Source organism: Mesorhizobium sp. M1163 (assembly GCF_040318415.1).
In the GTDB taxonomy this organism is placed as follows: domain Bacteria; phylum Pseudomonadota; class Alphaproteobacteria; order Rhizobiales; family Rhizobiaceae; genus Mesorhizobium.
Genome location: NZ_JAMYMF010000046.1, coordinates 1 through 48,619, shown reverse-complemented (window position 1 = coordinate 48,619; position 48,619 = coordinate 1). Strand labels below are relative to the sequence as shown.

General features: G+C 60.3%; 41 protein-coding genes, 8 pseudogenes and 1 other annotated feature. Of the genes and pseudogenes, 31 read left to right on the top strand and 18 right to left on the bottom strand.

Annotated features, from left to right (window positions below; all coding sequences use genetic code 11):
• Positions 1–1,767 (bottom strand): Ulp1 family isopeptidase (locus tag NKH43_RS31180; protein ID WP_352861409.1); only part of this gene is annotated, 1,767 nt, incomplete at its 3' end.
• Between the two features lie 734 nt (positions 1,768–2,501).
• Here NKH43_RS31180 and NKH43_RS31175 point away from each other — a divergent pair.
• A pseudogene (locus NKH43_RS31175) lies at positions 2,502–3,224 on the top strand (TnsB C-terminal domain-containing protein); the annotation flags it as partial.
• Here NKH43_RS31175 and NKH43_RS31170 read toward each other — a convergent pair.
• Positions 3,223–3,528 (bottom strand): annotated as a pseudogene (locus NKH43_RS31170) (IS6 family transposase); the annotation flags it as partial. The pseudogenes NKH43_RS31175 and NKH43_RS31170 sit on opposite strands and share 2 nt — an antisense overlap.
• A 296-nt stretch (positions 3,529–3,824) precedes the next feature.
• On the opposite strand from NKH43_RS31170, the gene NKH43_RS31165 reads away from it, so the two are divergent.
• The 3 genes and pseudogenes from NKH43_RS31165 to NKH43_RS31155 all read left to right on the top strand — a co-directional run bounded on the left by NKH43_RS31165 (position 3,825) and on the right by NKH43_RS31155 (position 5,373).
• Positions 3,825–4,202: a flagellar export protein FliJ gene (locus NKH43_RS31165; RefSeq protein WP_352480573.1), complete on the top strand. Its 378-nt coding sequence runs from the start codon at positions 3,825–3,827 to the stop codon at positions 4,200–4,202.
• Between the two features lie 236 nt (positions 4,203–4,438).
• Positions 4,439–4,599 (top strand): annotated as a pseudogene (locus tag NKH43_RS31160) (DUF1403 family protein); the annotation flags it as partial.
• Between the two features lie 50 nt (positions 4,600–4,649).
• Positions 4,650–5,373 (top strand): annotated as a pseudogene (locus NKH43_RS31155) (IS6 family transposase).
• Between the two features lie 88 nt (positions 5,374–5,461).
• On the opposite strand, the gene NKH43_RS31150 reads toward NKH43_RS31155, so the two are convergent.
• Positions 5,462–7,381, bottom strand: a complete 1,920-nt coding sequence (locus NKH43_RS31150; protein ID WP_352861407.1) for a potassium transporter Kup — start codon at positions 7,379–7,381, stop codon at positions 5,462–5,464.
• A 503-nt stretch (positions 7,382–7,884) separates the two neighbouring features.
• Here NKH43_RS31150 and NKH43_RS31145 point away from each other — a divergent pair.
• Positions 7,885–8,813 (top strand): annotated as a pseudogene (locus NKH43_RS31145) (IS3 family transposase); the annotation flags it as partial.
• Positions 8,168–8,284, top strand: a sequence feature (AL1L pseudoknot). Its footprint overlaps the pseudogene before it by 117 nt.
• A gap of 7 nt (positions 8,814–8,820) precedes the next feature.
• On the opposite strand, the pseudogene NKH43_RS31140 reads toward NKH43_RS31145, so the two are convergent.
• Positions 8,821–10,112 (bottom strand): annotated as a pseudogene (locus NKH43_RS31140) (IS30 family transposase).
• 159 nt (positions 10,113–10,271) lie between these two features.
• On the opposite strand from NKH43_RS31140, the pseudogene NKH43_RS31135 reads away from it, so the two are divergent.
• From NKH43_RS31135 to NKH43_RS31120, 4 genes and pseudogenes are all read left to right on the top strand, one after another.
• Positions 10,272–10,565 (top strand): annotated as a pseudogene (locus tag NKH43_RS31135) (integrase core domain-containing protein); the annotation flags it as partial.
• Between the two features lie 301 nt (positions 10,566–10,866).
• Complete coding sequence (locus tag NKH43_RS31130) at positions 10,867–11,637, top strand: hypothetical protein (protein WP_352594796.1); 771 nt, start codon at positions 10,867–10,869, stop codon at positions 11,635–11,637.
• Between the two features lie 247 nt (positions 11,638–11,884).
• The gene (virD4, locus tag NKH43_RS31125) at positions 11,885–13,630 is read left to right on the top strand and encodes a type IV secretion system ATPase VirD4 (RefSeq protein ID WP_352480567.1); all 1,746 of its coding nucleotides are present in this window, start codon (positions 11,885–11,887) and stop codon (positions 13,628–13,630) included.
• Between the two features lie 75 nt (positions 13,631–13,705).
• Entirely contained in the window at positions 13,706–14,074 is a 369-nt protein-coding gene (locus NKH43_RS31120; protein ID WP_352480566.1) for a hypothetical protein, read from the top strand.
• A gap of 248 nt (positions 14,075–14,322) precedes the next feature.
• Here NKH43_RS31120 and virG read toward each other — a convergent pair whose 3' ends face one another.
• On the bottom strand, positions 14,323–15,048 hold the full coding sequence (virG, locus tag NKH43_RS31115; protein ID WP_352861404.1) for a two-component system response regulator VirG: 726 nt from the start codon (positions 15,046–15,048) through the stop codon (positions 14,323–14,325).
• Between the two features lie 934 nt (positions 15,049–15,982).
• On the opposite strand from virG, the gene NKH43_RS31110 reads away from it, so the two are divergent.
• The 14 genes from NKH43_RS31110 to NKH43_RS31045 all read left to right on the top strand — a co-directional run bounded on the left by NKH43_RS31110 (position 15,983) and on the right by NKH43_RS31045 (position 28,042).
• Entirely contained in the window at positions 15,983–16,768 is a 786-nt protein-coding gene (locus NKH43_RS31110; protein ID WP_352480565.1) for a type IV secretion system lytic transglycosylase VirB1, read from the top strand.
• Between the two features lie 74 nt (positions 16,769–16,842).
• A complete protein-coding gene (virB2, locus tag NKH43_RS31105; protein ID WP_023673707.1) occupies positions 16,843–17,148 on the top strand; it encodes a pilin major subunit VirB2 in 306 nt (101 codons plus the stop codon).
• Positions 17,148–17,474, top strand: coding sequence for a type IV secretion system protein VirB3 (locus NKH43_RS31100; RefSeq protein WP_023673706.1), 327 nt, complete (start codon positions 17,148–17,150; stop codon positions 17,472–17,474). The genes virB2 and NKH43_RS31100 overlap by 1 nt, the downstream gene beginning before the upstream one ends.
• Positions 17,474–19,843: a type IV secretion/conjugal transfer ATPase VirB4 gene (gene virB4 / locus NKH43_RS31095; protein ID WP_023685155.1), complete on the top strand. Its 2,370-nt coding sequence runs from the start codon at positions 17,474–17,476 to the stop codon at positions 19,841–19,843. The genes NKH43_RS31100 and virB4 overlap by 1 nt, the downstream gene beginning before the upstream one ends.
• A gap of 13 nt (positions 19,844–19,856) precedes the next feature.
• Positions 19,857–20,540, top strand: coding sequence for a TrbJ/VirB5 family protein (locus NKH43_RS31090; protein ID WP_023673704.1), 684 nt, complete (start codon positions 19,857–19,859; stop codon positions 20,538–20,540).
• Between the two features lie 58 nt (positions 20,541–20,598).
• Positions 20,599–21,486 (top strand): type IV secretion system protein, encoded by an 888-nt coding sequence (locus NKH43_RS31085; RefSeq protein WP_023762840.1) that lies wholly within the window; start codon positions 20,599–20,601, stop codon positions 21,484–21,486.
• A gap of 27 nt (positions 21,487–21,513) precedes the next feature.
• On the top strand, positions 21,514–21,672 hold the full coding sequence (locus tag NKH43_RS31080; protein ID WP_081731114.1) for a type IV secretion system lipoprotein VirB7: 159 nt from the start codon (positions 21,514–21,516) through the stop codon (positions 21,670–21,672).
• Positions 21,669–22,382: a type IV secretion system protein VirB8 gene (locus NKH43_RS31075; RefSeq protein ID WP_023679587.1), complete on the top strand. Its 714-nt coding sequence runs from the start codon at positions 21,669–21,671 to the stop codon at positions 22,380–22,382. The genes NKH43_RS31080 and NKH43_RS31075 overlap by 4 nt, the downstream gene beginning before the upstream one ends.
• Positions 22,379–23,263 (top strand): TrbG/VirB9 family P-type conjugative transfer protein, encoded by an 885-nt coding sequence (locus tag NKH43_RS31070; protein WP_352861402.1) that lies wholly within the window; start codon positions 22,379–22,381, stop codon positions 23,261–23,263. The genes NKH43_RS31075 and NKH43_RS31070 overlap by 4 nt, the downstream gene beginning before the upstream one ends.
• Entirely contained in the window at positions 23,256–24,395 is a 1,140-nt protein-coding gene (virB10, locus tag NKH43_RS31065) for a type IV secretion system protein VirB10 (RefSeq protein ID WP_023679589.1), read from the top strand. The genes NKH43_RS31070 and virB10 overlap by 8 nt, the downstream gene beginning before the upstream one ends.
• Positions 24,379–25,419: a P-type DNA transfer ATPase VirB11 gene (gene virB11, locus NKH43_RS31060; protein WP_023673699.1), complete on the top strand. Its 1,041-nt coding sequence runs from the start codon at positions 24,379–24,381 to the stop codon at positions 25,417–25,419. The genes virB10 and virB11 overlap by 17 nt, the downstream gene beginning before the upstream one ends.
• Positions 25,420–26,137: 718 nt before the next feature.
• The gene (locus NKH43_RS31055) at positions 26,138–26,827 is read left to right on the top strand and encodes a response regulator (RefSeq protein WP_352861400.1); all 690 of its coding nucleotides are present in this window, start codon (positions 26,138–26,140) and stop codon (positions 26,825–26,827) included.
• Between the two features lie 425 nt (positions 26,828–27,252).
• Positions 27,253–27,687 (top strand): DDE-type integrase/transposase/recombinase, encoded by a 435-nt coding sequence (locus tag NKH43_RS31050; protein ID WP_352572603.1) that lies wholly within the window; start codon positions 27,253–27,255, stop codon positions 27,685–27,687.
• Positions 27,688–27,700: 13 nt separating this feature from the next.
• Positions 27,701–28,042 carry a hypothetical protein gene (locus NKH43_RS31045; RefSeq protein WP_352861413.1) on the top strand — a complete coding sequence of 114 codons (342 nt, stop codon included), beginning with the start codon at positions 27,701–27,703 and terminating at the stop codon, positions 28,040–28,042.
• A gap of 849 nt (positions 28,043–28,891) precedes the next feature.
• On the opposite strand, the gene groL is transcribed toward NKH43_RS31045, so the two are convergent.
• From groL to NKH43_RS30985, 11 genes are all read right to left on the bottom strand, one after another.
• Positions 28,892–30,547, bottom strand: a complete 1,656-nt coding sequence (gene groL, locus NKH43_RS31035; RefSeq protein WP_352594792.1) for a chaperonin GroEL — start codon at positions 30,545–30,547, stop codon at positions 28,892–28,894.
• Between the two features lie 63 nt (positions 30,548–30,610).
• Entirely contained in the window at positions 30,611–30,907 is a 297-nt protein-coding gene (gene groES / locus NKH43_RS31030) for a co-chaperone GroES (protein WP_019863563.1), read from the bottom strand.
• 430 nt (positions 30,908–31,337) lie between these two features.
• Complete coding sequence (gene bioZ, locus NKH43_RS31025; RefSeq protein ID WP_352861397.1) at positions 31,338–32,321, bottom strand: 3-oxopimeloyl-[acyl-carrier-protein] synthase BioZ; 984 nt, start codon at positions 32,319–32,321, stop codon at positions 31,338–31,340.
• Positions 32,318–33,583, bottom strand: a complete 1,266-nt coding sequence (locus tag NKH43_RS31020) for an adenosylmethionine--8-amino-7-oxononanoate transaminase (protein ID WP_023673641.1) — start codon at positions 33,581–33,583, stop codon at positions 32,318–32,320. The genes bioZ and NKH43_RS31020 overlap by 4 nt, the downstream gene beginning before the upstream one ends.
• Entirely contained in the window at positions 33,583–34,218 is a 636-nt protein-coding gene (bioD, locus tag NKH43_RS31015) for a dethiobiotin synthase (protein ID WP_023673640.1), read from the bottom strand. The genes NKH43_RS31020 and bioD overlap by 1 nt, the downstream gene beginning before the upstream one ends.
• The gene (locus NKH43_RS31010) at positions 34,215–35,369 is read right to left on the bottom strand and encodes an 8-amino-7-oxononanoate synthase (RefSeq protein WP_352649456.1); all 1,155 of its coding nucleotides are present in this window, start codon (positions 35,367–35,369) and stop codon (positions 34,215–34,217) included. The genes bioD and NKH43_RS31010 overlap by 4 nt, the downstream gene beginning before the upstream one ends.
• Complete coding sequence (gene bioB, locus NKH43_RS31005; protein WP_352480294.1) at positions 35,366–36,364, bottom strand: biotin synthase BioB; 999 nt, start codon at positions 36,362–36,364, stop codon at positions 35,366–35,368. Before bioB ends, NKH43_RS31010 begins: the two co-directional genes overlap by 4 nt.
• 95 nt (positions 36,365–36,459) lie before the next feature.
• Complete coding sequence (gene nadC, locus NKH43_RS31000; RefSeq protein ID WP_352469119.1) at positions 36,460–37,314, bottom strand: carboxylating nicotinate-nucleotide diphosphorylase; 855 nt, start codon at positions 37,312–37,314, stop codon at positions 36,460–36,462.
• Positions 37,314–38,855 carry an L-aspartate oxidase gene (locus NKH43_RS30995; RefSeq protein ID WP_352595626.1) on the bottom strand — a complete coding sequence of 514 codons (1,542 nt, stop codon included), beginning with the start codon at positions 38,853–38,855 and terminating at the stop codon, positions 37,314–37,316. Before NKH43_RS30995 ends, nadC begins: the two co-directional genes overlap by 1 nt.
• Complete coding sequence (gene nadA / locus NKH43_RS30990) at positions 38,852–39,826, bottom strand: quinolinate synthase NadA (protein ID WP_352572092.1); 975 nt, start codon at positions 39,824–39,826, stop codon at positions 38,852–38,854. Before nadA ends, NKH43_RS30995 begins: the two co-directional genes overlap by 4 nt.
• 66 nt (positions 39,827–39,892) lie before the next feature.
• The gene (locus NKH43_RS30985; RefSeq protein ID WP_352480292.1) at positions 39,893–40,861 is read right to left on the bottom strand and encodes an NUDIX hydrolase; all 969 of its coding nucleotides are present in this window, start codon (positions 40,859–40,861) and stop codon (positions 39,893–39,895) included.
• Between the two features lie 173 nt (positions 40,862–41,034).
• Between NKH43_RS30985 and panB the strand changes: the two genes are divergently transcribed.
• The 7 genes and pseudogenes from panB to NKH43_RS30950 all read left to right on the top strand — a co-directional run.
• Positions 41,035–41,895, top strand: a complete 861-nt coding sequence (panB, locus tag NKH43_RS30980) for a 3-methyl-2-oxobutanoate hydroxymethyltransferase (protein ID WP_352861411.1) — start codon at positions 41,035–41,037, stop codon at positions 41,893–41,895.
• Entirely contained in the window at positions 41,892–42,752 is an 861-nt protein-coding gene (gene panC, locus NKH43_RS30975; protein WP_352480280.1) for a pantoate--beta-alanine ligase, read from the top strand. Before panB ends, panC begins: the two co-directional genes overlap by 4 nt.
• A 94-nt stretch (positions 42,753–42,846) precedes the next feature.
• Positions 42,847–43,572 (top strand): LuxR family transcriptional regulator, encoded by a 726-nt coding sequence (locus NKH43_RS30970; protein WP_352861394.1) that lies wholly within the window; start codon positions 42,847–42,849, stop codon positions 43,570–43,572.
• Between the two features lie 93 nt (positions 43,573–43,665).
• On the top strand, positions 43,666–44,316 hold the full coding sequence (locus tag NKH43_RS30965; protein WP_352861393.1) for an acyl-homoserine-lactone synthase: 651 nt from the start codon (positions 43,666–43,668) through the stop codon (positions 44,314–44,316).
• On the top strand, positions 44,313–44,687 hold the full coding sequence (locus tag NKH43_RS30960) for a transcriptional regulator domain-containing protein (RefSeq protein ID WP_352572089.1): 375 nt from the start codon (positions 44,313–44,315) through the stop codon (positions 44,685–44,687). The genes NKH43_RS30965 and NKH43_RS30960 overlap by 4 nt, the downstream gene beginning before the upstream one ends.
• Before the next feature lie 58 nt (positions 44,688–44,745).
• Positions 44,746–45,156: a DUF2285 domain-containing protein gene (locus NKH43_RS30955; RefSeq protein ID WP_084641649.1), complete on the top strand. Its 411-nt coding sequence runs from the start codon at positions 44,746–44,748 to the stop codon at positions 45,154–45,156.
• A 467-nt stretch (positions 45,157–45,623) separates the two neighbouring features.
• Positions 45,624–45,788: pseudogene (locus tag NKH43_RS30950) on the top strand (LysR family transcriptional regulator); the annotation flags it as partial.
• On the opposite strand, the gene NKH43_RS30945 reads toward NKH43_RS30950, so the two are convergent.
• Together NKH43_RS30945 and NKH43_RS30940 are read right to left on the bottom strand one after the other, a co-directional pair.
• The gene (locus tag NKH43_RS30945; RefSeq protein ID WP_352861391.1) at positions 45,775–46,980 is read right to left on the bottom strand and encodes a beta-ketoacyl-[acyl-carrier-protein] synthase family protein; all 1,206 of its coding nucleotides are present in this window, start codon (positions 46,978–46,980) and stop codon (positions 45,775–45,777) included. The pseudogene NKH43_RS30950 and the gene NKH43_RS30945 overlap by 14 nt on opposite strands.
• Positions 46,981–47,256, bottom strand: coding sequence for an acyl carrier protein (locus NKH43_RS30940; protein WP_352861389.1), 276 nt, complete (start codon positions 47,254–47,256; stop codon positions 46,981–46,983).
• A gap of 772 nt (positions 47,257–48,028) precedes the next feature.
• Here NKH43_RS30940 and NKH43_RS30935 point away from each other — a divergent pair.
• The coding region (locus NKH43_RS30935) for a transposase (RefSeq protein WP_352861387.1) at positions 48,029–48,619 on the top strand (591 nt) is incomplete at its 3' end.

Genomic DNA, 48,619 nt, shown 5'->3' with positions numbered 1-48,619 from the left:
CTCCGCTGTATCATGCTCACGGTTGATGAGGACCTCCTCGCTTGGTAGCTGGTTGCTCCTGTCCTGTGCAGCGATCCGCTCGTCCAGCGCGCGCTGGTCGCCGTCGCGCCAGCTCAGGGGACGAAAGGACCCTGCGGGATCCGAGGCTTGGTGATGGTGCCCAGGCACGAAAGACGATGCCACAACAGCGTCGTCTTCATTAGCTTCCCCAAGGGGGAGATTCTCCGGCCAACTGAATGTCTCCTGCGGCCCGCTGCGCTGCGCAGCGGCGTCCCCCGTCCCAACGGGGCTTTCCTTAACCGCTTCTCGGGCGTGTCGGTCCATGAGTTCAAAGTTCGTGAGATAATTTGCCGTTCCAGATGTATCGTCACCCATGAGTCGGGCTTGTAGTGCCTGCCGATTGACGACGAGGTTGTTGAGGTTCAGGTCATCTGGCTGCCATCTTTGCAATCGCCCAACCAGCGCCCGCGTGCCGTCCACCACGTAGACTCCGCAATCCCACCTGTTGCTCTGCTGGGCCATGCGGGGTGAGTCCAGGCGGGCGCCCAGCCTTTTTGCGAACTCTTTTGCAAGCTCTTTATTGTATTCCCCGGCGGAGTCATAATGATGGGCAACCGGCCGTGCCCGGTCGCGGCGATCAACGAATAGCAGCGACCAATGGGTGCCGCGCTCCTCACGAGTCGTACCGGCATCGCTCACTGGCACGAACAGGAAGTCGGCTGTGTCGTTACCGTTCTGATTATGGACGATGCGCTGGAATGCGCTTAGCCTGTCGCTCTCGGAGCCGAAGCGCAGATGAGAATGGGCTACGAGGGGATCCACGAACCGCGTCCGGGCGGCGAGTTCTGGATTGTTCCCCTGCAACTCCTGCTCCAGGAGCTGGTAATCCCTCTGGATATGTTGGTCGCCTAGCAATTGCAATGCGCCGAGCACCCGCCCGTCTTCATTAGCTTTCCCAGGGAGCTTCTCTGGCCGACCCAATGCCTTCTGCGGCCCGCTATGCTGCGCAGCGGCGTCCCCAATGGCACGAGCCTCCATGCCGACTGCGTCTTCCGGACGAGCAGCAAGGGCAATTTCGCGCCTGAGTTCGGACTTCCGGAGATGAGCTAGTGCACTGATCCCACCGGAGTTCATATAGCGCTTGGCATCTTCATCCAGCGACCCCTCGTGAAGCCGAGCCGCAATCCCCGGCTTGTTGTTTTCAACCAGGTATTGACTAAAACGTCTAAGAGCAGATCCATAGGTCTGAATGGTAGCGGGATTCGGCTCGGTCGCAGACGCTGCCTTGTACTCTTTGATGAGAGCCGCTGTGTATTTTCTGATGAGCGCGGCGTCGGCAGGGTCGGGAGTCAGGACAGCGCGGCCCAGCACTGGCGCTCCGCCCGCCCACGTCTTGAGACGACCCACTGCTCTAGCCACGTCCGAGGGGCCACGCCTGCTCTCGTACTCCGAGGGGCCGACCCTGCTCTCGTACTCCTTGAGATCCTGATCCAGCGCGTCAAGCCGAGCAGCAAATCCCGGCCTGTTATTATCAAAGAGCCAACGACCGAAGCCGAGAAGAGAATTTACATGGCGCTTGACCGAGCGCTCCCCGACCTTACCGGCATAGAGTGCTGACCTCAGCCCTTCGACAACAGTCGCATCGTTGGAATAAAGAGGACGCTTGTCGTGACCGGAGACCACTATTGAAGGATCTGGCTGCACCGCCGCCGGCACAGAACGAGCATGGTCACGCAACTCGACCGGTGCGGGATTCAGATCAACCACTGACGAATCCGGCGCATGAAGATGGCGCGCCGTTGAGTGACCCGGCTGCAGCACCGAGGCACCTAGCATCGACCCACTGCCTCCGGCGTACGGCGCCGCGGCGTGTTCTTGTCCGCTCCCTTGCATCATGGGCTGCGCTTCCCATGGGGCCGCGGCTTCGATGAGGCTCAGGTCTCCCTGAGACGGATGAGGATGGAACGGGTCTGGCAGAGCCGGAACGCCGGGGGCCGGAATTTGGGCAGCGGCTCGGCGCGCCTCGCCCAAGCGCTGCTCAAAGCCCGCTTGCCCGGCCTGTGCCGCTTGCTCTTGAGATGCCGGGGGCTGCACCTGCCGCCAAGCTGTTACATTGGATAGGTCAAATTTGTGCCGGTTCACGCTAGCCTCACGTCCACAGATCAGCTGAGCAACCTACTCGGGCATACTTACGAGAAGCTGACGAGGTCCGCGGTCCCGAAGCGGGTAGGCCTAATTTTCTGCGCGCCGATTGCGCTGGCGCGACGTAGCCCGGCCTTTTGCCAGCTCGGCAGCTACGGCTCGCAAAGAGCGTCGTAAGGCTTGCGGAGCCGCCCCTCAGCTCCCGTCGAGGAGCAATCCACAATTCACATATTGGAGATGGCTCGCTGGTTTACCGGTGTCGCTTTTACTTCCCGATTTCAAACAGGGAAAAGTTAGGTGTTGTTTAGGTTTTAGCGCTACGACAGCCCCGATTTTCCGCTAACGATTTCATTGGTCATTTGCCGAACCGATTACACAACCGAAAAGCAACTCCTTCCCCATCTCTCTCCGATGAAGCATGGTCCGCGGCACGTCGTGTAGCCCGCGAGCTGGATAAGATCCTCGATGGTGCGGGGCCCCGTCAGGCGCCGATCGAGCGGGCCGCCGCGGAGCTGCGCCCGCCAGATCTACAATCTGCTGGCGCGCTACCGCATCGACCGGACCGTGACGTCGCTGCTGCGCGACGGGGAGGGGACTCGGAAAAAGCGCCTTGACCAGGGTATCGAGGAGATCATCGTGAAGACGCAGTGGCTCGTGCTGGAGGCTCCGCCGCTCGCTCCCGTCGTGGCCGAGGTCCGGGCTCGCTGCGAGGAGGCCGGCCTGGCCACTCCATCTATCTCACCGTCGCGCGTCGCATACCCTCGCTGTTCAGCCCCGAGTAGATCGCGAGGAAAAGATCAGCGAACCCGAAGCATCTTCAACGGCTCAAGGCGCGGCCGGGTTACATCCATGCCACGCACCCGCTGGATGTCTGCCAGATCGATCACACACCCACCGACATCAACTTCGTTGAGGTCGTCGACGGTGGTGGAACCTTCATCGGCCGCGCATATCTTACGATCGTTAGCGACGTGGCCACGCGCTGCATTCTCGGCTTCTGCCTCACCCTTGAGAAGCCATCGGCGCTGTCGGTCGCGCTCTGCCTCGCGCAGGCCATGTGTCCAAAGGAGGCATGGTTGGCCACGCATCCTGGTCGATGGCACGCCACAACCAAAGCTTTTTGCCGGGCGATGGTGACGACCACTTCGTTCAGGTACCAGACATCATTCCGGCACGGCGGCTTGCGGCGCAAGCAGCGAGCGCAGTCCGGCCCGAACTTGATGCCCCAACGGCGACTTGTCTCATACGAAACCACGATGCCGCGTTCCAGCAGCATTTCCTCAACCAGGCGCAGGCTCAGCGGAAACCGGAAATAAAGCCAGACCGCGTGGGCGATAATAGGCGGCGGAAATCGGGGGGCGTGTAGCTGACGGCGGGCGTATTCATGCCCCCCGGCGTCCATGTCGCAAATCTTGACGATTGCTTTGTGTGTCAAGCCGCCGCAGGTCCCAACGCGTTCATATGCAGACATTGTGAAAATCGCCCTATTCCGCCTTTTTTTTACCGCCCCTTAAGTCCCCCGCTCGCATGCTTGTCGATGCCATTGAACTCATAGCCATCGGGCAAGGATTTTGGAAAATATGTTTCCGCTCGCAGCAGAAAACGTGAGAGTCGCTGTAGGCCTAACGTTAAGGGGAGAGAGCGGTTTGAATTGGACGAAATGTGTACCGGAGTACCGAGTCATGAAGCCCCGAGGTAGTCTGGTCCGACTGAAGCAATTTCAGGTGAATGAGAAGCGGCGACAGTTGCACCAGCTAGACATGATGATTGCCGATTTCGAACGCATGGCGCGAGAACTGGACTTCCAGATAAACGCCGAGGAAACGAAGGCCGGCATCTCCGATGTCAATCATTTCGCTTATCCGACGTTCGCCAAGGCCGCTCGCCTACGTCGTGACAACGTCAAGAATTCGCAATCGGACCTTCTGCGGCAGAGAACCGCAGCCGAGCCATGCCTCGCCGAGGCTGAAGCAGAGCTCTCCAAGGCGCAAATGCTAGAATCGCGCAGCGGCAGAGGCCACGACCTCGAACCCGGCAACCGAAGCGCCATGATCGGCTGAGCCGGACGGCTTCAGCGCGCCTCAATTCGCGACACCGACTGGCCGTTGGCGCGCGAGAGGCGTGCGGGCAGTGTAAAGATATCAGCGTCTTAATGCAGCGATAGCTGGCCGGGACGGCTGTCATGCTGCGGCGACATACGCGATTTTGTTCCAGATTTGCATAGCGGCGTTACGCAGGTATTGGGAGATAGTGGAACTGGTTGGCAATCGGATCATCGGTGGAGACGAACCGCTGCCGGCGGATCGGCGCCTGGCGGCAACGCCTGGCGCTTTCGGCGGCGGCGGTAACGGCAAAGCAGGCTGGCCGCGTCGAGGATGAAGCGCCTGCGCGATGCCGTTCTGCTCACGGCCGGGAGACGGGGTCGGCCCCGCCGGCCGGATGCTGCTCGCTTGGCGCGGCACCGTAAAGTCAACCGACAGCTTATGAAGATGTGCGTACATTGGGCCATGTCAGAAGTTGCTCGTGGTCCGCTCTATGGTCGCCACGGCTTTCCCCCGAGATCATTGCGCACGCGGTATGGCTCTACTGCTCTACTTTCGCTTTCCGCTCAGCCTGCGCATGGTTGAGGGCATGCTGGCGGCCCGCGGCATCATCGTCACGCATCAGACCGAATTCGGACGGAATTTCGCCCGAGAGATCAAGCGACGGTCAGCCGGCTGCATGGGCGACAAATGGCATCTCGACGAATGTGTCGTGGCTATCAGTGGCAAGAAGCAGTGGCTCTGGCGTGCCGTCGATCAGGACGGCTTCGTCCTCGAAGTGCTGGTACAAAGCCGCCGAAATTCCAAGGCGGCAAAGCGTCTGATGCACAGGTTGAAGGCTCAAGGGCAGACACCACGGATCATGATCACCGACAAGCTCCGATCCTATGATGCCGCCATGCGCGACCTCATGCCCGGCGTCGAACACCGGTCGCACACAGGCCTGAATAATCGAGCGGAAAATTCGCACCAGCCCACCCGACGACGCGAAAGGATCATGAAACGCTTCAAGTCGGCACGCCAGCTTCAGCGGTTCGTTTCCATCCATGATCCGATTGCCGACCTGCTCCACTTTCCCTGCAATGCGCTGTCATCGGCTCAACATCGAGACCTGCGTAACGCCGCCATGCATTGTGTCGCTACAGCGTCACAGCCGTCCCGGCCAGCTATCGCTGCATCAAGCCGATGAAACTTACAGTGCCGGGCGCGCTGCTACCTGATTTTCCTTACCGCTCAATCAATGTGACAGCACCGATTCTTCTCAACCGCAGCATGCCCTAAATCGTCAGTTGCGTTCCGATCTCGACGACGCGTCCGGTCGGGATCTGGAAATATTCGGTCGCATCGGCGGCCGTGCGTGCCAGGCCAATGAACAGCTTGTCCTGCCACACCGGCATGCCCGAATTGGGCGAGGCTTTGAGCGAGCGCCTCGACAGGAAGAAGGATGTCGTCATGATGTCAAACTTCCAGCCTTGCTTGCGGCAGGTCGCCAGCGCGCGCGGAATGTTGGGCTGCTCCATATAGCCGAAGGTCAGCGTCACCCGCATGAACAACTCGTTGACCGTCTCCATCTTGACCCGCTCGCTGTCGGGCACCAGCGGCTGCGGTGCGGTGACCACCGACAGAATGACGTTCTGCTCGTGCAGCACCTTGTAGTGCTTCAGGCTGTGCATCAGCGCTGTCGGCGCGCTTTGCGGATCGCTGGTCAGGAACACGGCGGTGCCGGACACCAGCTGCGGCTTCTTCTTCAACAGATTGCCGGCGAGGAAATCGAGCGGGATTTCGTTGCGGCGGGTCTTGTCGAAGAGATAGCGGCTGCCGCGCACCCAGGTCCACATTGCCAGAACGATGGTGAAGGCCACCGCCAGCGAGGCCCAGCCGCCCTCGAACACCTTGACGATGTTGGAGGCAAAGAAGCCGATGTCGATGAACGCGAACAGCGCCGTCATGGCGACCGCCACCCACAGGCGCCATTTCCAAATGCGCGTCATGACGACGAACAGCAGCACCGTCGTCACCAGCATGTTGCCGGTCACCGAGATGCCATAGGCGGAGGCGAGCTTGCTCGATTCGCCGAAACCGACCACCAGCAGCATCACCGCCAGCGCCAGCAACAGATTGATACGTGGCATGTAAATCTGGCCCGACTGCCGTTCCGAGGTGTGCAGGATTTCGAGACGCGGCAGCATATTGAGCTGCACCGCCTGCCGGGTCAGCGAGAAGGCGCCGGAGATCACCGCCTGGCTGGCGATAACCGTCGCGGCGGTTGCCAGCACCACCATCGGGATCAGCGTCCAGCCTTCGTTCATCTCGAAGAATGGGTGGCCGACGTGACCGTTCTTCGCCAGCACGAAAGCGCCCTGCCCGGCATAGTTGAGCAGCAGGCAGGGAAACACGATCCACAGCCAGGCGACCACGATGGGCCTGCATCCGAAATGGCCGAGATCGGCATAGAGCGCTTCTGCGCCGGTGACGGCAAGGAAGATGGCGCCGATGGTGACGAAAGCGACGTCGGGCGAATTGATCAGGAAGGCGACAATGTAATGCGGGCTGATCGCCCACAGGATTTCCGGGTCGGCGATGATCTGGTTGAGACCGGAAAGGCCGATCGCCAGGAACCATACAGCGGTCACCGGACCGAAGACTAATCCCACCCCACCCGTGCCAAAGCGCTGCACCGCGAACACCATGGCGAGGATGACCAGGGTCAGCGGCACCACATAAGGCTGGAAAGCAGGCGTGACGACGTTCATGCCTTCGACGGCCGAAAGCACCGAAATCGCGGGCGTGATGACCGCGTCGCCGAAAAACAGCGAGGCGCCGACGATGCCGATGCCCAGGATCACCGCCGACCGCTTGGGGAAACTGCCGCGCGCTAGCGCCATTAGCGACAGCACGCCGCCCTCGCCGCCGTTATCGGCGCGCAGCACGAACATGATGTACTTGATGGTGACGATAATAGTCAGCGACCAGATGATCAGCGACAGCACGCCGAGGATATCGCCGCGCTCGGCGACATTGCCGCCCGACGACGCCACCAGCGCCTCACGGAACGCGTAGATCGGGCTGGTGCCAATATCGCCATAGACAACGCCGAGCGCGCCTAGCATCAGCACCTTGGGGCTTTGCTGTTCGATTGCCGGATGGCTCGACTGTTCGACGGGTTCTGCCTCGCTACCAGTATTGGTAAGGACCATGGACGACACTCCGATAAGGGGCGGCCCTCTACCTTTGCTGCACTGCAATATCAAGTGCCGCAACGTAATGGCTCCGTATGCGGACCGCATTTGTTGCCGCACCGGCGGATTGTCTCATACGAAACCACCATCCCGCTCCCGGGCCATTTCCTCGACGAGACACAGGCTCAAGGGGAACCTGATGGAGGGCCAGACCGGATCAGCGATGATCTGCGGCAGGAAACGATGGCGCTGCTTGTAGCTGACGGCATATCTTTCTCCTGTGTGTGTCTGCCAGACGAGCGGGCGGGCACGGAAGTGGTCGCGCTCTACTGCCAGACATACTCGTCGAACCTGATGAAAACCTGACTTGTACACCCAGCCCAAACAGGTGCGAGGGGTCGGTCTATTACCAAAGGCTCTGAGGGCTGATTCTCTAGGGTTCCCGCCTCGATTGATCCGTGACCCTTCTTGTGTACCGCCCCGGGTTGATCGGAGGCTCCAACTCCTGAGAAGGTGGAACCATGACAAGCAAGGCGACCAACAAGTTCTCTCCCGAGGTCCGGACCCCCGCGGTGCGGCTGGTTCTGGATCACGAACGCGAGCATACGTCGCGGTGGGCGGCGGTTTCATCGATCGCCGCCAAGATCGGCTGCACGGCGCAGACGCTGCATGAGGGGTGAAGAAGGCCGAGCGCGACAGTGGCGTGCAAGTCGGTGTGCCTACGGATGTGGCGACGAAACTCAAGGCTCTGGAACGCGAGAGCCGTGAGCTTCGCCAGGCCAACGAGATCCTTCGCAAGGCTTCCGCGTATTTTGCCCAGGCGAAGCTCGACCGCCGGTTCAGGCCACGATCGCGTTCATCGACGATCACCGCAAGGCGCATGGGGTCGAGCCGATCTGCAAGGTGCTGCCGATCGCCCCGTCGACCTACCACGACCATGTCGCCAAGCGCGTCGACCCCTGCCGGCTGTCGGCTCGGGCAAGATGGGATACAGCCTCGAAGGATGAGGTCCGACGGTTTGAGGCGAACTTCCGCGTCTACGGCGTTCGCAAGGTCTGGCGGCGGTTGCGTCGCGAGGGCTTCGACGTCGCCCGCTGCACGGTTGCCCGCTTGATGAAGGCCATGGACCTCGAAGGCATCGTCCGCGGCAAGCCGATCCGCACTACGGTGAGCGACAAGGCCGCACCTTGCCCTCTCGACCACGTCAACCGCCAGTTCCATGCTCCGGCGCCGAACATGCTGCGGGTCTCCGACTTCACCTGCGTCGCGACCTGGACGGGCTTCGTCTATGTGGCCTTTGTCATCGACACCTATGCCCGTCGGATCGTCGGCTGGCGGGTGAGCCGGACGGCGCATGCAGCCTTCGTTCTCGATGCCCTGGAACAGGCTCCATGATCGGCGGCCCGTGCAGGGAGGCGGGCTCATCCATCACAGGGATAGAGGCAGCCAAGGCGGATTCAACCGGTCGTCGCAACACCGGCATCATACTGTCCCCCAAGGAGCTGGTCGAGGACTTCGGCAGGTGTTTTACAGCCGAGCGTTTTGCGCGGTCTTGTGTTGATAGCATGGGCGACTGCGTCCAGTTCCCGGGCTGTGTGCCGACTGAGATCCGTGCCCTTTGGAAAGTACTGTCTCAGCAAGCCGTTGGTGTTTTCGTTGGAGTCTCGCTGCCACGGGCTTGGGGATCGCAGAAGTAAATCTCGAGCCCGGTGTCGATGCGCAGGTCGGCTGCTGCGCCATTTCCGCTCCATGGTCCCAAGTCAGCGACTGACGCAGTTGCTCGGGAAGTTTGCCCATGGATCGGGCTATGGCTCTGCGGACTGCTTCAGCGCCGTGGCCGGCAAGTGGTGGACCGTTCTTGATGCGCAGGCTCTGCTGATAGCCATGCATGCGCGGCAGGTGAAGCAGCATTGTGAAGCGTGAACTTCGTTCTACGAGCGTGCCGATCGCCGAGCTTCCGAAAGGATGAGGTCGCCTTCCCAATGTCCGGGGACAGCCCGATCGGCAATTTCGGCCGGACGGTCGCTTATGATAACGGCGTCTCCAATGAAGGGCTTGTTGCGCACTCGGGCCCGTTCGCGCGGTACGCGCAACGCTCGGCCTGAACGCAGACATGCGGTCAGTTCTCGGCGCAATGCTCCGCGTCCTTGAATGTACAAGGACTGATAGATCGTCTCGTGGCTGATCCGCATGGTTTGATCCTCTGGATAATCGATCTGAAGACCGATTTAGCGATCTGCTCGGGGCTCCAGGGCTGCCGACCACCTCCGGCTCTGCCGGTGAACAGCCCTCCGCATTTTCCATACCCACCTTGGGGCCCTCGAATGAGGCGCCATGCGGGTTGGTGACTTTGCTAGCCAAGCGCTCCTCAACATATTCACGCAGAGCCGGATTGACCGCCAGCTTGCCAGGAGGCCGCCGGGACGCACGATCGGCGTGCCATCAGGCGGCACTGGTCCGGTAATCCAGATTGCCGCTGCGCGTCGCGGCATTGCGCCTGACCTCCCGCGAGATTGTGCTCGGCGGCCGACCTAGCTTACGCGCAATGGCCCGGATGCCGATTCCCCGGCAAGCTCAAGCGCAATATCCTCGCGCTCCCGAAAGAAGGATATCGCCCCGAAGGCGGCTTTGCCCACGGCGCCAAATGCGTTGGCGGCATCCCTCCTGCACTCCGAAACCAGCGCGGACCAAGAGGCGTTGATATACCGGCATCCAGTGCGGCCTCCTCGCTCGAACGTCCCAAGGCAATAGCTTGCCAGAACCGGAAGCGATTCTCACGCTGTCAGGCAGGCGGACGCCCGGGCGAATCTAGCTTCTTTCGAGTGCACCGATCTGAAGCGCGTTGGTGAACCGTCATTGCAACCTCCAATCCCTTGGTGTTGCGACGACCGGTTGAATCCGCCCAATAGTCAGCATTCGATACACCGAGCGCTTGGCGGAGGCCGGCGTCGAACCCTCGGTGGGCAGTGTCGGCGACTCTTTCGATAATGCTCTCGCCGAAACGATGAACGGTCTTTACAAGGCCGAGGTGATCCATCGACGCGGACCCTGGCGCTCATTCGAGGCCGTCGAGTTCGCCACGCTCGAATGGGTCGACTGCTTCAACAATCGCCGGCTGCTGGAGCCCATCGGCAACATCCCGCCGGCCGAAGCCGAGGAACGCTACTACGCCATGTTGGATGAACCAGCCATAGCCGCGTGACTCAAACGAAACGGCCTCCGAAAAGCCCGGGGCGGTTCACATCGCATTTGATGCCAACTTCATCGTATTTTCTTCGTCTTAGACGGGCTTTTGGCAGACCCACAGAGCTGGGAACCCTTTGCCATACTACAACTGTAACATCATATCGGTTTAGCAGGTCAAGCTTCGGTGGTACCCTCATTGGGTAGAATAACTACTTTGGAGGCGAGCAATGGATCGCGATAACAAACGGGCACGCGCAGCTGCAAGATCATCTCAAGGCGTGGGGAGCAGTAGCCTCCGTGACGTTCCAGAGGGGCCATTGAGCGATGTTGCAGAACGGCTGGTAACCGCTAACCCGCGCGATACAGCGCGAAATCTTGGGGGCTTCAAAGGCCTCGGGACGCACGAGCGAACAGCCGTTCGGGGCACTCAAGCCGGGCCAGAAACTGACCTCGCGAGATTTGAAAGGCGGGCCAATCAGCTTGGACGATCAGCCATCGATCTGGCCGAGAAATTAACAGCCGGATTGGGGTACACCCCGGATGACGTAGCGTTGCAGCAAGTCAGAGCGGTCAGTAATGTATGCCATTACCTAACGCCAGGGATGCAAGATGCTATTGTTAATCGCATTGGCAACATGGAGCCGTCGTCGCAAGCTCTCGGAGCTCTTTACGTTGCGCCACACTTCAGTAAGTTTAATGACGAAAATAAATCTCGCATTCTTGATCAGGCCATTGGATTGGCTTCTGATCCGGATGTCAATGTCAAGCTGACAGCATCCAATGCTATTCTCAACGCGTATCACCAGTTCGACGCAAATCAACAGGCCCAAGCTCACTCAGTTCCCGGCATGCAACACATCTTGCCGCACATGCCGCCGCCGCAGCATGCAGCAGAGGAACGGAGCGCGAATCTGGACGGCCACATAGCAGGTATTGAGGCTGCAGTCCGTGATACAGTAAGCCCGCAAACCTCCTATGAACAGCTGCAGCGGGGTGCTCAAGTCGGGCAGTCCATAAGCCACACCTACAATCACGCCCGAGAGGACCTAATGGAGGCCACCAGAAGCAGAGATCGCTCCGGCCGTTGAGGTCTCGGCCATGGTACAGTGACGCTTTCTCTCCCGAATTCCGTTTACGGCCTTGCCGTTTCCAATTCGCTGGCCGTTGAGGTACCTGCTTAGTGTAACTTTCAAAAACCACGTCTGCCGGGTGATGCGCTGCAAGCATCGCACCACCCGCTGCGGCATCGATCTGTCGAGCGGCGACATCGCGCGACGTCGGTTCGGTCTCTGAAGCACGCGCAGCATTAGCTACGGCTAATCCGGCAATGGAACAATGCTTTCAACAAAAACGACGCCCCCCAACATAGCCATTAGCATCGCGTGCTCACTCGCCGTGGGCTTCTGTGCGGCAAGTCTTTACGCAACCTTCCGCCACGGCGGTAGCGGCGAGGCTCTGATGGCGTTTGATGTCCGTGCCTTTTGGTTTGAGACGCCCTTCTATTTGGGTTTCGCAACCCCCGTTTTCTATCGGGGCGCGGCTATCGTGCTCTCGACGTCCGCGGTCGTCTTGCTGATTCAGCAGATCGTATTGCGCCGCAAGCTCGAACACCACGGGACGGCTCGTTGGGCTCGAGTGGATGAAATGCGACGCACGGGATATCTGCGACGATACCGTGGCGTGACAGGGCCGGTGTTTGGGAAGACAAGTGGCCCTTTCTGGCCTGGCTACTACCTGACCAATGGCGAGCAGCCTCACAGCCTCATCGTTGCACCGACCCGCGCTGGCAAGGGCGTCGGCATAGTCATTCCAACGCTACTTACATTCAAAGGCTCGGTGATAGCTCTGGACGTCAAGGGGGAGCTCTTTGAGCTCACCTCGAGGGCGCGCAAAGCCGCAGGTGACGACGTGTTTAAATTCGCGCCGCTGGATTCGGAGCGGCGCACAAACTGCTACAATCCGCTGTTGGATCTTATAGCGCTGCCTCCACAGCAGCAATTCACCGAAGCCCGCCGCTTGGCCGCAAACTTGATTACGGCCAAGGGGGAGGGCGCGGAAGGTTTCGTCAGCGGCGCTCGAGATATCTTTGTCGCGGGAATCCTTGCCTGCATCGAGCGGGGCACGCCAACAATCGGCGCCGTCTATGACCTCTTCGCCCAGCCGGGGGAGAAGTTTAAGCTCTTCGCGCGACTCGCCATGGAGACCCAGAACAAAGAGGCACAACGCATCTTCGACGACATGGCGGGGAACGATACCAAAATCCTAACCTCCTACACTTCCGTGCTCGGCGATGGCGGGCTCAACCTGTGGGCGGATCCCGCTGTAAAGGCGGCTACAAGTCGCTCGGACTTTTCGGTATATGATCTTCGCCGTCGCAGAACGTGCATCTATCTTTGCGTTGGTCCGAACGACCTTGAGGTGATCGCGCCTTTGATACGCTTGTTTTTTCAGCAAATCGTTTCAATTCTGCAGCGGTCGCTGGCCCGCCGGGATGAAAAGCACGAGGTTCTCTTCCTGCTCGATGAGTTCAAGCACTTGGGTAAGCTGGAGGCGATCGAGACCGCAATCACGACTATCGCGGGCTACAAGGGGCGTTTCATGCTCATCATCCAAAGCCTTTCGGCACTGACGGGGGCTTATGGAGAGGCTGGCAAGCAGAATTTTCTCAGCAATACCGGACTGCAAGTGTTCATGGCCACGGCTGATGACGAGACTCCGAACTACATTTCCAAGGCCATCGGTGAATACACGTTTGAAGCCAAATCGATTTCCCACAGCCAGGCGCGAACGTTCGACTGGAACATTCAGAATTCACATCAAGGTGCACCGCTATTGCGTCCCGAACAGGTTCGGCTGCTCGATGACGACTACGAGATTGTTCTCATCAAAGGTCTGCCACCATTAAAATTGAGGAAGGTGCGTTATTTCTCGGATCGCATTCTGAAACGCATCTTTGAAAGCCAGACAGGCGCCCTCCCGGAGCCGGCGCCCTTGATGGGAGCAGAGGAGGCGCTCTCCGCAGAATCTCAACTCGATGACCCGCTGTGTGAATTGGCGCAGGACTTTGACGATACAGTTTGATGTGAGGCTAGTATGGACCCGCGAAATAGTAATCCATCCCGTGTAACAGCTTTGTCGCAGGTGCAGGACGCCGGCTTGGAAGACGGGCAAGCGGTCCAGGCCCGGCGAGTGGGCTTTGAGCAGCACGTGTCCGAGGCGCTCCGGCCGCTGTTCGATGGTCGAGCTGACGAGCCGCCAACCGATCCAGAGGAGCTTCTGCGACTGGAACAGGGGTTTCGCGAGGTGCTTCAGCGAGGGCAGGATCATCAAGCCGCCTCGTCTTTTTTCAGCAACCCAGGGATGCCCGCTGGACGGGATGACCTCAACAGAAGCGTGTCGGAGGCTTTCGCAAGCTCTGGGACGCCGGAGTTCGGGCCGCCGCCCCCAGTCTTGGCTGCCAGCGAACAGCAGATCCGCCCTTCGCCGGATGCGCTTGACCAGGGCAACCACCTGCCACCCGAGTGAGTCGTCCCAACAATGAACATTCCCCAGCGCTGTTGTGGCCAGCGGAGACGCACAGGGCCCTGAACACGCCGCAAGCCGTCGCCATTCAGCAGCAGCTGAGCGAAATCGGCAATTCAGGCGGCCGCGTGCCTATGCAGAGAGGGGCTGATGCGATCTCCGGACCGGTAGCTCTCGCCGTAATTGATCAGGCTGGTACTGTTGGAAGACTTGATCAGCCTCGTCACCCCAATCTCCAGCATAGCTCACTGTCACGCGGCCAACGTGCCTCCGTAGCTAACGTCTACGTCAGCGTTGAAGAAGTACCCTTCGCCACGGGATGTTTTGACCAGGCGAGGGTTGGCCGCATCAGCCTCCAGCTTTCGGCGCAAGCGCATGATTAGGACATCGATACTTCGATCGTACACCTCTTCTCCACGCACACGGCTCGCGAGCAAAAGCCGTTCTCTGGATAGCACGTTGCGGGGGTTCTCCAGAAATGCGATCAAGAGATTGAACTCACATGCGGTAAGCTTGACCTCGCCACGCTCCGCACAGATCAGTCGCCGCTGCTTCACGCTGAGCTTCCAGGCCCCAAAGCGAAATGAGCGCTGCTCTCTGGTTCGTGGACTAGAAATGCGCTGGCGTAGCGCTACTCGAATGCGGGCCAAGAATTCGCGCATCCCGAAAGGCTTGGGAATGAAATCGGTTGCGCCGAGCTCCAGTGCAACCACTTTTTCCGCCTCATCAAGCCGGTCGCCGCTGATCACTATGATAGGAACATCCGATTTTGTCGCCAGATTGCGGACGATCGCAAGTCCATCCTCCCGGCCTAGGTTAAGGTCGACAACCACGAGATCGACTGGCTCACGTGAAAGAACATAGTCAAACTGCTTGCTATCGTGGACTGCGGTTACCTTCAGGGCATGCATCGTGAGATACTCGGCGATGAGGCGCCGCATTGCGGCATCATCGTCAATGACAAGAACATGTTTCAACGGCACACCTTCAATCTTGAATCCCCTTGTCTAAACCTCTTGAGCAGCGCGGCGTTTGGCTTGATCGGATAGGCGGTCGGCGGAAGAAGACCGTGATTCGCTGCAGCGGCCTTGTGCCAAATAGTATGTCTCCTGCCAAGCCGGCTTCGTCCAAGGTGGCCGGCGGCCTCAAATGCTGTTCGGGCGACCGGCAGGTCGCCGGTTGCGGTGAACGTCCGGGCTAACATTTCTCAGTTACTGCAACTCCTCCATCTTGAGCGTGTCACTATGCTTGTCCATTGCGCCGTCGGACTCCGTCAATGACGTGCGGATTTCTGCCGATGGGACTGTGCATGATCCACCCTTTGACGGCGGGAACAGCTGAACCAGGCTCGCACCAGGATGGGCTGCGCCGCCACGTCTTCCCAGTTGACCCTCTCCCCCGCGGATTTGCGCCTTCGAGCCAGCTTCGCGGACGAGCTCGCGTCTCAAGCAATGATCTGAGTGTGCAGGGCCGCGCATGGCTGCTCTTTGAGGACCGGCAGCATACCGGCAAAGTTGGGCTGCTTTATCGCCTTCGTCGATTCCCCACGGTGATCCCGAGCCTGAACAAACCCGCCAAGCTCCCCATTTTTGTCCTTGGCTTGGCGCTGACAGAAGTACCATCCATGACGCCGAAGTCGCGGCCCACACTCCAGGAGCAACGGACGGCCGGGACGAGCAATCCTGTACAGGAGTCATTGTACCAAGATGCTCCGGATGTCGCTGGCTGATCGGGCCCGCGCCACCCACGCATGCGCAAGATGCTCACCCACGCTGATACGAACACGGTCTTTGCTTCAGTTGAAACCGAAAAGCTGAACTTGAACATCACACAGTAACAAACCTCCCCGATAAGCGCGTGCCGGACAGGGCCAGAACCCGTCCGGCGGCTTGGAAAGGTAGGTGATAGGGAATGTTTATTGCAGCTTGGCCGCTGGCCATCGTCCTGATGACATCCATGTCACTCCCAGCCGAGCCCGCGCCACTTTCTCCGCGTGAGTTCCGCAGCCTGTCGCGCAAATGCGCCCCCTGGGTTGCGCCGTCCACCCTCGCCGCGATTGCCAAGATTGAAAGTGGCTTTGAAACGCTGGTGGCTCATGACAACACCACAGGTGAGCAGCTTCGCTGGATAGACCACCTGGAAGCCACGCGGGGCATCAAGGAACGCCTCGAAGCACAACATTCTGTCGATGTTGGATTGATGCAGATAAACAGCAAGAACTTTGCCATGCTCAATCTCACGCCGGAAAGGGCTTTCGAGCCCTGCGCCTCGCTTTCGGCTGCCGCCCACTTGCTTGAAAGCCGGTATGCCGGCGGCACCACTGCTGTGGCACAGCAACTGGCGCTTCGCCGTGCCATCTCGGCCTATAACACGGGCGACGTCACGCATGGCTTCGCCAACGGTTATGTACGCAAGGTCGAGTCGGCCGCAAAGGACATCTCAAGTCTCCTTGAGAGAACGCTGGAGCCGACTGCTCGAGATGTGCCGCACCTTGAGGCACCCGGTCGGAAAGCCGTGCCGCCTCTGCTCCAGCAGAGCCAACAGGCCAATAGAAAGAAGCAGCCCAACCAAGATTCTTGGGACATCTGGGGCTCGTATCAGCCGGACCGCTCCGGGGCCGATCCCTCCGATCCGACAGGCAGCCAGGCTGCGAAAGCACGGGAACCCGCGAACCCGAACAAACTCGTATTCGATTGAAACATGGAGATGCAATGATGACGCCACTCAAGATACTTCGTGCGCTTAAAACGCGTGTTCCTTCGCCTTTTTCCATGCTGCGCATGGCGGCTGAATATGTACCGGCCGCTGCTGCAGGCGCGGCGTGGACGGTCTTCTACAGCGGGCCAGCCGCGGCTCAGGTGACCGGAGGGACGGATCCTGCCAAGATGGTCCAGAATATCTGCACGTTCATACTTGGCCCCTTTGGACAATCACTGGCCGTGCTCGGGCTCGTAGCCATCGGTATCTCTTGGATGTTCGGTCGTGCTTCACTTGGCCTGGTTGCGGGTGTCGTTGGAGGGATCGTCATCATGTTCGGGGCCAGCTTCCTGGGCAAGGCGCTCATAGGCGGCGGCTGATGAGCGACCGGTTGGAAGTGAGCACCCTCTATGTGGCGGCGACGCGCCCCGCACTGTTTCTGGGGGTGCCGCTGACGCTGGCCGGATTGCTCATGATGTTGGCTGGGCTTGTTATCATTATCCTTCAGAACCCGCTCTACGAAATCGTTCTCGTGCCACTCTGGTTCGGAGCACGGCTGGTTGTTGAGCGTGACTATAACGCGGCAAGCGTCGTGCTGCTCTATTTGCAGACGGCCGGCAGAAGCGTGGACGGGCCGGTCTGGGGAGGCGCAAGCGTCAGCGCCAATCCGATCAGAGTGCCGAAACGCGGAAGAGGAATGGTGTAATGTTCGGCGCCAGCGGCCGGACCGAGAGGTCTGGCGAGATCTACCTTCCGTATGTTGGTCACGTAAGCGATCAGGTTGTCCTTCTGGAAGACGGATCGATCATGGCCATGGCACATGTGAACGGTGTGCCCTTTGATTTGGAAGACGCTGAGATGCGCAACTCGCGCTGCCGCGCGTTCAACACTCTCTTGCGCAACATCGCCGATGACAATGTCTCGATATACGCTCATCTTGTGAGACACAACGATGTGCCGGCGCCGGCGCCGCGCCAGTTTCAAAGTGCATTCGCTGGCAGTCTGAGCGAGGCCTACGAGCGTCGTGTGCTGTCGGGAAAGCTCTTTCGCAACGATCACTTCCTCACTTTGATCGTGTCCCCCCGCACCGCAATCGGCAAGATCGGCTTGCGGATTGCCAAGTCCCGCAGACGGAATGAGCACGATCTAGCCACCCAAATGCGGAGCCTGGAAGACCTCTGGCACATCACTGCTGGCGCACTCGGCGGTTACGGTCTGCGCCGGTTGGGCATTCGTGAGAAAGGCAACGTGCTCTTCACGGAAATCGGCGAGGCGCTTCGGCTCATGATGACTTGCCGGTTTCTTCCGGTTCCGATGGTTACCGGCTCACTTGGCGCCTCGATCTACACTGACCAGGTCATCTGCGGGAAGCGGGCGCTTGAGATTCGAAGGCCCGGGGATAGCTCCGTCGGATCATTGTTTTCGTTCCGTGAATATCCGGCGACGACGCGGCCGGGCATGCTAAATTCCTTGCTGTCCGCCAACTTCCCGCTTGTCCTGAGCCAGAGCTTTTCCTTCCTCACTCGCCCACAAGCTCATGCCAAACTAAGCCTTAAGTCCAGCCAGATGACGAGTGCCGGCGACAAGGCTCTCACCCAGATCAATGAACTTGCCGAGGCAGAGGACGCACTGGCAAGCAACGAATTCGTGATGGGTTCGCATCATCTGAGCCTGTGCGTCTATGCCGACAGCCTCAATAGCCTTGCAGATCGCGCAGCAAGTGCCCGCGCACGGCTGGCCGACGCGGGCGCCGTTATCGTCCAAGAGGGCATCGGCATGGAGGCCGCATATTGGTCCCAACTTCCGGGGAACAACAGGTGGCGCACGCGCCCGGGGGCGATCACCTCACACAATTTTGCCGGGCTCGTCTCATTTGAGAACTTCCCAAGCGGTTCCAGTTCCGGCCACTGGGGCAATGCTGTTGCGCGCTTTCGCACAAACGGTGGAACTTCTTTCGACTACATCCCCCATGAGAATGACGTCGGCATGACGGCAATATTCGGGCCCGTTGGCAAAGGCAAGACGACGCTGATGACCTTTGTCCTCGCGATGCTTGAGCAAAGCTTGGTCGATCGCAATGGTGCGATCGTCTTCTTCGACAAGGATCGGGGTGGTGAACTGCTGGTGCGAGCCACGGGAGGGACATATCTTGCGTTGCGCAGAGGCGCTCCGAGCGGCTTGGCCCCTCTGCGTGGACTGGACAACACCTCCGCCTCCCGGGACTTTCTGCGCGAGTGGTTGATGGCCCTGATCGAGAGTGACGGCCGTGGTCCGATCTCGCCGGAGGAAAGCCGTCGGCTGGAACGCGGCATTGTTCGTCAGCTTTCGTTCGAACCCCCTATGCGCTCACTTGCGGGCCTGCGCGAGTTCCTATTGCACAGCCCCTCCGAGGGCGCAGGAGCACGGCTGCAGCGGTGGTGTAGAGGGGGGGCGCTTGGATGGGCCTTTGACGGCGACGTGGACGAAGTAAGGCTGGATGCCTCCATTACGGGCTTCGACATGACGCAGCTCCTGGAATATGAGGAGGTCTGTGCACCGGCCGCCGCATACCTTCTGCATCGAGTGGGCGCTATCGTCGATGGTCGTCGGTTCGTCATGAGCTGCGACGAATTTCGATTCTATCTACTCAACCCCCAATTCTCGGCCGTTATCGACAAGTTCTTGCTCACGGTCCGCAAAAACAACGGCATGTTGATACTCGCAACGCAGCAGCCTGAACACGTTCTGGAATCGCCTCTCGGAGCTAGTCTCGTTGCGCAATGTATGACGAAAATTTTCTACCCATCACCGACGGCGGACCGCTCTGCGTATGTCGATGGCTTGAAGTGCACTGCGCAGGAGTTCGAGGCAATCCGCCAGGGAATGGCAATCGGCAGCCGCAAGTTTTTGCTCAAGCGCGATAGCGGGAGTATTGTTTGCGAATTCGATCTTGGGCAGATGCGCGAGTACGTAGCCGTACTCTCGGGGCGGGCCAACACAGTGCGCTTTGCCGACCAGCTTCGTAACCAGCACGGAGACGCCCCAAGTGGGTGGCTCGACAAGTTCATGGCCCGGTACCACGAAGTTCAAGACTGACGGAGGAATATTCATGAAATTTGCCAAACTTGCAGTAACGACCCTTGCTGCTTCCCTTCTGCTTCACGGACAGGCCCGTTCGCAATTTATCGTCAGCGACCCTGTAACAGAAACACAAGCGACCTTAACAGCGCTTTCCAATGCGGCGATCCTTGAGAGGTCAATCGAGACGCTCGCTACCACGATTGAAATGGTGACAATTCTAACGTCGTCATTCGCTGTCACGGGACTGCTAAGCTCACTGAACCAAGGAAATCACTACCCGTCGAGCAATAAGCTGGAGGAGCAGATGTTTGATGCTCGGGCGCCAGCTTCGATTATGGCCCGTAACATTGCGAAGGACCCAAATCGGATAGTCAACGGCACCGATTCAGAAGCGAAACTGTTACAGGGACAAATCGCCGGGGCCGCCAATGCCGCAGCTATTGCAGCCGACACTTTGGGCATGATGGACAAGCGCCTTAAGGATAACGCCGGCACGCTTGGTCAGCTTTCCCGCTCGGGAAATATTATGCAGGCCACCGTGACCAACGGTCTGGTCCTCAAGCAGATTCACGATGCGATGATCCAAAATGTCCAGGCCACGAGTCTGCTGACAATGGCCACTGCACAAGGGAGCCTTCACGCCGTGGAGGAGGCCGCCACGCAGCGTCGCGAACATCAGGACACCGCTAATATGTTTAGCATCCTCCCGTAAACCACACAGAGTTCATCAGGCTCAGCTGCGCTGATCAGGGACACATCAGGCTCACGCCATGAATTTCAAAATTCCCGCGCCATTCACGACTATACACACGATCTTTCATGGGGCCTTCACGTCCGGGCTGCACAAAGTGCTTGAAAACGTCCAAGCGGCGGTCAGTGCGCCTCTGGTTGCGTGTGTCACGCTCTGGATAATAATCCAAGGCTGTCTGGTCATGCGTGGTCAAGTCGATGCGCGCGGGGGTATCTCGCGCGTAATCATGGTGTCGATTGTCGTCGCCCTTATCTTAGGGCAGGCCAACTATCAGCAGTACATTGAAGCGCTCTTCGACGACACGATTCCGAGGTTGGCTCACGACATCAGTGGCAGCGACTTGCCCTTCATCGGAATCCCCCAGAAGCTCGATCTCATGTTTGCTTCAAGCCAGTATGTCTTTCAGCTGATTGCTTCCGAAATTGGGCCTATGAACGGCCAGGACATACTTGCTTTCGAGGGAGCGCAATGGATTTTCTACGGCGCGCTGTGGACAGCGTTCGAGATCTACGATGCCGTTGGAATTCTGACGAAGGTGCTCTTGACGATCGGCCCCCTGGTCCTTGTAGGCTACCTTTTTGATCACACTCGAGACATAGCCACCAGATGGATCGGCCAACTGCTCTCGTACGGGCTGCTGCTTCTCCTCCTCAACATCGTTGCAACGATAGTAATCGCTGCCGAAGCAGTCTCGCTGGCAGCCATGCTTTTGATGATCAAATTCTCGGGCACGACAGCAGCCAAGATCATCGGGCTTTACGAGCTCGACATGCTTTTCCTAGCTGGTGACGCTCTGATCGTCGCGCTTCCGACGATCGCCAGCAGCATCGCCGGCGGCTCTTGGGGAGGTGCGAACCGACCTCTTAACAGCCTCAATCGCCACTTTGCCAAAACGGCGGGTGGTTAATCAATCGACAAGCTCGGTGCCAAAAACATGAAATATTGCCTACTTCTGTCAATCCTCGCTTTGGCCGCCTGCAAGACGAGCCATGGGCTTGCGACATGCGCGGGTGCCCCATTCCAACTGAACGTGGGACAATGGGAAACCACCCCTGAGGATCTTCAGGTCGAATGCGCGGAAGAGCCAAAGTGAAAGTTCCTGAACATGCCCTTCTGGTGGAGAGAGAAACGCTAGCCGCCCACTATAAGAAGGTGGAAGCGTTTCAAACTTCACGAGCGAAGTCTGCGCGGCGCCTGTCAAAGGCCCTGATAGCCTTTGCCGCAGCGGCGGTCCTAGGAAATGTTGCCCAGGCATTTACCATTGCTGCCATGGTCCCGTTGGCCAAGCTCGTACCTGTGTTCCTCTGGGTCCGGCCGGATGGGACCGTCGACAGCGAAGTGTCAGTCTCTCGACTGCCGGCAACCCAAGACCGAGCCGTCATAAATGCTTCGCTGTGGGAATATGTACGCCTGCGCGAGGGGTACACAGCAGATACAGCCCAATACGCCTATGACCTCGTATCCAGTTTCAGCGCGCCGGCTGTGCGACAGCAATATCAAGATTTCTTCAACTATCCGAATCCCACCTCGCCGCAAGTCACGGTCGGCAAACGCGGCAAGCTCGAGGTCGGGCATATTTCTTCAAACGACATCAGTCCGGACGTTCAACAGATCCGTTACAAACGTACGCTTGTTGTCGATGGGCAGATGCCGATAGTGACCACCTGGACAGCTACCATCCGCTACGAGCGCTTGACGGGTCTGCCTGGGCAATCGAGGCTCACCAATCCGGGAGGTCTACTCGTCACTTCCTATCAAAGCTCGGAAGATAGCGTATCGAACCTGGGCTATGTGCAGCCATGACAAAAAGAGCGTTTCTCGCGCTGGTCTGTTCACTCTTCTTAACGATGGAAGCGTCCGCGGAAGACACACCACTTGCCGGCAAGCATGATGCGCGCATGCGCTACCTGGCTTACCGTCCTGACGAAGTGGTGCGCCTGTCTACCGCAGTGGGGGCAACGCTGGTTGTCACATTCGCGGCCAACGAGACAGTCGCAGCCGTGGCCGTTTCCAATAGCAAAGACCTGGCTGCGCTCCCGCGCGCCAACTATCTCTTTTTTAAGGCTAGCCGGATGCTCCCGCCGCAGCCGGTCATCGTGCTGGCCGAGAGTGAGTCCGGTACACGGAGATACGTCTTCAGTATTTCAACGAGAGCGATGCCAAAACTCGATGAGCAGCAACCTGACCTATACTACAGTGTGCAGTTCACCTATCCTGCTGATGAGGCTGCTGCTCAGAGAAAGGACGCAGAAAGGCGCTCGATTCTTGGTCAGGCCCGGGCGAAAGTGCTGCGCGACGAGAGAGTTCAGGATTTGTTGAATCGGCCCGCCGCAACTACCAGTCCGGACGAAAGCAATTTTCACTACGTCGCAAAGGGCGATCGATCGCTGGCGCCGCTGGAAATTTTCGATAATGGCTTTACCACCGTATTTGGCTTCGCAAGCAATTCCCGCATACCCTCCCTCTACATTATCAATCCCGACGGCAAGGAAGCCGCTGCCAATTACACGGTCAAAGGAGACTATGTTGAAGTATCCGCAGTCGCCCGGGAATGGCGTCTGAGAGATGGCAATACGGTCTTGTCCATTTTCAACAGGGCTTATGACCCTGTGGGACGAGCGCCAGTGACCGGTACAGTGACACCCGACGTGTGGCGCGTTTTGAAAGGCCCGGCCGATGAATGAAACCGGCCCACAGTCGGGACATGATGTCCATGCCTCAGGATCGATGGTCTCGGAGCCGGCCCGCCGGCATGTTTCGGGATTGCAGAAGTTGGCCGTCGCTGCTCTTGTTCTCATCTCATCTCTATCGCTCATCTGGCTCGGCGGTCGTCCCAGCACACAAGACGAGCCAACTCAGCCAAAACCTCCAATTGTCGCCGACGCCGAGCCATTCCGCCCCGTGCCGATTGAGATTGCTCCCGAAGCTCCAGCACCCGTACAGGCGGCGCAGGCAGGAGATCCTGCGCCATCCACGCCGCCTCCGGCGCCAGCTGATCCGCCGCCGGAGGAAACACCAATTTTCGCCTACAGTGGCAGCGGTCAAATGCCCAACGACGGTCAGCGGAGCGAAGACAACCATAGGGATGCTCCCGCGACCTCGCATGAGATTTCAGACGCTGGCGATCTGACGGGGCGATTGAAGCCAGATATACAGGAGCCAAGCCGGGCCACACTTTTGCCGCACCCTGATCTCGTGATTACCCAAGGAACGATAATTCCCTGCATTTTGCAAACGGCAGTCGACACAAATTTACCGGGTTATGTGAAGTGCGTCTTACCTAAAGACGTCCGCGGCGCCACCAACAACGTGGTGCTTTTGGATCGCGGGACGACCGTGATTGGCGAGATCCAGCGTGGTCTCCAACAGGGGGATGCGCGTGTCTTCGTGCTGTGGACGCGCATCGAAACGCCTGACCATGCCCTCGTTTCGCTAGCGTCGCCGGGCGCTGACGAGCTCGGCCGCTCCGGAATGCCTGGCACGGTGGATAATCACTTCTGGCAGCGCTTTGGCGGAGCAATGCTCATGAGCGTCATTCAAGGCGCGTTTCAGGCCGCCGGTCAATACGCTGGCAGCTCAGGTGGAGGAAGCGGCATCAACAGCTTCCAGAGCAACGCCGGACAAGCCGTTGACACGACCCTTAGAGCAACGATCAACGTTCCGCCAACTCTGAAGAAAAACCAGGGAGATGCTGTATCGATCTTTGTGGCTCGGGACCTCGATTTCTCAGATGTATACGATCTTAGACCGATCGCCGTGGCGCCAGCCCCCCAACATCGCCAACGCCGGAGAGACAACAATGCGACCGGAGGCTGACCCTCAATTGCGTTTGCTTCTCAACCCTGTTTTGAAATGGCTTGAGGAGCCAAGGACCGAAGAGGTCGCTATCAACCGGCCTGGGGAAGCCTTTGTCCGACAGGCCGGCGTTTTCACGAAACATCCGCTACCGCTATCTTATGACGATCTGGAGGACATCGCGATCCTCGCTGGAGCGCTGCGCAAGCAAGATGTCGGACCGCAAAGCCCCCTCTGTGCGACTGAGCTGCCGAACGGAGAGCGGCTGCAGATCTGTTTGCCGCCCGCTGTTCCCTCAGGAACAATAAGCCTGACGATACGGCGTCCCTCAAGTCGTGTGACCGAACTCAAGGAAGTTTCTTCTCGCTACGAATACTCGCGTTGGAATCAATGGCGGTCACGAAAGGAGCGCCAAGAGCGGCAGGACGAAACGATTCTTCAGCACTACGACCATGGTGACTTGGAGCAATTTTTGCGAGCATGCGTTTGCGGGCGGCTCACGATGCTGCTTTGCGGACCTACTGGAAGCGGCAAAACGACAATGAGCAAGACTTTGATCAACGCTATACCCCCGCAAGAGAGGCTGATAAGTATCGAGGACACGCTCGAACTTGCAATCCCGCACGAGAACCATGTCCGGTTACTCTATCCGAAGGACCGAGCAAGCGTAGGTGCGGTGACAGCCGAGCAACTGTTGCAAGCCAGCTTGCGCATGCGCCCTGATCGAATATTGCTTGGCGAGATGCGCGATGATGCTGCTTGGGCCTACCTTAGCGAAGTCGTCTCCGGCCATGCGGGATCAATATCAACGATTCATGGGGCGGATCCGGTCCAAGGCTTTAAAAAGCTCTTTTCACTCGTCAAGAGCAGCCCGCAAGGAGCTGCTGTGGAAGACCACACGCTTCTTGACCTGCTGTCGGCTGCCATTGACGTCATTGTGCCGTTCAGTACCCACGGCGACGTGTATGAGGTGGGGGAGGTGTGGCTCGCCGCCGATGCCCGGCGACGCGGAGAGACAGTAGCCGACCTTCTTAACAAGCACTAAGGCTAGAGCACGTCGGGGATCGGTAAGTCGTTTGTGATACGATGGCGTAATTTGTTCAGATTGAACGTCCACTTTGATTTGAGGGAGGTGGATAATGGGAGGAGGACTGGGCGTAGACCTTCGGTCACAAGTCTGAAGTCTTCGGGCGCCCTGTCGGCGCGGCAAGTTGCGGCACGATTCGACTGGGTGTATCGAGCGCGTCCGCTGAATTGCGCGGGCGACGCTCACCGAGCTGGTGCCGATGCCTGCTTCAAAAGCGGCATCGACACCCGGCAGGTCGTACCCTTGATTTACCTAGCCGCGCTCAATGAGTGTCTTCAAAGCCGCCGAACGTGGTTCGGAATGACCGGTGGTAAATCGGGAAGTGCCCTATAGGGAATCCTCCTGGTATTGCCTCCAGGGGGTCCTCTCAATGAACAAAGCCGCAACCTGCCCTTGCGACCTCAGCTGGAGTTTGCGACGCAACCCATAGGAGGATCGATGCGCAGAGAAATCGCAGGCAGAGTCGGTGGCATTGTGGGCTGGCCGACCGACGGTTTCAGCCCGTCAACAGGTCTTCACGTGTTCCATCCCCGACTATTGCAGGCGTGCGGCTTGCATGCTCCCGCGATCACCCATCGGAAAGAGCGTTACGAACACTACGAAGAGTTGCGCGACTTCCGCTGTCGCCCCGGTCTTACAGCGGACGGTGACCTGTCCGACCTTGATAGGACGTGAAATGCGAACGCTGCTCATTGATCATCATGTGGATCTTACGCGCGCTGTGCGAGTTGCGCTCGGGGATAGCGGTTTTGCCGTTGATGTAGTTGGCAACCTGGAACAGGCGTCGAGGGCATTTTGTTGCGCAACCTATGAAATTCTCCTGCTGGAGTTGGCTCTGCCAGATGGCGATGGCTTGGGCTGGCTGAGACAGCTAAGGAGCAACGGGCATTCAGTTCCAACCCTCATTATGAGTAGCATCAACGATCTCGAGAAGCGGATTGCAATTTTCAACGGTGGCGCGGACGACTTTCTGCTCAAGCCCGTCTCTTTCGATGAGCTCATCGCCAGAATGAGAGCCATTCTGCGCCGGTCGACACAGGTGACCGACCCCATCGTTGTATTTGGCAATCTCAATTTCGATCCGATCGGCCGACAGGTTTCCGTCTCGGGTCATCCTCTGAAGATCGCACGCCGCGAACTATGTATTTTAGAGCATCTGCTTATCCGTGCAGGCCGCATCGTGCCTCGTGCGCAGTTGGAAGATCACCTCTATTCGTTCAACGACGAGGTATCTGCCAACGCGCTTGAAGTCGGAATCTATCGCTTACGTGGACACCTGAGTAGGTCAGGTGCAACGCCACGTATCACGACCATGCGCGGCATTGGTTACATTCTTGAATTGACTGAGGCGGCATCCGCATCATAGTTGGTCTAAATTGAAAGAACAGACTGCCTGCCCGTCGTCAGGTTGAGCTTGTGGCCATAATGGACATCGCGGCCGCCCTTGACGATGGTGTCGGCATGCGGTTCGAACGGCTCTGTCGCAAACCTTTTTGTAAGCGAGCATGGCAAGAAAAACGCCTCAGCTGTGGAGGAGCACGTGATGTTCAAGGGCCGCCATTTCGACCAGTCGGTGATCCTGCTGTGCGTGCGCTGGTACCTGGCCTACACTCTGAGCCTGCGCGATCTGGAAGAGATGATGGCCGAACGCGTTGAAGGTCGACCACTCCACTGTGCATCGCTGGGTTGCCCACTTCTCGCCGCAGCTGCTGGAGCGCTTCAACCGGCGCAAGCGTGTGGTCGGCAGCAAGTGGCATTGGACGAGACGTACATCAAGGTCCGCGGCCATGGATGTATCTCTACCGCGCTATCGACATCCTCGGCGATACGGTCGAGTTCTTCTTTAGCGAAAACCGTAACCTGGTGGCGGCCCAACGCTTCCTCCGCAAGGCGCTGACGCGCCATGGCCGGCCGGAGCGCATCGTCATCGACGGCAGCCAGACCAATTACGAAGCAATCCTTTCCTGCGACGCTGAAAGCCGGCTGCGGCAGCGATCGCGGCGACCGCTGAAGCCGATCCGCTCCGCAATAGCCGGCATCTCAACAATCGGATCGAACAGGATCACCGGCGTATCAAGCCGCATTCGATCCATGCTCGGCTTCAAGTCGCATGCGAACGACGTGGTTATCCTCTCCGGCATCGAGATGATCCACATGATGGGCAAGCGACAGGCGAGGTATGCCTACAAGTCTGTCGATCGCTGTTTCGATCTCCTCGCTGCCTGACGGACAGGCCGAAATGGCCGTTCACAACCCCATTTCCAGGTTTGCGACAGAGCCTTTTGTCGGCGTTGCCGGCTTCGAAGGGCCGGTGCGCGCCGAGCGGATCAAGATCACCCCCGGCCACCTTGCTGCGGCCACTCGCCGAGTACGAAGCGGTGGCCGGAGGGAGCTGGTGATGACGACCCTAGATCATGACCTGCTGATCGCAATCCTGGATCGGCTGAAGTTGACGGCGATCTGCGACCAGCTCGACACGCTCATGTCGAGCAAGATCGCGCAGTTCCCGTTTGTCCGCGAACTCGACGGCTTCGGCTTCGACGCGCAGCCATCGGTCTGCTTCAGCCAAACGTATTCATAGGTATGGGACAGGCTGCTATGTCCGCCACCCACGCCTGCTCCGAGGCCCTCCAGGGCAATGGTCTGAGACCTGGGCTCAAGCCCTTCGGCGAGGAGGATGAGACGCCGCTGGAGCTCGGGTGCAAGCGCTGCCACGCCCGCTCCGAGGCCCCACAAGGCCGAAGCGCAGTCGTCGGGGTCACGAGGCCCCTCGGCCACGACGACGAGACGCTGCTGGAGCCCGGTTGCAAGGGCTGCCACAGATGGCCTGAACCTGAATCCGCCTTTCTTGAGGCGTTGCGATTATCATCGCGGCGACACGCAGCTCTTGATTTGTGTGCGAAATCCTCAGCAGATCCATCGGGCTGAGCCGCTCAGCAATATCAACGAGAATGTCCAGCGGCAGATCAAGGATACTCAGAGGAGGAAACGCTTGATCTTGAGGCTCAGAGCGCGTCTGCTCCACTATAGAATAGAACAGGATGATTCACCGGGTCCTTCAACGCCAGCCGCCGGTTCCGATGAGAGAATTGTCCCTGATATCACGCTCGATGGAGTTAAATGCCGAGATGGGCACCTTGCCACGCTCCTCAATGCCCCTCATGATTCACCGCCTATAGCTACCAACTGAATGAAGCATCGTGATTGTCGCGCAGCGGAATCCTCAAGGATCGGGCAGTTCGTAGGGGGCGCCGGTTTGACCAGGTTGAGCCCGCGAATTGCTCGATCGGACAAGATCCTAATTCTCGACCATGCGGTGAGGCTCGAACGAGATCCTCGGGACGCACTCCAAGGTTTCGATCATGTTCGGCACACAAGGAAAGGGCGGCATTGCTGCCGCCCTGTCCGCTGTAAGTTGATAGGGGCTGGATTAAAAATCCATACCGCCCATGCCGCCCATACCGCCGCCGCCCATGCCGCCAGGCATGCCGCCGCCAGCTGACTCCTTCTTCGGAGCCTCCGCGATCATGGCTTCGGTGGTGACGAGCAGGCCGGCGACCGAGGCCGCGTCCTGGAGGGCAGTGCGCACGACCTTGACCGGATCGACGATACCCATGGCGATCATGTCGCCATATTCGCCGGTCTGGGCGTTGTAGCCGTAGGTCGCGCCCTTGTTGTCGAGGATCTTGCCGGCAACGATCGAAGCTTCCGCACCTGCGTTCGAAGCGATCTGACGGGCCGGAGCCTGCAGTGCACGACGAACGATGTTGATGCCGGCAGCCTGGTCGGCATTGACGCCGGTGACCTTGATGTTGGCCGAAGCGCGCAGCAGTGCGACGCCGCCGCCTGCAACGATGCCTTCTTCCACGGCCGCGCGGGTCGCGTTGAGGGCGTCGTCGACGCGGTCCTTCTTTTCCTTGACTTCGACTTCCGTCGCGCCGCCGACGCGGATCACCGCGACGCCGCCCGCGAGCTTCGCCAGACGTTCCTGCAGCTTCTCCTTGTCGTAGTCCGACGTGGTCTCTTCGATCTGCTGCTTGATCTGGGCAACGCGGCCCTGGATCTCGTCCTTCTTGCCGGCGCCGTCGACAATGGTGGTGTTCTCCTTGGAGATCGACACCTTCTTGGCGCGGCCGAGCATGTTGAGGCCGACATTCTCGAGCTTGATGCCGAGGTCTTCCGAAATGACCTGGCCACCGGTGAGGATGGCGATGTCTTCCAGCATGGCCTTGCGGCGATCACCGAAGCCCGGCGCCTTGACGGCGGCGATCTTCAGGCCACCGCGCAGCTTGTTGACGACCAGCGTGGCCAGAGCCTCGCCTTCGACGTCTTCCGAGATGATGAGCAGCGGCTTGGAGGTCTGCACGACGGCTTCGAGAACCGGCAGCATCGCCTGGAGGTTGGACAGCTTCTTCTCGTGCAGGAGGATGTAGACGTCCTCGAGCTCGGCAACCATCTTGTCGGCGTTGGTGACGAAGTAGGGCGAGAGATAGCCGCGGTCGAACTGCATGCCTTCGACGACTTCCAGCTCGGTCTCGGCGGTCTTGGCCTCCTCGACGGTAATGACGCCCTCATTGCCGACCTTCTGCATCGCTTCAGCGATCATCGAGCCGACCGAAGCATCGCCATTGCCGGCGATCGTGCCGACCTGGGCAACTTCCTCGGAGGTCTTGATCTTCTTGGCAGCGTTGCCGAGAGCCGCGACGACTTCGGTCACGGCCAGGTCGATGCCGCGCTTCAGGTCCATCGGGTTCATGCCGGCGGCAACCGCCTTGTTACCTTCCTGGACGATCGACTGCGCCAGAACGGTCGCGGTCGTGGTGCCATCACCGGCGATGTCGTTGGTCTTCGAAGCAACTTCGCGGATCATCTGCGCGCCCATGTTTTCGAACTTGTCGGAAAGTTCGATTTCCTTGGCGACGGTGACGCCGTCCTTGGTGATGCGCGGTGCGCCGAACGACTTGTCGATGACGACGTTGCGGCCCTTGGGACCGAGGGTCACCTTCACCGCATCGGCGAGGATGTTGATGCCGTGAAGCATGCGCTCACGGGCATCGCGGGAGAATTTTACGTCTTTGGCAGCCATTTTTTAGCTCCTGGCAGGGGCTTGCGATCAAGCCCGAAATTCAGTTGACGGTGAGGCCGATAATCAGCCGATGATGCCCATAATGTCGGATTCCTTCATGATCAGAAGGTCTTCGCCATTGAGCTTGACTTCGGTGCCCGACCACTTGCCGAACAGGATGCGGTCGCCGGCCTTGACGTCCAGCGGGACCAGCTTGCCGGCTTCGTCGCGAGCGCCGGAGCCGACGGCGATGATCTCGCCTTCCTGCGGCTTTTCCTTCGCCGTATCCGGGATGATGATCCCGCCGGCGGTCTTGGATTCGGATTCGACCCGGCGTACGACCACGCGGTCATGCAGCGGCCGGAAATTCGACTTTGCCATTTTTGGATTTCCTTGGTGCGGATGTTGAACGGTGCTCCGTTGCCGGAGCATGCCTAGCACTCAGCCGAAGCGAGTGCTAACGCGGCAATGAGATAAGCCGCAGGCTCCTGCTAGTCAAGACGGAAGAGCAAAGAGCAAAGAGAAAAGAGAAGACAGCAAAGAGCAGCCAGCAAAGAGCGTGTAAGCATCGAGCCTTTTATGTGAACAATGTCGGGTATCCGACATATATGGGGCGGCTCACCCTTTGTAATTGAGCTTTATTCAGATGGTACGATTGGTGCAACGGGTGTTGCATTTGAACTCATCCAGAGGCTCGCACGGGTGGTGCTGCGTCAGCTTGGTCATGTCGAGCTTCAGAAGGCCATTTTGGCATTGGTTCTGTTGCTCCTATTGCCATTCATGACCAGTCCTGCGCGCGTTAGCCGGCCGGCTAGATTCCAACCACGAGAGCGCCGCCGCTGAGACCCGCACCCGCCGCCGCCAGAAGGATTTTCTCTCCTGGCTGGAATGGCTTCATCTGGTTGGCGAGCGAGAGCGACAGCGGGACCGTCGCGGCCGAAGAGTTGCCGTATTCGGCAATCGTCTTGACAATTGCTTGGTCCGCAATGCCGAGGTTTCTTCCGACCGCGCCGAAAATCCGAGTATTGGCCTGATGCGGCACAAACCGGCCGACATTGTGTGGCCGCACTCCCGCAGTGGCTAGCGCGGTTGTCGAGCAATCGGTCATCATCTCGACGGCCTTTGCGAACACTTCGCGCCCGTCGGTCATCGTCATCCGGGTCTGCCCGAGGTCGAGGTCGCCATGGAACGGCGTGTTGCTTCCTCCTGCGGGAATCTGGATCAGCCCGTAGCGCGAGCCGTCCGAAGCCACCGAGGCACCGAGAATGCCCCGATCAGCATCATCGCACTGACCGATCACCAGGGCGCCGGCGGCATCGGCGAACAAGACTGAGCTCGCGCGCTCGGCTGGATTGATGCGGCGGCTGAGGATGTTGGCGGCGATGACCAGCGCTGGTTTGCCATGCAGGCGGGTGAACCCGTCCGCAAACATGAGCGCATAGATGAAGCCGGCGCAGGCGCCGGTCAGATCGACCGCGCCTGCGCGGCCAAGGCCAAGCTTGTGTGCGACCAGCGGCGCGCTTGGCGGCAGAAGATGGTCGGGCGTCGAGGTGGCAAGCAACAGCAGACCGATGTCGTGGCGCGCAATACCGGCGTTCACCAGCGCCATGTCGCCAGCCCGGGTGGCAAGACCCGACAGCGTGTCTTCGTCCGTTGCCCAGAACCGCGAACGGATTCCGGTACGCCTTTCGATCCAGCCCGGCTCGAGGCCGAGATTGCTCTCGATCTCGGCATTGGCCACCTTGCGCCCAGGCACGTGATGGCCAAGTCCGAGAATGCGCGACGACTTGCTCACGGCCTGGACCCGAAGCGTTCCCCGGCCTCCTCGATGGCGTCATAGAGTCGTTCGAGCTCGTCGCCTGCGATGCAATAGGGTGGCAGAAGGTAGAGGACATTGCCGAGCGGGCGCACAAGCAGGCCGCGCTCGAGGAAGAAAGCGCGCAGCTTCGGACCAATCTCGGCGAGATAACCTGCGGAACCGGTTCGCAGGTCGAGCGCCGCGATCGTTCCCGTGGCTCGACAGTCGGCAAAATATGGATTGTCCCGAAAGCGTTGCAGCCCGACGGCCTGCATCACGCTCAAGGCCGTGATCCGCCCGGCCACTGGCTCGTCGCGCCAGATCTCGACATTGGCGAGTGCTGCCGCACAGGCAATCGGATTGGCGGTGTAGGAGCTCGAATGGAAAAACGTCTTCTTCCGGTCCTCGGAATAGTGCGCCCGGAAGATGGCATCGGTGACAAGCGTTACGGCCAGCGGGATGGTGCCGCCGGTCAAGCCTTTGGAGGTGCACAGGATATCTGGAGAAATCGATGCCTGCTCGCAGGCGAACATGGTTCCGGTGCGTCCCCAGCCGGTCATCACCTCGTCGGCGATCAGCAGCGAGCCGGAGGCCTCAGTGATCTTCTTCAATTCGGCGAGAACCGATGCTGGATACATCAGCATGCCGCCGGCGCCCAGCACCAGCGGCTCGACGATCAAGGCTGCGGCTCGTCGATCGCGGGTCACAGCCTCGAAACGATCCAGCGTCTCCTGCTCGTGCCCCGCGGCCGGAAAGGGGATGATGTCGACCTCGAACAGCAAGGGTTCGTAGGCGGCGTTGAACACGCCACGCGCACCGACGCTCATCGTTCCAATCGTGTCACCATGATAGCTGTGCTCCATGACGACGATGCGCGAGCGCGGCGCGCCGATGTTGCGGAAATAACCGAGCGCCATCTTCAGCGCGACTTCGACTGAGGTCGAGCCACTGTCGGAATAGAACACCCAGTCGAGTCCAGCGGGAGCGAGGCCGACAAGCGCCTTGGCCAAGCGCTCTGCCGGCTCGTGCGTGAAGCCCGCAAAGATAATCTGGTCGAGGCTCGACGCGGTTGTCTCGATTGCCTTCATGATGCGGGGATGGCGGTGGCCATGTGTGACGACCCACCAGGAGGAGATGGCGTCCAGGATGCGGGCGCCGTCGGCCCTGTGGAGATAGGCGCCCTCAGTCAGGACGATTTCTGGGATCGCAGGCTCGAGCGCGTGCTGGGTGAAGGGATGCCACACATGAGACTGCGACATCAGTCACCTCCAGTAATCGAGGCGAAGGCGAAGCCGGCAACCATTGCGTCCCTCAGTGTTTTGCCCGTCAGCACATCGAGGTGCGGCAGCCTGCCGAGCTGCGGCGCACCGCTGAATTCCACGATGGTCCGTTGCGTATCGGCCATCTCATCGCCGATGAAAGCGATGCCCGCCAACGGGATGGAGCGGGCGCGGAGCGCCTCGACCGATAGCAAGGTGTGGTTGATGGTGCCGAGTGTGGTGCGGGCGCACAGAATAACGGGCAGCCGCCATTCAGCGAAGATGTCGATTAACCTTGTGCGCCGGTTGAGCGGCACCATCAGGCCGCCGGAGCCTTCGATGACGAGCGGCGTCGGTAGGACGGGAAAAGCAAGATCGGCAGCCTTGATCGCCACGCCGTCGATCTCGGCCGAACGATGCGGCGACAGCGGGCTCCGCAAGCGGTAGGCTTCCGGCAGCACGCGCTCTGAGGGCAAGCCGGCAAGCCGCGCGACAACCTCGCTGTCGGTCTCGCCGTCGAGACCCGATTGCACCGGTTTCCAGTAAAAGCCGTCCAGCAAACCGGCGAGCCCAGCCGCAAACACGGTCTTGCCAACTCCGGTATCCGTTCCGGTGATGACGATGCGTTGGGTCATATCGCCTCCGGTGATGTTTGGGCCAACACCTCGACCAGCGCCTCGACCATGGCGGAAATGTCGGCTTCGCCGATATTGAGCGTCAGTGAGATGCGCAGCCGCGACGTGCCCTCGGGCACGGTCGGCGGACGAATGCCGCGTATGTCGAAGCCGCGGGCCTGCAGTGCCGCCGCCACCGCCATTGCGCGGCTGACGTCGCCGATGACAACTGGCTGGATCTGCGAGCCGCTGGGCTTTACGCCGCAGCGCTCGACCAACTGGCGGCTCGCGAAAGCGACCCGCTCATGCAGCTGAATACGGCGCATGGGCTCGTCGGCGAGCATTGCGAGCGCTTCGCGCGCCGCGACCGCCATCAGCGGCGATGGCGCAGTAGCGTAGATGAATGGCCGGCATCGGTTGACGAGATAGTCGCACAGCGTTCGCGGCGCTGTGACCAGCGCGCCGGAAGCGCCGAGCGCCTTGCCGCATGTATGGAGCGCTATGATGTTGTCCCGGCCCTCGAAAGCGGCGGCAAGGCCGCGGCCATCCGGTCCCCAGACACCGGTGGCATGCGCCTCGTCGACGACGAGGAACGTCTCGTGCCGATCGGCAAGCGCGACGAGGCTCTCCATCGGCGCGCGGTCGCCATCCATGCTGTAAAGGCTTTCGACCGCGATCCAGACGCGCCCCATGCCGCCTTCGGCGCGCCAGCGGGTGATGACATCCTCGACAGCGTCGACGTCGTTGTGCCCGGCCAGCCTGGCCTCGGCGCGCCCGGCCTGTGCACCCTCACGCATGCTGGCATGGGCAAGTTCGTCGAGGATCAGCAGGTCACCCTTCTGCGGCAGGGCGGTCAGCAGAGCGAAATTGGCTATGTAGCCGCTGCCGAAGAACAGCGCGCGCTCGGTCCCGAAGAATGCCGCCGCGTCTGCCTCCAATTCCTCATGCTCCGGCGCGTTGCCACGCAACAGCCGCGACCCGGTGGCGCCAACCGACGTGCCCCGCGCGATCGCCGCCGCAACCGCTTCGCCAAGTCTTTTGGAGGCGGCAAGCCCGAGATAGTCGTTCGACGAGAAGTCGAGGCCGGCGCGCGGCTTCAGCGTCCGCAGCCGGTCCTTGCGCGCCAGTCCCTGCAAGGTCGCCTCATAGCGGGCAAGCGGTGCCCCGTTCATTGCGCCTCGAGTTCCATCGGCTCGATGCCGAGGCGCCGGAACAGCAGGGTATCCTTGTCCTCGCCGGGATTGTCCGCCGTCAGCAGCGTGTCCCCGACGAAAATCGAATTGGCACCGGCAAAAAAGCACAGCGCCTGCATCTCGTCGGTCATGGCGGTGCGGCCGGCCGAAAGTCGGATATGCGATTTCGGCATCATGATGCGCGCCAGCGCGATCACGCGCACGAATTCGATCGGCTCGATCGGCTTGGCGTCGGCAAGCGGGGTGCCGGCGATCGGAATCAGCATGTTGATCGGAACGCTTTGCGGATGTTCCGGCAGATTGGCCAGCGTCACCAGCATGTCGATCCGGTCCACCGGCTCCTCGCCCATGCCGACAATGCCGCCGCAGCAGACCTTGATGCCGGATTGGCGAACGTGCTCGAGCGTCTCGAGCCGGTCGGCAAAGCTGCGCGTGCTGATGATCTCGCTATAGTAGCGTTCCGACGTATCGATGTTGTGGTTGTAGTAGTCGAGACCAGCCTGCTTCATTCGAGCGGCCTGCTCAAGATCGAGCATGCCGAGCGTCATACAGGTCTCCATGCCCAGCGCCTTGACGCCTTCGACCATCGCCACGACCGCATCCATGTCGCGCGCCTTGGGGTTTCGCCAGGCCGCGCCCATGCAATAGCGGGTTGCGCCGGCGTCACGCGCTTTCTTCGCCTCGACGATGACGCGCCTGACCTCCATCAGCTTCGACGCCTTCAGGCCGGTCTCGTGATGCGCCGACTGGCTACAATAGCCGCAATCCTCCGGGCATCTGCCCGTCTTGATGCTGAGCAGCCGGCTGAGCTGGACCTTGTTGGGATCGAAATTCTGGCGGTGCACGGTTTGCGCGAGGAAGAGGAGATTGTTGAAGGGGGCATCGTGAAGTGCCCGAGCCTTCTCCAGGGTCCACGCTCCAGGGTCAGGGGATTGAGCCTGTGGCGATGTCTGCGTTGGACTCGCTGTTTGCATGTCCATGCTGTTCCTCCGGTTCTGCCTTGCTTTGCTGTCTGATTGATGACGATCGGAAAGGACAGTTGATTCGATCCTGTTCGTTCCTCAGGCGATCATGAGCCCCAATAGTCGAGGCCGATATCCAGGATCGGCGCGCTGTGGGTCAGTCGGCCGACTGAAATCAGATCAACGCCGGTCGCGGCAATCGCTCGCGCTGTATCGGATGCGATCCCGCCAGAAGCCTCGGTGATAGCACGGCCGCCAACGATTGCGACGGCGCGGCGAAGATCGGCGAGGGACATGTTGTCGAGCAGAACCGCATCGGGAGCGAAGCCAAGTACCTCCTCCAACTGGGCCAGCGTATCGACCTCGACCTCGATCTTGACGAGATGACCGGCCCGTCTTCGTGCTCGCTCGAGCGCCGGGCGAACGCCGCCTGCGATGGCGATGTGGTTGTCCTTGATCAGAATTGCGTCGTCGAGGCCGAAGCGGTGATTGGATCCGCCACCTGCGCGCACCGCATACTTTTCGACTGCCCGCAATCCGGGCGTCGTCTTGCGCGTGCAGACGATCTTCGCGCCATATCCACGAACCGCAGCGACGATCGATGCCGTTGCTGTAGCGATGCCGCTCAGATGGCACAAAAAATTGAGTGCCGTCCGTTCGGCTGTGAGAATGGCCCGGGCAGGGCCAACCACTGATGCAATGACCTCTCCATCCATGACATTGGAGCCGTCTGCCCGCTCCACCGAGATTTCGATATCAGGATCAATCAAGCGGAAAGCGAGCATCGCCAGATCGAGGCCGGCGACAACTCCGGACTGGCGCGCCGCCAGCACGGTTCCCGCTTGGCGTTCCTTCGGGACGATGGCCTCCGTGGTCAAGTCGCCGGCTCTGCCAAGGTCTTCAAGAAGAGCTGCCCTTACAAGCGGCTCAAGCATGACCGTGGGAAGCGGTGAGAGCGTCATCACTTTGCCCCTTCGAGGCTTGGCGAGTGTCCGAGTTCCCGCGCAGCGGCCAAGGCGGCTTCGAGGGTGATTTCGGACCGTCGGGCGACAGTCGCATGATGAGGAAAGTCTGTCCGGTAATGAGCGCCGCGGCTTTCTTCGCGCAACAGGGCGGCAACCGCGATCATCAGCCCGGCAGCCGCCGGATCCGAGGCCGCGTCCTTGCTATCGGCGAGCGGCAATAAGGCACGTGCGGCTGCTTTTAAACCTTCACCATCCCGGACGATGCCGAGTGCGCGCGACAGGAAAACACGCACCGGAATCGGAGCGGGCGATGGGTAAACGTCCGCAAACGCAGGCTTTGTTCTGCGAGCAGGCGTTCCGGCGACACTTTCAGCGACCCAGCGCGCGCACACGACGGCCTCGGTCAAGGAATTGCTGGCGAGCCTGTTGGCGCCATGCAGTCCTGTCGAAGCGACTTCGCCGCAGGCCCACAGCCCCTTGACGGACGTCCTACCGGAGCAGTCCACGGCAACGCCACCCATGTGGTAGTGTTGGGCCGGACGAATGGGGATGAGATCGCGCGCGGGATTGATGCCGGCTCCACGACAGGCTGATGCGATTGTCGGGAAGTGTCGAGCAAATTCCGGGCCAGGCCGTTGCCGCGCGTCGAGAAAAACACGGTGGCCGTTGGCAAGATGGTTCCAGACGGCGCGCGCCAAGACATCACGAGGCGCAAGTTCCGCCCCTGGCACGCTCTGGAGAAAAGCCTGGCCGGTTTCGTCGATCAGGGCAGCACCTTCGCCGCGGACGGCCTCGCTGATCAGCACCATAGGGCGTTCCGGGCCGTCAAGCGCGGTCGGGTGGAACTGGATGAACTCGAGGTCGGCAAGGACAGCTCCAGCGCGGGCCGCAAGCGCCAGGCCCTGTCCGCAACTGCCCCAAGGATTGGTGGTGTCGAGAAACAGTCCCCCGATCCCACCGGTGGCGAGGACGACCCGCCGTGAGCCGAAGAAGACAGGTCCTGTCGAACCGCTCGCCCAGACGCCTCGGATCGCATTCTCTCGCACCGCCAGCCGGCGCGCTTCCACGCCCTCCACGACAACAATCGACGGAGTGGAACGCACAGCCGCGATCAGGGCACGCATGATCTCACGCCCGGTGCCGTCACCATGCGCATGAACGATGCGACGTCGGCTGTGTGCGGCCTCCAATCCGAGGCACAGTGAACCTTTCGGCGTACGGTCGAAAGGAACCCCAAAGCCCGCAAGCCCCTCTATCGCCTTGGGCGCGGCTTGGAGGATGCGGCTCGCCACGTCTGTGTCGCAGAGACCATCCCCGGCGGCAAGCGTATCGGCCAGGTGCAGTGCTGGATCGTCGTCTTCGCCGAAACTTGCAGCCAGACCACCCTGTGCCCAGGTGCTCGAATTGTCAGCTCCCAGCAGCGTCCTGGACAGAAGAAGCACCGGCTCCGGCGCCAGTTGAAGCGCGGTCATCAGTCCGGCGATGCCGCCGCCGACGATGATGGGCCGCCCGAAGAAGCTGCGGATATCGGCGCTCAAATTGCCAGCATCCGTTCGACCGCAAGCCGCGCGCGCCCGGCGATCCCGGGTTCGATGGTTACGACATGGTGGTTCTGCTCGAGCGCCATGCGGATGTTGGCAAGCGTGATCCGCTTCATGTGCGGGCACAAATTGCAGGGCCGGATGAACTCGACCTCTGGGTGCGCTAACGCGACGTTGTCGCTCATCGAACATTCCGTCATCAGCACGACACGTGCCGGCCTTTGCCTTTCGACATAGTCGGACATGGCAGCGGTCGAGCCGGAAAAATCTGCTTCAGCCACGACGTCGGGCGGGCATTCGGGATGCGCGAGCACGATCACGCCGGGATGGCTTTCGCGCAACTCGCGGATGTCGGCCGGTGTAAAGCGCTCATGCACCTCGCAATGCCCTTTCCAGGCGATGATCTGCACATCGGTCTGGGCGGCGATATTCTGGGCCAGATATTCGTCCGGCAACATGATCACCTGGGGAACGCCAAGGGATTGGACGACCGCCTTGGCGTTGCCGGATGTACAGCAGATATCCGACTCGGCTTTCACTTCGGCCGACGTGTTGACATAAGTGATGATCGGCACGCCGGGATAACGCTGGCGCATCAAGCGCACGTCTTCTGCCGTGATCGATTCCGCCAACGAACAGCCTGCCCGCAGGTCGGGAATGAGCACCGTCTTTTGCGGATTGAGCAGCTTGGCCGTTTCGGCCATGAAATGTACGCCGGCCAGCACGATGACTTGCGCCTCAATCGTCGCAGCCTTGCGGGCCAGTGCCAAACTGTCGCCGACGATGTCGGCCACGCAATGGAAGATCTCGGGCGTCTGATAGTTGTGCGCCAGGATGATGGCGTTGCGCTCGCGCTTCAATGCAAGGATCGCCTCGATATCCTCGACGAAAGCCGGCCATTCGATCGGCGGGATCACTCGTCGGACGCGCTCGTAGAGAAACGCGGCCGTCGGCAGCATGGCGCTCATCGACCCCTCCAGCTTATACTCTAGTTGAAAATAACCAGCATATACTTGCTGTGAGTATAAGGGATGTCAACCCCGCGCCAGCGGCAATTTTGTCCCGGCGATGACCCTCTCGTCGAGAGCGGCGTGGCGGAACCGGTAAAGCTTCGCTGGCCGGCCGCCGGTCTCCGTGGTGGCCTCTCCGGTCTCTTCGACCAGCTCCTGCTGCTCGATCAGGCGGCGAAAGTTCGGCTTGTGGATGAGCCTGCCGGCGAGCGCCTCCACGGTTCGCTGCAGCTGCAAAAGCGTGAAGACCGGCGGCATCAGCTCAAAGACGACCGGCCGGTATTTGATCTTGGAGCGCAGCCGCGCAATGCCGGTCGCCACGATGCGGCGATGATCGGCGACCATAGACTTGCTGGGCACCAGCGGAGGCGGCGTAGCGTCCCGTCCGCTTCCGGCCTCTTGGACCAGGCCTGCTTCGTAGACCAACTCATAGCGTTGAAGCGTGAGTTCCTCGTTCCAAAAGCGGTCGTCGAAGCCGAAGGCTATCGTCGCCCGCTGCCAGCGTTCACGTCGCGCGGCCGCGTCGCTGACGCCGTCTGCCCATTCAATCAGGCGCGGTCGCAGAACGTCCAGCACGACCGGAGGCGTGCCCGAGCGGTGGTCCTCCCATGGAAAATATTCATACCAACTCTGCCAGCCGCACTTGGGCGAGCCAGCTGCCTGTTCCTTGCGGGTCAATGCGAGATAGCTGATGGAGATGACGCGCTGCTGGCGCTCGGCGCCGATGCGATCCCGATCGGCGAAGGTGTAGAGTTGCTCAATATACCCCAGCGGATGGCCGGTCTGCTGCTCGACCCACCCCCTCAAACCGGATTGCAGCGATCGGTGCTCAAGCGCAAATGGTCCGGAGGGCAGGGTGTCCGCCTGGCCGATGGTGAGGACACAGGGTTCACCGTCGTTTACGGCGACGACAAAGGCGATCAGGTCCACTTTGACTTCGTCGGCCTTGACGGCGGCTCTGTCTTTCCTGGGTCCTTTTGCCTGATCGTCCATGTTCGCGAAAGTGGTTGGCCAGCTCGGGGGCGCCTGAATCGATTTAACTGTAAGCGCGCCTGTCCGCACGTCAACACCGCAAAGCTGCACGGCCATTTTTAGCTCTTCGCACTTGCACAAAAATGTGGCAAACGCGACACCCGCGGTTGGTAACGTTGGGGAAGGAGGTTCCATTGAGTGCGTTTGGTGACACCAAGGCGATCACACCGCCGGATATTCATTCGCGTAAAGGTGGGACGCCGCTCGTCTGCCTTACCGCCTACACGACGCCAGTCGCCCGGCTCGTCGATCCCCATTGCGATGTGGTGCTGGTCGGCGACAGCGTCGGCATGGTTCTCCACGGCCTGCCCTCCACGCTCGGTGTGACGCTGGAGATGATGATCACGCACGGCCAGGCCGTGCGCCGTGGCCTCGAGCAGGCGCTGATGGTCGTCGACTTGCCGTTCGGTTCCTTCGAGGAAAGCCCCGAGCAGGCTTTCCGCAATGCCGCGCGCGTCATGGCCGAGACCGGCTGCGGGGCCGTCAAGCTCGAAGGCGGCGAAACGATGGCAGAGACGATCGGCTTCCTCGCCGCGCGCGGCGTGCCGGTCATGGCCCATGTCGGCTTGACGCCGCAGGCGATCAACACCATCGGTGGCTACCGCGTGCAGGGCAGAGGCGGGGATGCCGAGCGCATCAGGCGCGACGCGCTTGCGGTGAGCGAAGCGGGCGCCTTTGCGGTCGTGCTGGAGAAGGTTCCCGAGGCGCTCGCCCGCCGGATTACCGGGGAGGTGGCGACCCCGACCATTGGCATCGGTGCCTCGGCAGCCTGTGACGGCCAGATTCTCGTCGTCGACGACATGCTGGGCCTCTTCGGCGACTTCCGGCCCAAATTCGTCAAGCGCTACGCTGAACTGGGGGAGGCCGCTGCGGCTGCGATCGCGGCCTATGCGCGGGAAGTGAAGGAGCGCCAGTTTCCGGCCGCCGAGCACGTGTTTGCCGATGCGCCCAAGCCCGCCGACGCGGACGCCACCAAGAGCGGAGAAGCAGCGTGAGCGTGCCGATTGTCAGGAGCGTTGCCCAGCTTCGCCAAATCGTCGCCGCATGGCGCCGCGAGGGCGTGAGGATTGCCGTCGTGCCAACGATGGGCGTCCTGCATGAGGGCCATCTCAGCCTGGTGCGCGCGGCACTCGTGAAGGCCGACCGGGTGATCGTGACGCTCTTCGTCAACCCGAAGCAATTCAACAGCCAGGCCGATCTCGCCGCGTATCCGAGCACTGAGGACGAGGATGCCGCCAAGCTGGCACCGCTTGGCGCGCACCTGCTTTATGCGCCGGATGCAGAGGAGATGTATCCGGCGGCCTTCGCCACGACCGTTTCGGTCTCCGGTGTCAGCGAGGGTCTGTGCGGTGCCTTCCGGCCGGGACATTTCGATGGCGTGGCGACCGTCGTCTCCAAGCTCTTCCTGCAGACCAGCGCTGACTTCGGCTTCTTTGGCGAAAAGGACTTTCAGCAGCTTCAGCTAGTCAGGCGTATGGCCCGGGACCTGGATATTCCAATCACCATTGTTCCTTGTCCGACAATCCGCGAAGCCGACGGTCTTGCACTATCATCGCGCAATGTCCGGCTCTCGCCAGCAGAGCGTGCTGTTGCCCCCGAGCTACCATCGGTCTTGCTCGAGACGGCTGAGCGGCTTGCCCGCGGCTCGCCCGTCCTGCCAACGCTTGCCGAAGCGCGCGCAGCAATTCTGGCTGCAGGCTATCGCGAGGTCGAATACCTGGAACTTCGCGACGAGGCAGATCTGCGACCGATGACAAGCCTTGACCAACCGGCACGCTTGCTTGTCGCGGCCTGGCTCGGCGGCACACGGCTCATAGACAACGTCAGAATATCACGGGTTTCACCAGATTAACGGGGTCCTCGGCACGCCCTGTATCGGTCCGGGATTGTTTAAAACAAGGTCTCTGCCTGGCATCGAGCGATCACGGAGGTTACGCAAAGCTCAAATGCATCGCGTGTTTGAGAACTTCGTCGAGCAACTGTCTGCAAGTGTTGATGCTGCCGATCTCCGTGAGGCAATGGCATCCGCTGCAGCCGGCTTCGATTTTCCGCTATTCGCCTATTTCACTTACCCGTCGGCCTCCGGCGACGCCCCGCAATTGATCTCAAACTATCCATCATCCTGGACATCACGTTATCTGCAACAGCGGTACCACAGTCTTGATCCGGTCATCCTGCGCGGGCTGCAAGGCTGGGATACCTTCGATTGGGGTGTGGATCGCGCTCGGCACTGTCTGCCGAATTCGCAGCAACAAATTTTGGAGAGTGCGGCTGAGTTTGGCAGCCGCGGCGGCCTGACGATGTCCATGCATGATCATCGCGGCCGGTTTGCTGCCCTGACCTTTGCTTCCGACGAGTCCCGTCCGCCTCTGTTGCGGTCACTGGCACGTTACGAAAAAGCATTGCAGCTGGTGGCCATCAACTTTCATATCCATGTCCGACGCAGGCTCGCCGACGATCGCGTGGTGGATGGTGTAACGCTCACCCCGCGGGAGTTCGAGTGCCTGAAATGGGCGGCGCGCGGCAAGTCGGCTTGGGTTATCAGCCAGCTTCTCGGCGTCTCAAAGCGCACCGTGACCTTTCATCTGGAAAACGCCAAGGCAAAGCTTGGCGTTCGAACGATCAACCAGGCCGTTGCACGACTGGTTGCCTCCGGCCAGGCGAGATCCTGATTCTTCTGCCACGATAGCTGTAAACCTCTACAGGCTGCATCGTTGCCAGCTTTGCCCTTCGATGGCGGGAACACATCCCGCACGGAGGCGACCATGATGCAGCTGATAACACCAGACCTTTACAACGAGTTCGCAAGCGAGCTCAAAGAGATGCACGAGCTCAGGTTTCGGGTGTTCAAGGAAAGGCTCGATTGGGAAGTTGATACCGAAGACCAGATGGAAACAGACCCGTTTGATGGTCTGAAGCCTGTCTATCTGCTCCTCAAGGGATCCGACTGGCGAATTCGCGGTTGCGTGCGTCTTTTGCCCAGCACCGGACCCACAATGTTGCGCGACACGTTCCCGGTGCTGCTGGGTGCTGACGTCATGCCCTCGACTGCCGACATATGGGAGAGCAGTCGTTTCGCGCTCGATCTCCCTCCGTCGGCGCCCAAGGCAGCGGGCGGGCTGGCCCAGGCAACCTACGAGCTCTTCGCGGGCATGATCGAGTTCGGCTTGGCCAAGGATCTGACCCGGATAGTAACGGTGACGGATACGCGCATGGAACGGATCCTTCGCCTCGCGACGTGGCCATTGTCGCGCATCGGACAACCCAAGTCCGTCGGCAAAACGGAGGCGGTGGCCGGGTTTCTCGAGATTTCCCGCGCGAGCCTTTTGCGCATCCGCAGCAGGGGACGTCTGAGCCGACCGGTACTGTGGCAACCGGTTCTAGGCCCGTCGGCATTGTGGACACCTGAGCCGTGAAGGATGCTGGTCTGCCCAAGGAAGCGACGGTCGGTCTTGAATGCTGGCCGGACTGGCGTCGTCACGAAGCTTACCACTACGCCAGACGATTGCCGCGCACTGCCTGGGCCTGGGAGTTTCTTCGGCGCAATCCACAATTCCAGCGCGACCACGCCAAAATGGCACCGTCCGCCTGCATTGTCGGAGCCCAGGCCGACATGAAGATAATCGAGTTGACGACAGGATCATCTTTCCTAAGACAATGGAGCCTCCTTTTTCGCGGACGCGCCACAGTCGGACGCTACGTCGGCAAGGGTCTTTTGGGATCCGCGCGACTGCGCCCGTATCCTACGAGCGGCCGCGGAGCCGGTTGGGCTCGACCACGATTTTGAACCGCTTGATCTTTCTTCGCTCTCATGCTGCAAGGACATCCTGCTGAGACCTGCCGGCGTGCAGCACGTGCTGCTGAGGGAGGACTGCCGGAGTCTGCAGATCGCCCTTTCCGGTGCATCCGTTCTCCGCCCGTTGCGGCTATATGTCGACGCGATCGTGCAGCCGCAGCACCTGAAGTTCCATGTCGCTGCCCTTCAGTTCCTGAACGACATCAATGGTTGCGGCCGCCTGGCAGCTGCTTGCTTTCCGCCGGAGCCCCGCGGAGCGCGTCTGCGTCTCGTGCTCCAGGCTTTGGATGGCTCGCTTGCGGGAGCATCTCATCAGGAGATCGCCATTGCCCTGTTCGGGAGACGCCGTGTCGAAGAAGATTGGTCTCATCCAGGTAGCCATCTTCGCGATCAGGTGCGTCGCGCCATCCAACGTGGCCGCTACCTGATGGGCGGCGGCTATAGACAATTCCTGATGTAATTCGGGTGACAGCTTAGTGATTGTCTTATTCGAAAACGCGCAGGCATCAATCTCCATTTCTCACTGCTATTGTGCCTTATACAAAACGTGACACGCGCCTAGCTAGCTGAACCCTTCTAACCCTATCGGAGAGGGCGCCGCGCGGACTGGCTCGGCCACATAACCACCGACGGGAGTTCCCCACCGTGGCTCCGCCCCCGGCGCTGTGCCGCACGTTGGTTCGAGACCGCTATGATGGTGAAACCTCTCGCCCGATGGTCCACAAGAAGGGGCCATCTCATGCACGATCTCGGCCATGACCACCGGTGGCTTCTTGCCGGCAGCACTCAGGCGACTATAACGGGCGCAGAGCCGACCCTGCGGCTTCCAGACATTCGTGTACAGCTTCAGACCCTCAAGCCGAGCCCGCAGGGCCTCGCTTACCTTTTACGGGGCGGCGGTACGTCCAAGCCGCTTCAACAGTTAAGAATTTCGCAAAGACGATACCCCCGGATCGTCGAGCTTCCGCTGCCACCTCCCGCATTCGCCGAGGCGGTCAATGACCCGCCCTTCACAATAGTTATCCGGCAAGCATCTGGATGCGAGAGATAATGTTGCCGGAGGCATCTCTCGTGGCTTCTACACCTGCCTGAACGCCAGAACCGCGTTCGTGCCGCCAAAGGCGAAGGAGTTGCTCAGTGCCACGCGCACCTTGCGCTCGCGTGCCACATTGGGCGTGACGTCGAGATCGCAATCGGGGTCCAGCTCACGATAATTGGCAGTCGGCGGCACGACGCTCTCGCGGATAGCCATCACGCAGGCGATCAACTCGAGCGCGCCGGACGCGCCGAGGCAATGCGCGTGCATGGACTTGGTAGAAGAAATGGACATTGAGAAGGCGTGCTGACCGAAGACGCGCTTGATCGCCGCCGTCTCGATCTGGTCGTTGGCCTTGGTGCCGGTGCCGTGCGCGTTGAGATAGTCGACATCCTCGGCGTCCAGCGTGGCATCGGCAAGGCAGGCCCGCATTGCTGCCTCCGGCCCCTCGACAGTCGGCGCGACGATGTCGGACGCATCGGCGGAAAGGCCGGCACCGGCAATTTCGGCAAGGATGGTGGCGCCCCGAGCCAGGGCATGCTCGTAGCTTTCCAGCACCGCCATGCCGGCGCCTTCACCAAGCGACAGGCCCTGGCGATCGGCCGAGAATGGCCGGCAAGTATCGGGCGAAAGCACGCGGATCGCTTCCCATGCCTTCAGCACACCCCATATGAGCGGCGCTTCGCTGCCGCCGGCAAGCATCACGTCGGCCCGGCCGAGCCTGATCTGGTCCACCGCGCAGGCAATCGCATGGTTTGCCGAGGAACAGGCGGACGTGACGCCGAAGACCGGCCCGCGCAGGCCGAGACTCATGCTGACCTGGCCGGCAGCGGCACCCGGCATCGCCTTGGGTACAGTCAAGAGAGCGGCACGCTTACCGCCCAGAAGGATGGCGCGGTAGGTTTGCTCGATCGCATCCCACCCGCAGCCGCCAACGCCCACCGTCGCACCGAAGCGATAGCTATTTCCCTCTTTGGAGGAAAGTCCGGCCTGACGCATGGCTTCGCGCGCCGCAAGCACAGCGAGCAGGCTGAAGCGGTCCATGGAGATGAGTTGCTTGCCGTCGATGTCATGCTCCGGCAGCGCCTTGATCTCGGCACCGATCCTGACCCTCAATTCATGGAGCTCGGAGTTGACGATTGGGCCGATGGCGGAGCGGCCTTCTCGCATCTCTCTCCAAATGGCGGCGGCGTTGGTCCCAAGCCCGCAAATCCCGCCAATCCCAGTAATCACGACGCGCCTGTCCATTCACACCCCCTTAGCGAGCAAGCTGCGCACGGCTTCCACCATGTCCTCAACATTCTGGAGATCCGACCATGCCTCGGCCGTATTCATCTCGATCTCGATGCCGTAGGCCTGCTCCAGGTCCCAGAGAACGTCCGCCAATCCCAGTGAATCGATACCGAGCGAAGTCAGTCCCGTGGCAGCCGTTATCTCGCCGCCCGTGGCAGGCGCTACGCCGCCCTCCGACGCGGCGCGCTTCTTGATCATGGCGATTATTTCGTTGGCGAGTTGATCTGCCATCTTGTTCCTTTCCAGGTTGCGTTTTCGGCGTCGTTCAAAACCCGAGTCGCGTCGCGTTGCCAAAATTGCCCCTCATAGAGCCTGTGCGACCGACCAAGCCCAATGCCCATAGGAACCGGACGAGTTCCGGCTTCTGCGGCGTCAGCCCCATGAGGAAGAAAAGTCGCCGGCCTCCCGCTTTTGCGCCAGCACATCAAGAATCTGCGTGTAAATGGATAGGAACCGTCGTCAAACGTCAGCTAAACGCTGCGACGGTGGGTGCTGTGAGCGTATTCACTCGGCACCTCATATGTAATCGAGATGTTTCATAGCTCCGGACCATTGCGATCAACTATTGTACCGGTCCACCATTCGTCGGAGAGTTCGACATGATCGGAGCGCTGCCTCTCATTCCCAGTACAATCTCCACCGCACGCGACAGATTTCCTCTTTCGGGCTCTTCTCAAGGGACTCGCCACGCGATAGAGGCAGTGATCGGCGCACGTTAGGTCCTGCCAAGTCCATGCGACATTCCGGAAAATTGGTAAAATCGTTTGTTTCAATCAAATGCATCCGCGCTATGGATAGCTAAGACATGCGTTTCAAGGGCTCGATCTGAATCTTCTCGTCGTTCTCGACGCGCTGCTGAGCGAGCGCGGCCTCACGGCGGCGGCACGCCGCATCAACCTAACCAAATTCATGGGGGTTGGTGGATGTGGCGCAAGCCGTTGAAATGACGTAGGATTTGGTTGCTTAAGCCGATCCGAACCATTTCCCGGAGACCACACCTACCATGAACGATCTTGCGCTGCCGCTGAGCGGTTTGTCATCAGTCGGCGGCAAGTCCGTCGTCGCCCGTTTCGACGGCGGCATGCTGTCGTCCAACAGCGGCGTTCTGGCCTTGGCCGAGGTGGAAAAGCGGTTGCGGGTGGCCGAGCGTCTGGCGCGTTGCATCGACGATCCGCGCTGCCCGGACCAGGTCGTCTACAGCCTGGCGGACATGATCGGCTTTCGCATGAAGATGATCGCCGCCGGCTACGAGGACGGCAACGACGCCAACCGGCTGCGCCGCGATCCGGTCTTCAAGATGGCCCAGGATGCGCTGCCGCCGGGTCGGGATCTGGCGTCGCAATCGACGCTGTGCCGGCTGGAGAACCTACCCGGCGTGCGGGAGCTGGTCGCGATGGGACGGGCGATGGTCGATCTCTATTGCGCCTCGTTCCGGCAGGTGCCGAAGCGGATCGTACTCGACATTGACGATACCTTCGACGCTGTGCACGGAGGCCAACAGCTTCGCCGGTTCAATGCCCACCATGACGAGTACGGCTTCCAGCCGATCGTCGTGTTCGATGGTGCGGGACGGTTCGTCAGCGCGATCCTGCGA

Excerpts from the sequence above, each read along its gene's own strand:
- NKH43_RS31085 (WP_023762840.1), top strand. The coding sequence starts at position 20,599 with ATGAATTTCAAAATTCCCGCGCCATTCACGACTATACACACGATCTTT.
- NKH43_RS30945 (WP_352861391.1), bottom strand. The coding sequence starts at position 46,980 with ATGGACAGGCGCGTCGTGATTACTGGGATTGGCGGGATTTGCGGGCTT.
- nadA (WP_352572092.1), bottom strand. The coding sequence starts at position 39,826 with ATGAGCGCCATGCTGCCGACGGCCGCGTTTCTCTACGAGCGCGTCCGA.
- NKH43_RS31055 (WP_352861400.1), top strand. The coding sequence starts at position 26,138 with ATGCGAACGCTGCTCATTGATCATCATGTGGATCTTACGCGCGCTGTG.
- nadC (WP_352469119.1), bottom strand. The coding sequence starts at position 37,314 with ATGACGCTCTCACCGCTTCCCACGGTCATGCTTGAGCCGCTTGTAAGG.
- NKH43_RS30970 (WP_352861394.1), top strand. The coding sequence starts at position 42,847 with ATGCATCGCGTGTTTGAGAACTTCGTCGAGCAACTGTCTGCAAGTGTT.
- NKH43_RS31050 (WP_352572603.1), top strand. The coding sequence starts at position 27,253 with ATGTATCTCTACCGCGCTATCGACATCCTCGGCGATACGGTCGAGTTC.
- NKH43_RS30965 (WP_352861393.1), top strand. The coding sequence starts at position 43,666 with ATGATGCAGCTGATAACACCAGACCTTTACAACGAGTTCGCAAGCGAG.
- NKH43_RS31110 (WP_352480565.1), top strand. The coding sequence starts at position 15,983 with ATGTTTATTGCAGCTTGGCCGCTGGCCATCGTCCTGATGACATCCATG.
- virB11 (WP_023673699.1), top strand. The coding sequence starts at position 24,379 with ATGCGACCGGAGGCTGACCCTCAATTGCGTTTGCTTCTCAACCCTGTT.
- NKH43_RS31010 (WP_352649456.1), bottom strand. The coding sequence starts at position 35,369 with ATGAACGGGGCACCGCTTGCCCGCTATGAGGCGACCTTGCAGGGACTG.
- groL (WP_352594792.1), bottom strand. The coding sequence starts at position 30,547 with ATGGCTGCCAAAGACGTAAAATTCTCCCGCGATGCCCGTGAGCGCATG.
- virD4 (WP_352480567.1), top strand. The coding sequence starts at position 11,885 with ATGCTTTCAACAAAAACGACGCCCCCCAACATAGCCATTAGCATCGCG.
- NKH43_RS31150 (WP_352861407.1), bottom strand. The coding sequence starts at position 7,381 with ATGGTCCTTACCAATACTGGTAGCGAGGCAGAACCCGTCGAACAGTCG.
- NKH43_RS31070 (WP_352861402.1), top strand. The coding sequence starts at position 22,379 with ATGACAAAAAGAGCGTTTCTCGCGCTGGTCTGTTCACTCTTCTTAACG.
- NKH43_RS31100 (WP_023673706.1), top strand. The coding sequence starts at position 17,148 with ATGAGCGACCGGTTGGAAGTGAGCACCCTCTATGTGGCGGCGACGCGC.
- virB4 (WP_023685155.1), top strand. The coding sequence starts at position 17,474 with ATGTTCGGCGCCAGCGGCCGGACCGAGAGGTCTGGCGAGATCTACCTT.
- NKH43_RS31165 (WP_352480573.1), top strand. The coding sequence starts at position 3,825 with ATGAAGCCCCGAGGTAGTCTGGTCCGACTGAAGCAATTTCAGGTGAAT.
- bioD (WP_023673640.1), bottom strand. The coding sequence starts at position 34,218 with ATGACCCAACGCATCGTCATCACCGGAACGGATACCGGAGTTGGCAAG.
- NKH43_RS31090 (WP_023673704.1), top strand. The coding sequence starts at position 19,857 with ATGAAATTTGCCAAACTTGCAGTAACGACCCTTGCTGCTTCCCTTCTG.
- NKH43_RS31080 (WP_081731114.1), top strand. The coding sequence starts at position 21,514 with ATGAAATATTGCCTACTTCTGTCAATCCTCGCTTTGGCCGCCTGCAAG.
- NKH43_RS30940 (WP_352861389.1), bottom strand. The coding sequence starts at position 47,256 with ATGGCAGATCAACTCGCCAACGAAATAATCGCCATGATCAAGAAGCGC.
- virB10 (WP_023679589.1), top strand. The coding sequence starts at position 23,256 with ATGAATGAAACCGGCCCACAGTCGGGACATGATGTCCATGCCTCAGGA.
- virB2 (WP_023673707.1), top strand. The coding sequence starts at position 16,843 with ATGCTGCGCATGGCGGCTGAATATGTACCGGCCGCTGCTGCAGGCGCG.
- groES (WP_019863563.1), bottom strand. The coding sequence starts at position 30,907 with ATGGCAAAGTCGAATTTCCGGCCGCTGCATGACCGCGTGGTCGTACGC.
- NKH43_RS30985 (WP_352480292.1), bottom strand. The coding sequence starts at position 40,861 with ATGGACGATCAGGCAAAAGGACCCAGGAAAGACAGAGCCGCCGTCAAG.
- bioB (WP_352480294.1), bottom strand. The coding sequence starts at position 36,364 with ATGCAAACAGCGAGTCCAACGCAGACATCGCCACAGGCTCAATCCCCT.
- NKH43_RS31045 (WP_352861413.1), top strand. The coding sequence starts at position 27,701 with ATGGCCGTTCACAACCCCATTTCCAGGTTTGCGACAGAGCCTTTTGTC.
- NKH43_RS31020 (WP_023673641.1), bottom strand. The coding sequence starts at position 33,583 with ATGTCGCAGTCTCATGTGTGGCATCCCTTCACCCAGCACGCGCTCGAG.